The 54079-nt window shown below is 70.0% G+C and carries 56 protein-coding genes, 4 tRNA genes and 7 pseudogenes (1 of these 67 cut by a window edge); 30 read left to right on the forward strand and 37 right to left on the reverse strand.

The genetic code is table 11. The features are described from left to right. Positions 1 to 341: 341 nt before the first annotated feature. The gene (locus ACWDRR_RS33030) at positions 342 to 752 is read right to left on the reverse strand and encodes a peptidase inhibitor family I36 protein (RefSeq protein WP_449775945.1); all 411 of its coding nucleotides are present in this window, start codon (positions 750 to 752) and stop codon (positions 342 to 344) included. A 430-nt stretch (positions 753 to 1182) separates the two neighbouring features. Here ACWDRR_RS33030 and ACWDRR_RS33035 point away from each other — a divergent pair, with 430 nt between their 5' ends. Together ACWDRR_RS33035 and ACWDRR_RS33040 are read left to right on the forward strand one after the other, a co-directional pair. Beyond that, complete coding sequence (locus ACWDRR_RS33035) at positions 1183 to 1590, forward strand: DUF5959 family protein (protein ID WP_449775946.1); 408 nt, start codon at positions 1183 to 1185, stop codon at positions 1588 to 1590. 586 nt (positions 1591 to 2176) lie between these two features. Beyond that, on the forward strand, positions 2177 to 2773 hold the full coding sequence (locus tag ACWDRR_RS33040) for a hypothetical protein (RefSeq protein ID WP_449776007.1): 597 nt from the start codon (positions 2177 to 2179) through the stop codon (positions 2771 to 2773). 125 nt (positions 2774 to 2898) lie between these two features. Here ACWDRR_RS33040 and ACWDRR_RS33045 read toward each other — a convergent pair. The 4 genes and pseudogenes from ACWDRR_RS33045 to ACWDRR_RS33060 form a co-directional block, all read right to left on the reverse strand. Next, positions 2899 to 3045, reverse strand: a pseudogene (locus tag ACWDRR_RS33045) (IS630 family transposase); the annotation flags it as partial. Between the two features lie 81 nt (positions 3046 to 3126). Continuing rightward, positions 3127 to 4335, reverse strand: coding sequence for an alpha/beta hydrolase family protein (locus ACWDRR_RS33050; protein ID WP_449775947.1), 1209 nt, complete (start codon positions 4333 to 4335; stop codon positions 3127 to 3129). 183 nt (positions 4336 to 4518) lie between these two features. Next, positions 4519 to 4617, reverse strand: a pseudogene (locus tag ACWDRR_RS33055) (alpha/beta hydrolase); the annotation flags it as partial. Between the two features lie 266 nt (positions 4618 to 4883). Then, entirely contained in the window at positions 4884 to 7325 is a 2442-nt protein-coding gene (locus ACWDRR_RS33060) for a right-handed parallel beta-helix repeat-containing protein (RefSeq protein ID WP_449775948.1), read from the reverse strand. Positions 7326 to 7780: 455 nt separating this feature from the next. Here ACWDRR_RS33060 and ACWDRR_RS33065 point away from each other — a divergent pair, with 455 nt between their 5' ends. After that, the gene (locus tag ACWDRR_RS33065) at positions 7781 to 8488 is read left to right on the forward strand and encodes a Scr1 family TA system antitoxin-like transcriptional regulator (protein WP_449776003.1); all 708 of its coding nucleotides are present in this window, start codon (positions 7781 to 7783) and stop codon (positions 8486 to 8488) included. A 329-nt stretch (positions 8489 to 8817) separates the two neighbouring features. On the opposite strand, the gene ACWDRR_RS33070 is transcribed toward ACWDRR_RS33065, so the two are convergent. The 3 genes from ACWDRR_RS33070 to ACWDRR_RS33080 form a co-directional block, all read right to left on the reverse strand. Continuing rightward, complete coding sequence (locus ACWDRR_RS33070) at positions 8818 to 10071, reverse strand: hypothetical protein (RefSeq protein WP_449775949.1); 1254 nt, start codon at positions 10069 to 10071, stop codon at positions 8818 to 8820. Between the two features lie 486 nt (positions 10072 to 10557). Next, positions 10558 to 10752: a hypothetical protein gene (locus ACWDRR_RS33075; protein WP_449775950.1), complete on the reverse strand. Its 195-nt coding sequence runs from the start codon at positions 10750 to 10752 to the stop codon at positions 10558 to 10560. Next, a complete protein-coding gene (locus ACWDRR_RS33080) occupies positions 10749 to 10952 on the reverse strand; it encodes a hypothetical protein (protein WP_449775951.1) in 204 nt (67 codons plus the stop codon). The genes ACWDRR_RS33075 and ACWDRR_RS33080 overlap by 4 nt, the downstream gene beginning before the upstream one ends. A gap of 118 nt (positions 10953 to 11070) precedes the next feature. On the opposite strand from ACWDRR_RS33080, the gene ACWDRR_RS33085 reads away from it, so the two are divergent. Further along, on the forward strand, positions 11071 to 11451 hold the full coding sequence (locus ACWDRR_RS33085; RefSeq protein WP_449776004.1) for a CPCC family cysteine-rich protein: 381 nt from the start codon (positions 11071 to 11073) through the stop codon (positions 11449 to 11451). Positions 11452 to 11455: 4 nt separating this feature from the next. Here the strand turns inward: ACWDRR_RS33085 and ACWDRR_RS33090 are convergent, their stop codons facing one another. The 5 genes from ACWDRR_RS33090 to ACWDRR_RS33110 form a co-directional block, all read right to left on the reverse strand. Continuing rightward, positions 11456 to 11869, reverse strand: a complete 414-nt coding sequence (locus ACWDRR_RS33090; protein ID WP_449775952.1) for a hypothetical protein — start codon at positions 11867 to 11869, stop codon at positions 11456 to 11458. Between the two features lie 175 nt (positions 11870 to 12044). Further along, positions 12045 to 12374 carry a hypothetical protein gene (locus ACWDRR_RS33095; protein ID WP_449775953.1) on the reverse strand — a complete coding sequence of 110 codons (330 nt, stop codon included), beginning with the start codon at positions 12372 to 12374 and terminating at the stop codon, positions 12045 to 12047. A 90-nt stretch (positions 12375 to 12464) separates the two neighbouring features. Then, complete coding sequence (locus ACWDRR_RS33100) at positions 12465 to 12947, reverse strand: hypothetical protein (protein ID WP_449775954.1); 483 nt, start codon at positions 12945 to 12947, stop codon at positions 12465 to 12467. Then, positions 12944 to 13132 (reverse strand): hypothetical protein, encoded by a 189-nt coding sequence (locus tag ACWDRR_RS33105; RefSeq protein WP_449775955.1) that lies wholly within the window; start codon positions 13130 to 13132, stop codon positions 12944 to 12946. Before ACWDRR_RS33105 ends, ACWDRR_RS33100 begins: the two co-directional genes overlap by 4 nt. A gap of 109 nt (positions 13133 to 13241) precedes the next feature. Continuing rightward, complete coding sequence (locus tag ACWDRR_RS33110) at positions 13242 to 13712, reverse strand: DUF4279 domain-containing protein (RefSeq protein ID WP_449775956.1); 471 nt, start codon at positions 13710 to 13712, stop codon at positions 13242 to 13244. Positions 13713 to 13874: 162 nt separating this feature from the next. Here ACWDRR_RS33110 and istA point away from each other — a divergent pair. Both istA and istB (ACWDRR_RS33120) read left to right on the forward strand, forming a co-directional pair. Then, positions 13875 to 15522 (forward strand): annotated as a pseudogene (istA, locus tag ACWDRR_RS33115) (IS21 family transposase). Beyond that, a pseudogene (gene istB, locus ACWDRR_RS33120) lies at positions 15519 to 16358 on the forward strand (IS21-like element helper ATPase IstB). Before istA ends, istB (ACWDRR_RS33120) begins: the two co-directional pseudogenes overlap by 4 nt. A 283-nt stretch (positions 16359 to 16641) precedes the next feature. Here istB (ACWDRR_RS33120) and ACWDRR_RS33125 read toward each other — a convergent pair. Continuing rightward, entirely contained in the window at positions 16642 to 17010 is a 369-nt protein-coding gene (locus tag ACWDRR_RS33125) for a hypothetical protein (RefSeq protein WP_449775957.1), read from the reverse strand. Positions 17011 to 17146: 136 nt separating this feature from the next. After that, the gene (locus ACWDRR_RS33130) at positions 17147 to 17272 is read right to left on the reverse strand and encodes a hypothetical protein (protein ID WP_449775958.1); all 126 of its coding nucleotides are present in this window, start codon (positions 17270 to 17272) and stop codon (positions 17147 to 17149) included. A gap of 254 nt (positions 17273 to 17526) precedes the next feature. Between ACWDRR_RS33130 and ACWDRR_RS33135 the strand changes: the two genes are divergently transcribed. After that, positions 17527 to 17739 (forward strand): hypothetical protein, encoded by a 213-nt coding sequence (locus tag ACWDRR_RS33135; protein WP_449775959.1) that lies wholly within the window; start codon positions 17527 to 17529, stop codon positions 17737 to 17739. A 45-nt stretch (positions 17740 to 17784) separates the two neighbouring features. On the opposite strand, the gene ACWDRR_RS33140 is transcribed toward ACWDRR_RS33135, so the two are convergent. Continuing rightward, complete coding sequence (locus ACWDRR_RS33140; RefSeq protein WP_449775960.1) at positions 17785 to 18195, reverse strand: hypothetical protein; 411 nt, start codon at positions 18193 to 18195, stop codon at positions 17785 to 17787. Then, entirely contained in the window at positions 18192 to 18830 is a 639-nt protein-coding gene (locus ACWDRR_RS33145) for a hypothetical protein (protein WP_449775961.1), read from the reverse strand. Before ACWDRR_RS33145 ends, ACWDRR_RS33140 begins: the two co-directional genes overlap by 4 nt. Before the next feature lie 457 nt (positions 18831 to 19287). Here ACWDRR_RS33145 and ACWDRR_RS33150 point away from each other — a divergent pair, with 457 nt between their 5' ends. After that, positions 19288 to 19590: a hypothetical protein gene (locus tag ACWDRR_RS33150; RefSeq protein WP_449775962.1), complete on the forward strand. Its 303-nt coding sequence runs from the start codon at positions 19288 to 19290 to the stop codon at positions 19588 to 19590. A 114-nt stretch (positions 19591 to 19704) separates the two neighbouring features. Here ACWDRR_RS33150 and ACWDRR_RS33155 read toward each other — a convergent pair whose 3' ends face one another. Together ACWDRR_RS33155 and ACWDRR_RS33160 are read right to left on the reverse strand one after the other, a co-directional pair. Beyond that, positions 19705 to 20262 carry a hypothetical protein gene (locus ACWDRR_RS33155; RefSeq protein ID WP_449775963.1) on the reverse strand — a complete coding sequence of 186 codons (558 nt, stop codon included), beginning with the start codon at positions 20260 to 20262 and terminating at the stop codon, positions 19705 to 19707. Further along, on the reverse strand, positions 20195 to 21109 hold the full coding sequence (locus tag ACWDRR_RS33160; protein ID WP_449775964.1) for an ATP-binding protein: 915 nt from the start codon (positions 21107 to 21109) through the stop codon (positions 20195 to 20197). Before ACWDRR_RS33160 ends, ACWDRR_RS33155 begins: the two co-directional genes overlap by 68 nt. Here ACWDRR_RS33160 and ACWDRR_RS33165 point away from each other — a divergent pair. Next, complete coding sequence (locus ACWDRR_RS33165) at positions 21000 to 21302, forward strand: hypothetical protein (protein ID WP_449776008.1); 303 nt, start codon at positions 21000 to 21002, stop codon at positions 21300 to 21302. The genes ACWDRR_RS33160 and ACWDRR_RS33165 overlap by 110 nt on opposite strands. 414 nt (positions 21303 to 21716) lie before the next feature. Beyond that, positions 21717 to 22082 (forward strand): hypothetical protein, encoded by a 366-nt coding sequence (locus ACWDRR_RS33170; RefSeq protein ID WP_449775965.1) that lies wholly within the window; start codon positions 21717 to 21719, stop codon positions 22080 to 22082. A 307-nt stretch (positions 22083 to 22389) separates the two neighbouring features. Here the strand turns inward: ACWDRR_RS33170 and ACWDRR_RS33175 are convergent, their stop codons facing one another. Next, positions 22390 to 22782: a hypothetical protein gene (locus ACWDRR_RS33175; protein ID WP_449775966.1), complete on the reverse strand. Its 393-nt coding sequence runs from the start codon at positions 22780 to 22782 to the stop codon at positions 22390 to 22392. A gap of 813 nt (positions 22783 to 23595) precedes the next feature. On the opposite strand from ACWDRR_RS33175, the gene ACWDRR_RS33180 reads away from it, so the two are divergent. Next, the gene (locus ACWDRR_RS33180) at positions 23596 to 24180 is read left to right on the forward strand and encodes a hypothetical protein (RefSeq protein WP_449775967.1); all 585 of its coding nucleotides are present in this window, start codon (positions 23596 to 23598) and stop codon (positions 24178 to 24180) included. Positions 24181 to 24297: 117 nt separating this feature from the next. On the opposite strand, the gene ACWDRR_RS33185 is transcribed toward ACWDRR_RS33180, so the two are convergent. Then, complete coding sequence (locus ACWDRR_RS33185; protein WP_449775968.1) at positions 24298 to 24867, reverse strand: SMI1/KNR4 family protein; 570 nt, start codon at positions 24865 to 24867, stop codon at positions 24298 to 24300. Between the two features lie 402 nt (positions 24868 to 25269). Between ACWDRR_RS33185 and ACWDRR_RS33190 the strand changes: the two genes are divergently transcribed. From ACWDRR_RS33190 to ACWDRR_RS33200, 3 genes are all read left to right on the forward strand, one after another. Further along, on the forward strand, positions 25270 to 25485 hold the full coding sequence (locus ACWDRR_RS33190; RefSeq protein ID WP_449775969.1) for a hypothetical protein: 216 nt from the start codon (positions 25270 to 25272) through the stop codon (positions 25483 to 25485). Positions 25486 to 25852: 367 nt separating this feature from the next. After that, the gene (locus ACWDRR_RS33195; protein ID WP_449775970.1) at positions 25853 to 26548 is read left to right on the forward strand and encodes a hypothetical protein; all 696 of its coding nucleotides are present in this window, start codon (positions 25853 to 25855) and stop codon (positions 26546 to 26548) included. A gap of 74 nt (positions 26549 to 26622) precedes the next feature. Next, positions 26623 to 27651: a hypothetical protein gene (locus tag ACWDRR_RS33200; RefSeq protein ID WP_449775971.1), complete on the forward strand. Its 1029-nt coding sequence runs from the start codon at positions 26623 to 26625 to the stop codon at positions 27649 to 27651. A gap of 241 nt (positions 27652 to 27892) precedes the next feature. On the opposite strand, the gene ACWDRR_RS33205 is transcribed toward ACWDRR_RS33200, so the two are convergent. Beyond that, positions 27893 to 28864, reverse strand: a complete 972-nt coding sequence (locus ACWDRR_RS33205; protein WP_449775972.1) for a tyrosine-type recombinase/integrase — start codon at positions 28862 to 28864, stop codon at positions 27893 to 27895. A 627-nt stretch (positions 28865 to 29491) separates the two neighbouring features. On the opposite strand from ACWDRR_RS33205, the gene ACWDRR_RS33210 reads away from it, so the two are divergent. Further along, entirely contained in the window at positions 29492 to 29998 is a 507-nt protein-coding gene (locus ACWDRR_RS33210; protein ID WP_449776005.1) for a hypothetical protein, read from the forward strand. On the opposite strand, the pseudogene istB (ACWDRR_RS33215) reads toward ACWDRR_RS33210, so the two are convergent. From istB (ACWDRR_RS33215) to ACWDRR_RS33240, 6 genes and pseudogenes are all read right to left on the reverse strand, one after another. Next, positions 29995 to 30760 (reverse strand): annotated as a pseudogene (istB, locus tag ACWDRR_RS33215) (IS21-like element helper ATPase IstB). The gene ACWDRR_RS33210 and the pseudogene istB (ACWDRR_RS33215) overlap by 4 nt on opposite strands. After that, on the reverse strand, positions 30757 to 31569 hold the full coding sequence (locus tag ACWDRR_RS33220; RefSeq protein ID WP_449775973.1) for a Mu transposase domain-containing protein: 813 nt from the start codon (positions 31567 to 31569) through the stop codon (positions 30757 to 30759). Before ACWDRR_RS33220 ends, istB (ACWDRR_RS33215) begins: the two are co-directional and overlap by 4 nt. A gap of 560 nt (positions 31570 to 32129) precedes the next feature. Continuing rightward, positions 32130 to 32738, reverse strand: coding sequence for a hypothetical protein (locus tag ACWDRR_RS33225; RefSeq protein ID WP_449775974.1), 609 nt, complete (start codon positions 32736 to 32738; stop codon positions 32130 to 32132). A gap of 113 nt (positions 32739 to 32851) precedes the next feature. Then, the gene (locus tag ACWDRR_RS33230) at positions 32852 to 33007 is read right to left on the reverse strand and encodes a hypothetical protein (protein WP_449775975.1); all 156 of its coding nucleotides are present in this window, start codon (positions 33005 to 33007) and stop codon (positions 32852 to 32854) included. A 251-nt stretch (positions 33008 to 33258) separates the two neighbouring features. Beyond that, positions 33259 to 34452, reverse strand: coding sequence for a serpin family protein (locus ACWDRR_RS33235; RefSeq protein WP_449775976.1), 1194 nt, complete (start codon positions 34450 to 34452; stop codon positions 33259 to 33261). A 170-nt stretch (positions 34453 to 34622) separates the two neighbouring features. Next, positions 34623 to 34877 carry a hypothetical protein gene (locus ACWDRR_RS33240; RefSeq protein ID WP_449775977.1) on the reverse strand — a complete coding sequence of 85 codons (255 nt, stop codon included), beginning with the start codon at positions 34875 to 34877 and terminating at the stop codon, positions 34623 to 34625. A gap of 147 nt (positions 34878 to 35024) precedes the next feature. Here ACWDRR_RS33240 and ACWDRR_RS33245 point away from each other — a divergent pair, with 147 nt between their 5' ends. The 3 genes from ACWDRR_RS33245 (at position 35025) to ACWDRR_RS33255 (ending at position 37696) form a co-directional block, all read left to right on the forward strand. Continuing rightward, entirely contained in the window at positions 35025 to 35246 is a 222-nt protein-coding gene (locus tag ACWDRR_RS33245; RefSeq protein ID WP_449775978.1) for a hypothetical protein, read from the forward strand. Positions 35247 to 35749: 503 nt separating this feature from the next. Then, positions 35750 to 37030: a hypothetical protein gene (locus ACWDRR_RS33250; protein ID WP_449775979.1), complete on the forward strand. Its 1281-nt coding sequence runs from the start codon at positions 35750 to 35752 to the stop codon at positions 37028 to 37030. A gap of 9 nt (positions 37031 to 37039) precedes the next feature. Next, the gene (locus tag ACWDRR_RS33255) at positions 37040 to 37696 is read left to right on the forward strand and encodes a hypothetical protein (RefSeq protein ID WP_449775980.1); all 657 of its coding nucleotides are present in this window, start codon (positions 37040 to 37042) and stop codon (positions 37694 to 37696) included. A 43-nt stretch (positions 37697 to 37739) separates the two neighbouring features. Here ACWDRR_RS33255 and ACWDRR_RS33260 read toward each other — a convergent pair whose 3' ends face one another. From ACWDRR_RS33260 to ACWDRR_RS33275, 4 genes and pseudogenes are all read right to left on the reverse strand, one after another. Next, positions 37740 to 38111: a hypothetical protein gene (locus ACWDRR_RS33260; RefSeq protein WP_449775981.1), complete on the reverse strand. Its 372-nt coding sequence runs from the start codon at positions 38109 to 38111 to the stop codon at positions 37740 to 37742. Between the two features lie 131 nt (positions 38112 to 38242). Next, positions 38243 to 38833, reverse strand: a complete 591-nt coding sequence (locus ACWDRR_RS33265) for a type VII secretion system-associated protein (protein WP_449775982.1) — start codon at positions 38831 to 38833, stop codon at positions 38243 to 38245. 232 nt (positions 38834 to 39065) lie between these two features. Beyond that, a pseudogene (locus ACWDRR_RS33270) lies at positions 39066 to 39293 on the reverse strand (scabin-related ADP-ribosyltransferase); the annotation flags it as partial. A gap of 215 nt (positions 39294 to 39508) precedes the next feature. Further along, positions 39509 to 39856, reverse strand: coding sequence for an SseB family protein (locus tag ACWDRR_RS33275; RefSeq protein ID WP_449775983.1), 348 nt, complete (start codon positions 39854 to 39856; stop codon positions 39509 to 39511). A 269-nt stretch (positions 39857 to 40125) separates the two neighbouring features. On the opposite strand from ACWDRR_RS33275, the gene ACWDRR_RS33280 reads away from it, so the two are divergent. Continuing rightward, positions 40126 to 40740, forward strand: a complete 615-nt coding sequence (locus ACWDRR_RS33280) for a hypothetical protein (protein ID WP_449775984.1) — start codon at positions 40126 to 40128, stop codon at positions 40738 to 40740. Positions 40741 to 40893: 153 nt separating this feature from the next. Next, positions 40894 to 41439: an SMI1/KNR4 family protein gene (locus ACWDRR_RS33285; RefSeq protein WP_449775985.1), complete on the forward strand. Its 546-nt coding sequence runs from the start codon at positions 40894 to 40896 to the stop codon at positions 41437 to 41439. A gap of 299 nt (positions 41440 to 41738) precedes the next feature. Here ACWDRR_RS33285 and ACWDRR_RS33290 read toward each other — a convergent pair whose 3' ends face one another. Next, positions 41739 to 42425, reverse strand: a complete 687-nt coding sequence (locus ACWDRR_RS33290) for a DNA-3-methyladenine glycosylase family protein (protein ID WP_449775986.1) — start codon at positions 42423 to 42425, stop codon at positions 41739 to 41741. A gap of 175 nt (positions 42426 to 42600) precedes the next feature. Next, positions 42601 to 42990, reverse strand: a complete 390-nt coding sequence (locus tag ACWDRR_RS33295) for a hypothetical protein (RefSeq protein WP_449775987.1) — start codon at positions 42988 to 42990, stop codon at positions 42601 to 42603. Positions 42991 to 43271: 281 nt separating this feature from the next. Here ACWDRR_RS33295 and ACWDRR_RS33300 point away from each other — a divergent pair, with 281 nt between their 5' ends. From ACWDRR_RS33300 to ACWDRR_RS33330, 7 genes are all read left to right on the forward strand, one after another. Next, a complete protein-coding gene (locus tag ACWDRR_RS33300) occupies positions 43272 to 43895 on the forward strand; it encodes a hypothetical protein (RefSeq protein ID WP_449775988.1) in 624 nt (207 codons plus the stop codon). Continuing rightward, positions 43871 to 44647 carry a Y-family DNA polymerase gene (locus tag ACWDRR_RS33305; RefSeq protein ID WP_449775989.1) on the forward strand — a complete coding sequence of 259 codons (777 nt, stop codon included), beginning with the start codon at positions 43871 to 43873 and terminating at the stop codon, positions 44645 to 44647. Before ACWDRR_RS33300 ends, ACWDRR_RS33305 begins: the two co-directional genes overlap by 25 nt. 290 nt (positions 44648 to 44937) lie before the next feature. After that, positions 44938 to 46086, forward strand: coding sequence for an ATP-binding protein (locus tag ACWDRR_RS33310; protein ID WP_449775990.1), 1149 nt, complete (start codon positions 44938 to 44940; stop codon positions 46084 to 46086). Between the two features lie 566 nt (positions 46087 to 46652). Further along, positions 46653 to 46726: transfer RNA gene (locus ACWDRR_RS33315), tRNA-Gln, on the forward strand. A gap of 10 nt (positions 46727 to 46736) precedes the next feature. Then, positions 46737 to 46823 (forward strand) — tRNA-Ser (locus ACWDRR_RS33320). A 19-nt stretch (positions 46824 to 46842) separates the two neighbouring features. Continuing rightward, positions 46843 to 46937, forward strand: a tRNA-Ser gene (locus tag ACWDRR_RS33325). A 1-nt stretch (position 46938) separates the two neighbouring features. Then, positions 46939 to 47018, forward strand: a tRNA-Tyr gene (locus ACWDRR_RS33330). A 162-nt stretch (positions 47019 to 47180) separates the two neighbouring features. On the opposite strand, the gene ACWDRR_RS33335 is transcribed toward ACWDRR_RS33330, so the two are convergent. The 3 genes from ACWDRR_RS33335 to ACWDRR_RS33345 form a co-directional block, all read right to left on the reverse strand. Further along, positions 47181 to 48428, reverse strand: a complete 1248-nt coding sequence (locus tag ACWDRR_RS33335) for a tetratricopeptide repeat protein (protein WP_449775991.1) — start codon at positions 48426 to 48428, stop codon at positions 47181 to 47183. A 431-nt stretch (positions 48429 to 48859) separates the two neighbouring features. Continuing rightward, positions 48860 to 50140: an SMI1/KNR4 family protein gene (locus ACWDRR_RS33340; protein ID WP_449775992.1), complete on the reverse strand. Its 1281-nt coding sequence runs from the start codon at positions 50138 to 50140 to the stop codon at positions 48860 to 48862. A gap of 532 nt (positions 50141 to 50672) precedes the next feature. Then, positions 50673 to 50942 (reverse strand): hypothetical protein, encoded by a 270-nt coding sequence (locus tag ACWDRR_RS33345; RefSeq protein ID WP_449775993.1) that lies wholly within the window; start codon positions 50940 to 50942, stop codon positions 50673 to 50675. Positions 50943 to 51798: 856 nt separating this feature from the next. Between ACWDRR_RS33345 and ACWDRR_RS33350 the strand changes: the two are divergent. From ACWDRR_RS33350 to ACWDRR_RS33360, 3 genes and pseudogenes are all read left to right on the forward strand, one after another. Further along, positions 51799 to 51996 (forward strand): annotated as a pseudogene (locus tag ACWDRR_RS33350) (RHS repeat-associated core domain-containing protein); the annotation flags it as partial. Positions 51997 to 52232: 236 nt separating this feature from the next. Further along, a complete protein-coding gene (locus tag ACWDRR_RS33355) occupies positions 52233 to 53123 on the forward strand; it encodes a hypothetical protein (RefSeq protein WP_449776009.1) in 891 nt (296 codons plus the stop codon). Between the two features lie 238 nt (positions 53124 to 53361). After that, on the forward strand, positions 53362 to 54079 hold the 5' portion of the coding sequence (locus ACWDRR_RS33360; RefSeq protein WP_449775994.1) for a hypothetical protein. It continues 494 nt past the right edge of the window; only the first 718 of its 1212 coding nucleotides appear in the window; it begins with the start codon at positions 53362 to 53364; its stop codon lies off the right edge, out of view.

A 54079-nucleotide genomic window follows, 5' to 3' on the forward strand; every position in this document is an offset into this window, starting at 1 on the left:
AAGCAACAGGGCTGGATCTGGACCCCCACCGAGCCGGAGAAGGGCCCGGACTACCACTTCAGTGCCGTCAGGAGGCCGGCGGCAGCGCCTACAGGGCCGAGTGCGGGGCGATGCCGTGCGGGACGTACCAGCCGAGCGCCCGGCACAGGACCGAGCCGCGGCGAAGTCGCCCGCTCAAATAGCCAAACACCCGAACGCGCTCGGCCGGTAGGCCTTCACCCCAGCCCGACGGCGGCCAGCGGCCCCTGCGCGACCCGGACGCGGTGGACGACGACACCGAGCCCGGCGACGAATGGACCACCGACGAAGCTGGCCTGGCAGGAACCGGCAGGGTCATACGCTCAACAGGCCCACTGGTGGGAGCGCAGGAAGAACCCGGCGCCGCCGTTCTCGGAGAAGTTGCCGTGGGCGCCGCGGGCCGTGCAGACCACACGGGTGCCGGTCCAGTTGACACCGGTGAACATGGCCACCGGTGCACCCGAGGTGCCGTTGTTGTAGACGGACTGCACTCGGGTTGTATCCGACCAGCTGCACACCAGCGATCCGGCCTGCCAGTCGGCATCGTCGACCCGCCACTCGCACTTGGAGCCCGTGGCGTTGTCCTCGCTCCATACGCAGAACAGCCCTGGGGCGCACTTGCCGTCGAAGGGACTGCTCGTCACGGCTTCGGCGGAAGCCGGAAGGAGCGCGCTCACGGCAGCCGCCCCGGCGAAGACCGAGAACAGCCGTATCCGCTTGCCTGTCCGCAGCATCAGTTCTCCTCGAAGGTCCGGCATCGCCGCGATGACAGCGATGTGGCCACGAACCTATGGGGACACGACCGGGGCATGACAGGGCGCGGAGGATCACGAAGGCGCGCACCGGTGCGCACCGGCGCGTTACTGAGCCGGCCTCGGTCTACGGAACAGCCGTCAGTGCTGAGCCCGGCCCCAGCCTCCGTGCGGCGGGCGGGATCTCTCAACGGCACCTTGCGGGCGGCTGTGGGCCCTATGGTCGGGCCCACGGTGAAGCTCTTCGGTCGGTGCGTCAGCCCGGCCGAGACGCCTCCGGCGGGATTCTCACAGAGCATGGCAGTTCGGCGTGAGAGTTGACGAGAAGTGAGAGCGCCTTCGTGTGTGTCGGTGCCGTCCGGGATGATGCCCTTGTTCGAGATCGAGTGAGAGGGCCGTGATGGACGACGTTGTGGACGATCTGATCCACCTTGCCGATCCGCCTGGGACGAGCGGTCATGTCGTCGCGCTGCGGGTGCTGAAGCGACCGGCTCCGGGCAGCAAATTCCTGGACTGCGAGTTCACCGTCTCGACGGAGACCGTCACCGGCAGCTTCCCCGTTGGGATCACGTCCTTCGACCTGGACAGCTGGGAAGAAGCCCTCGACAGCCTTGCCGGCAACAGGTTCGTCTCGTGGCTGAACTCCGGCCGAACGGTCCAGTTGAAGATCAAGCCGCTCAGCCCCAGGGCGATCGGGGTGTCGATCAGCGACGACCCGTCCTCGCAGGTGACGGTCGGCCTGCCCATGTCCCCACCAGTCGGCTGGATCGAGGACCATCGAGCGCGTTTGGTGAAGGCACGACAGGTCCTTGCAGGCTGAACGTCACCAGTCAGCTCCAGTAGCTGCCGTTGATTGCTGACGCTTCCCACGTCCGGAGCTTGAGTTGCTGCCCTGCGGTGAGGTCTGGCGGCACCCGCATCCGCAGCGAGAAGACCCTGCGCTGGGGCGGCAGGCCCGTCCTCGCCGCGTGATCAAGCAACCCGACGAACGAAAGCGGTCACAGCACCAGCCAGCCAGCCAGGCGGACGGGCGTACGGGCGGACGGGGTGGGGGCAGCCGAGGTGGGGGGCGGCGGGGGAGGAGTGGGCGCCCCGGTCGACGGAGACGAGCTGCCCGCCCCGGGGAGGCCGATCCGCGCCCACACGCCGATCGCCGGCTTCGCGCCGAGGTCGGCGTCCGGCACCTCCGGGGCGATGCCGAGGACGTTCGCCGACCGCGGCGGGGCCCTTGCAGGAACCGGCCAGCCGTACCGTCAGTCGGTATGGTGCGGTTCCGTTCGCATCGACCGGTTTGGTGCGTACGCGACTGAAATTGTGTCCGGTTTCCATGTCGCCCGGGGCTCGTCGCGCACGGTTCCATTTCGTCTGCAAACCAGATGACCCGACAGACGAACGGAGTACTCATCATGCGATTCCGCACGATGACCGCCGCCGCGATCACGGCTCTCACGGTCCTCGGGACGGTTCCGGCCGCGCAGGCGGCCGCCCCGGCCGCCCCCGAGGGGGGTTACAAGATCACGGTCACGAAGCAGAGCCCGGAGATGGAGCAGGCCGTCAACGCGGCGCGCGCCGAGGCGACGGCGTCCGGTGACGCGCTCACGGCGGCGCCCCTCCTGTGCTTCCAGGCCCACACGAAGAAGGTCGGGTGGACCCCCGCGGTGTGCAGTAACCAGGTGGGCCACACCGGGACGGTGGGAAACGCCGACCCGATCGACGGGATCACGCTCTCGGTGTTCGGCAGCCTGGACCTGTACACCCAGGTGCACGCCTCGAACATCCCCCAGAGCAGCGCTGAGCTGCACCTGGTTTCGGGCGACACCGTCGAATACACCGCCGGCGGCGAGCTGATCGAGGCGCTCCACCTGCGGAGCAGCGTGCCCATGTTGGCCTCCGCCCACGTGAAGGATGTCGGCTGGAAGGGCGGGACCCAGTGGCTGAAGGACCAGTGGATCGGCAGCATCGGCGAGGCCCGCTGGATGGAGGCGTTCTGGATCGACATCTGATCCGGCTCCACCGCGCCTGACCACCGCCGGGGCCGGCGTCGCATCGACGCCGACCCCGGCGGTTCGCGTGTCGCCGGCCGTACGGGCCGGGGCCCCGAGCGGCCGCCGCGACGACGATTGACCGGGACCGGGACCCGGTTGCCGCCGGCCGAGGCCGGCAGCATCATCGCCCGTCGGTGGCGCACCGTGTTCGTGCTGCCCCGTCGCACGATCCGCTGCAACTGCTGACCTTCCTGGTCCGTGAGTCCGCGAACCCTGACCGGCTTCGCCACCGGGCTCCCTTGCGAGCTGAACGTCTCACGACGACCAACCGGCTCGGGGCCCTCCAGTACCAACCCGGCGAACCTCTACGGTCACAGCACTGGCTGGTACTGGAAGAGTACTTCCGGATTGTTCGGCGAGGGGCCGTCCAGCAGCGGACTGTTGATCCCCTTCAGCGTCCGGTCGAAGAACGCTGTCACGTACTCGCGGGTGATCACCACCCCGCGTTCCGGGGAGAGGGGCGGCGTAGGGAACCCGGCCTCCTCCAGAAGCAGGTCCAGGTCGGTGAAGCTGGTGTGGCCGGCGCCGGCGACCGTCAGCCACTTCTTGTAGCCGCCGAGGGCGGCCCAGGTCTGCCCCCACGTGGTGTCGTGGCCGCCGACGGGGTGGTTGTCGGCCGCACCCAGCATGAGGAGCGGCCGGTTGATCTGGCCGGGCATCGGGGCCGGGTGGAAGGAGCCGTCCATGTTCACTCCGGCCCGTACTCGCGGGTCGGCGATCATCGTGGTGGTGGCCGCCGCTCCGCCGAGGGAGTGTCCGGCCATGCCGATCTCGTGCTTGTTGATGTGGTGTGCCGGGCGCCACGCGGTATGGCCGTGCGTCAACTGGTCGATCACGAAGGACACGTCCAGCGCGCGGCTGGCGGCGACGGAGTCGAAGTCGAGCGCCGGGTTGTGGCAGATCGCGCACGGCGGTGTCTGGCCGTTCGCCAGCGTCTCGCCGCTGTCCTCGTAGGTGTGGCCGACGAGCGCGACGATGTAGCCGTGACTGGCCAGGTCGGTCGCGAGCGAGGTGAGCACCATGCGCGGGTCCTCGTACCCGGGTGAGAGGACCACCAGCGGATACGTGCCCCTCCGCGGCCGCGCGCCGTCGAAGGCGTGAGTGGTGACGCTGGAGAGGTTCTGTGGGGTGACGCCGTAGCTCGCCGGCAACTGCCGCTGCTGGATGGCTCCGGCTGCCTCGGCGAGGGTCATGTATGGGGCCGGAGTCCCGGTCCCGGGGACGGCCGGGTAGACCATCGTGACGGTCAGTTGGCGGGGGCCGGATGACGGCACCCACGGGTCGGGACGGCTCGCGTCGGTGAGGTGGATGACGTCCTCGCCGGCGGCGTAGGGGCCGGTCGGCGCGGGTAGCGTGCCCTGGAAGGACCGCGGGGGCGCGGCGGCCGTGGCGGCGGTCGCGTGCACGGTGGACGGCGGGGTCGTGGCCGCGAGTCCGGTGCCGGTCGCGGCCACTGATGCGGCGAGAGCCAGGATGGCGACAGCGCTGACACGGCGCTTGCGGTTCGAGGTGGTGTTCACGGGCACGATCCTGTCCGGCCCCGCCCTGACGCTCGATCATGCGGGCTTCCGTCTTGAGGGTGGTGCTGGTTACACCCTGAGATCCCCAGCGGCGCGAGGTCCCCTTCGCCGGCATCGTCGAGCGCCACCTTCGTCCTGGCCTACGACGAACACGACGCCAAGTCCTACCGCTGGACCTACGACGGCAGCCTCAGGCGTCCACACGGTGCCGGGGATCTCGCCGAGGGTGAATTCGCGTTCGAGGATGCCGTCATCGAGACGCTGTTCAGAAGTGAATTGCACGGTCGTGTCTTTCGGGAGGGCTCTTGAACGGCGCTCCCGGACGACCTATCGCCCGACCGTGACCCCGGAGGGGAGCACCCATGTCGATACTGCGTTCACGGGTACCACCTCCTCGTTCTCTCGCACGGCCTCCGGAAACGTAGTAGTGGCCGCCGTGGTCCGCCAACGGGTTTCCGCCCGGGCCGGTGTGGGCCGGGGCGGATTCCGGGGGAACGACGCCGGGGCGGCGCTCGGTCGAGCGCCGCCCCGGGTTCGTCAGCGCGGTGTCAGTAGGTGTAGATGGTGTAGGTGACGTCGGTGCGGCCCGCGTAGGCGTAGCTGAGGGCGAAGCGGTGGGTGTCGGGGCGGAAGATGCCGTAGGTGGTGCGGCCGGTGCCGAGCCAGTCGCCGACGACGGGGAGGTCACCCTTCTCGCCGTAGGCGGCGGTGGAGACGCTGCCGTCGTCGTGGCGGAGGATGAAGAGGTTGGGGTCGCCGGCGTTGCGGCCGGGGCGGAACAGGCCGAACTGGGCGTGCTTGACGCCGTCCCAGTCGCCGACGACGGGGACGTCGCCGGGGTCGCCGAAGCGCATCGTGGTGATGGTGCCGTCGTCGTGGCGTACGGCGAGCAGGCCGGTACTGGGGCGGTAGACGGCCAGCTGGTCCGACCGGGCGCTGCCGTCCCACTTGCCGACGACGGGGAGGTCACCGGGGTCCCCGAACTGCACGGTCGAGACGGACCCGTCGCGGTGGCGCAGGGCGAAGGTGGAGGTGCTCGGCCGGTAGATCGCCTGCTGGCACTGGCAGGTGTTGTCCCAGTTGCCGACGACGGGGACATCGCCCAGGTCACCGAAGTGCCAGCTGGTGGACGGCGTCGAGTCGGTCTTGTTGTACGAGAACACCCAGTTGCCGTTGTCGAACAGGCCGTTGTGGCTGGTGGGGCCACTGAAGTAGCCGGTGAACGGTACGCCTGCCTGGGGACCGCGGACCCACGTCGGCATCGAGGTGCTCGCGGTGTGGCCGTGGTCGTCGGTGACCGTCTCGGTCACGGTGTAGTGGCCGCCCACGCCGAAGTCGTGGGTGAGGGTCGTGGGCGCGTTGGGGCCCTCGACGACCGTGGGGGCGGTGCCGTCACCGAAGTCGTAGACGCGCCGGACGATCGGCCAGGGGCCGATGCTCTGGGAGTTCACCACGATGCCGGCGCGGGCATAGTCGCCGTTGCCCCAGGTGAACCGCGCCTGGAGCTCCTGGACCGGGGCGAGGGTGACCTTGGCGGTGGACGTGCGGACCACGCCGGACGGGCCGGTCCCGGTCAGCGTCGCGGTGTACGTGCCGGCGGCCGGGTAGTTGTGGTCGATGAACTTGTACCCGGGGTCGACCAGCTGGGGCACGCTGCCGTCGCCGAAGTCCAGGGTGCCGGTTCCCGGCCCCCAGCTAGCGGTGTAGCTGACCTCGAACCGTGCGTTGAGCGGGTAGCCCGGCTGGCCGTACGGGACGCCGCTCATGTTGACGTTCAGCGGGTCCTGGAGCTCGATGGCCCCGCGGTCCCGGAAGCCCGCGGTCCCGAGGTTGGGGACCCCCGGGTGGTCGGCCGGCGCGTCGCCGTAGACGTCGGTGGCCAGCATGCCGGGGGCGGTCGTGTCCGCCGCGTCCGTCACGGCCGCGGTGGCGGACGGGGTGTAGTTGTTGACGACCCGGTTGAACCCCGGGTCGGTGTTGTTGTCGTGCTCGCCCTGTCCGGTGGCCCGGAAGGCCTCGGAGGTGGCGTAGGACGTGCCGCCCCAGGAATAGGAGTCGGTGCCCGACGGCACGACGGTGTTGTAGTCGACCTTGGTGCCCTGTGTGGAGCCGGTCGACACCACCAGCGGGGTCGCCGTCGGGACCGCGCCGTCGCAGGAGGCGGTGGGGACCCTGGTCACGATGTTGTTCTCGACCACCGCGCCGGTGGAGGTTCCGGCGAGCTCCAGGTCGGTCTGGCAGTTCCGCCCGAAGGTGTTGCTCACCACGACGGTGCCGGGGGCGTCGGTGGCGATCACGCCCCGGCCGGTGCCGTCGGCGATCTGGTTGGTGGTGACGACGGTGCCGCTGACCCCGGCCTCGACCGCGACGCCGGCGACGGGCGCCCCGAAGAACCGGGTGCGGCTTACCGTGACGTCCGCGCTGGACCCGGTGATCCGGACGGTCGGGGTCGCCTGCGGGAAGGCCCGGACGCCGTTGAAGACCGGGTTGCCGCCGCTGGCGTCGTCGCGGTCCAGGACGATCCGCGTGGAGTCCTTGACGAGCACGGCCTCCTGCGGGGCCTTGAGGTTGAGACCGGTGACGGTGACGTCGTGGACGCCGTCGAGCAGCAAGGCGTGCGGAGCGGGGTTCGAACCCTGGCTCCACTCCTCGGTTCCCACGAACGTGCTCGGCACGCGGTACGGGATGTCGCTCTTGAAGACGATCGGCTTGCCCGGCAGGCCGGAGCGCTTGACGGTGACCTGGCCGATGAACCGGCGGTTGGGCGCGATGTCGACAGTCTGCCCCGGTTCGACCACGTCGGCGGCGGCCTGGACGGTGCAGAACGGCTGCCCCTTGGTACCGGTGCCGGTGTCCGAGCAGTTCGCGCTGGGACCGTTGTCCACGTAGAGCACGGCGCTCGCGGCGTGGGCGGTGAACGGCAGCACGGTCCCGGCGACCGTGGAGCCGGCGATCGCGACGGCCAGGCCGACGCGACGGGATATTGCCATGACTGGGGTCCCCCTGGTGTGACTCGGTGTGAGGTCGGCGTCGTCCTGAGCGGCACGCCGGCGGAGGCTCTTCGCAGACGGACTGAATGGAAGGGCGGCACAAGTATCCACGAGCCCTTCACGCGGCCTCAACCGGATATCCCGCCGGCGGGAGGGCCGTTCGCCGGGCCGTCCGCTCTTCCTCAACGCCGCATCGTCGCGCCCGGACCCACTGCCGACCGCCGACGCCGGGGGCCGCTGACGTGGCCGGGCCGGACTCGACTGAAGGGGAGGAAGGGATGCATCCAGCTGTGCGATCCCTCATCGGACTGATGCCGCCGCACGGTGGCTCCGGTGACATCGTCGACCGGGACTCGGTGATCGTTCCCGGAACGCGGACCGCCGCAGGCCCCCAACACCCTTGCGTCCGACCCGCGCCGTTGCCGGTCGGACGTTCCGGCACCAACGAGCGCGTCATGTCGTGCCGTTCCACGCGTCCTCGGACGGCTGCTCGTGGCCGCCATCTCCACGGCGATCGCCCGTGGCATCCGACACCTCCGGACCGGCCCGAGGCCCGCCCCTCGGGCCGGAGAATCCACAACTTCGCCACAAGGAAGCCGTGTCGCGGCCGCGTCGGTCACCTCCCTGGAATCATCCCTACTGGGCGTCGGGGAGGTGCCCGTGGACAGGCCACGCCGACACGGCCGAACAACCCGGCCGAGTACTGGTTCGTCGTCCATGAGGCGCTGTTGCTCCAGAAGTTCACCCCGCACCCCTCTCTGATGCGCGAACAGCTTCTCCGGCTGCTCGACGTGAGCGACTTCGCGAACGTGAGTCTCCAGGTGATGCCGCTGGACTCGGAACCGCACCCCGGCGCCCGGGGCAACTTCTCGATCTTCCACTTCCCCAAGCCCTGGCCCTCCCTCGTCTCTGCCGAAAGCGCGGGAGTGAACCACTGCACCGAAGGCCAGGAAGCCGCGGAGCGGTTCCAAACGGACTTCGACCGCATCGTGGCATCGGCGCTCCCCGCCGATCGCCACCCGACGCAAGCCGCCGATTGGGCGGCGGCGTCGCCGTCTTCGACTCCAAGCGTCCCGACCGTGCCGAACTGCGATTCACCGAAGCCGACCACCGAACCCGACTGGGACGCCTTCAAGGAAGGCATCCTTCCGGGCCTGCTCTGACTCCGCCACGAAGGACCGGTTCCCCGTCCGAAGCACGGGGAACCGGCCCTTGCCACTTGAAGGCTTGCAGGTCAGAGCCGGTCTTGCTGGCTCAGGCAAGTACGACCCGCCACGTGCGGATGCAGGCGCGCGCCGAACGGCCCTGACGCGCCGGTGGCACGCTCGCGGTCGGCGGGGCCGGCCTCAGGGTGTGCCGACCTATCACCCCCACCGACCCGCGCCCCAGGGAGCCACGGGGTCCCCGAAGTCCACCGGCGCGGCTCGACTGGTCAGGCGCCCCGGGAGTCGGCCGTTGATGCGTCGGCGGCCGGGAGGTCGGCCCCGCCGGTTCAGCGGTACTGCTCCGGGACCCCCATCTCCTCCGAGCCGTCAGGATGGTATTCCATCCCGGGGTTCGCGACCTCGGCGACGACGATCCACGGCTTGTCCCCGGCCCGCTCGCAGCTTGCCTGCAGGCGCAAGGGCGTGTCCCAGTACCCGTCGACCCAGTCGGCGATGTCCCTGAACCAACTCGGCGGCGCTGAGTTCTCCAACTGCCGGCGCGCGCCCTCGCCGCGCTCCAGGGCCCGGATGACGCTCTGGCGGCCAGGCGCGGCGACCCCGTCGACCCCAGGGGTGAACCGGGCCGGTCCCCAGATCACCGACTGCAGCTCCACACGTTGCTCATCGGTGAGGTGCGGTCCGGGTGAGTGATCCACCTCGGCCTCGTCGCGCACCGTGAGGGTGATCGTGTCGAGGTGGTCCAAGCCGACCGGCCCGTCCAGAGTGGTGGAGAGCCACAAGGTGTTCGGGCCCACGCGGATCAGGCGGAAGGTCAGTTCGGGGGTCAGCTCCCGATGCCAGCGGTCGCGCTCGATCTGCGCCACCTCCTCGGCGGTCCTCGCCGAGTTCGCGGCGGCGGCCGCCGCCTTGCGGGTCGTCCAGTAGGCCATGACCGCGGTCACCACCACCCCGGCCGCGGCCGCGATGGCGCCGACCGCCGTCCAGTCGTCAGTGTTCATGACGGGCGACCGTAGCAGCGCTCGCGGACGTGCCCGGGCGCGATGGTGGGATCGGGACATGATCGTTGCCCAGGACATTTCCCTGGCCCCGGCCACCCGCCGTCCGACCGTCCTGGACGGCTGATTCGGCTGGTCCAGGTACCGGTCGATCGTGGCGCGGGACATGCCGGTCAGCTGGTGGAGCCGGGACTTGCTCATACCCGTGCCGACCGCCCAACGGACCATGGGGCCCCAGGAGTTCTCCACTTCGTCACGTGCAGCGGCCCACGCCTGCGTGCAGAGCTCGATCAGCGGCTGGGGCCAGAGAAGGGCGGGGCGGTCGGCGGACACGAACATCTGCCAGTTGTCCGGGGTGGGCGGCAGTGCACCGCGGGACGGCACGGCGACCATGGCCTCGGTGCGGGCGTCGAGGCTCTCGCCGTGGACGGCCGCGGTCTTGACGCTGAGCCCGTTGTAGATCTTCTGAAGGTGCGCCCACCAGAGCTTGCGCTCGTCTGCGGTCAGCAGCCCGGCGTAGCGGTCGAGCAGCCAGTCAATCTGCTCGTCCGAGGTGTCCCTCGTGACCTCGTCCCTGAGCTGCACGATCCTGTCGTGGCTGGCGGCGAGCCGGTCGGCCCGGGCGGGCCGCGACCGCCGGCGCCCACGGGATCATCTGTGTGACCAGGCGCTCCACCTCGGCGTCCGCCTCGGCGTCCGCCGCGGCCCGGCCGACCTCCTCCTGCGTGCAACGCGCGGAGTGCCATCCACTGCCGCCGAACTCCCGGTACCCGTTGCTGAGGAAGGACGGGCCGGGGCCGTACTCCGCCAGGGCCTCCTCCCGCATGTCCTTGCTCGTGCGCAGGGGCGGCTCCACCATGACGAACCCTCGCGCAGGGCCGGACGCCGGCCGGTTGATGTGTTGCTCGATACGCACTACACCGCGAGACGTATCGAACGATACATTCTGCGTGGACCGGGCCCTGGCCGGGGCCCGCTCCACGCGGTTCAACTACCGGCCGTGGACAGGCGGCTGCCCCGGGCACCCGGGTGCCCGGGCGGTGTCCTCGGGGTCACCGCCCGGCCGGCCGGTCAGCCCTGCTCGAAGGCTTCGGTGTGCAGGCGCCGGGAGACCACCACGGCGATGGTGTCCAGCGCCGCCCGCAGCTGCAGGTGTTCGCCGCCGTCCACCGGCACGGTCGTGTTGAGGAGCAGGCTAGAGGCGGCCAGGGTGCTGAACGCGGCGTCCGGCCGCCCGTGCGCGACCTGGCCGACGGTGACGGTCACCGAGTGCCGGCCAGCAGGGTCAGCGTCAGGCCGGCCAGGACGCGGTCGCAGACGATGGAGACTTGCCGCTCGACCCTGCCCTTGCCGGTGGGGCGATAGGCGGCGAGCACGTCGATGTCGAAGTCGTAGTGTCCGGCGAACGCCACCGCCTCGGGGTGCAGTGGGACCGCTTCGCCCGGGGCGACGTGTCGGCGGACCACGGTCTTGGTGCGATCGTAGACGATCGTCCTCGGCGCTCCTCTAATATGCGGGTCTCGTTGTCAAGTCCAAGGAATCCGCTGGGGCATCTCGTTGGCATGGTGCAGGATGGCGGCCGTGATGCTGACCTTTCCCTGTGTGTGCTGCGGCCATCTGACCCTGGGCGAGTCACCCGGCTCGTCTGAGATCTGCCCGGTGTGCTTCTGGGAAGACGATCGCGTGCAGTTGCGCTGGCCCAACTGGGCCGGCGGCGCGAACGGGCCGTCGCTGACCGAGGCCCAGGCAAACTTCAAGGAGTTCGGAGTGTGCGAGGAACGGTTCGTGACCAAGGTCCGGCCGCCTCAGGATGACGAGCCGCTGGATCCGAACTGGCGGCCCATCGATTCGGAGCGGGACCACTTCGAACCCCGCGGCAGGCAGGAGGCACCGTGGCCTGACGACTGTACGGTCCTGTACTGGTGGCGTTATCGCGACACCGGATTCTGGCGACGCAGCAGATGAGGCGTCAGCCGGCCCGCTCGTCGAGCAGGGTCAGGAGCCCGTCGAAGATCTGCTCGCGGGCGACGTGGCCCTTGGCCGCCGCGTCCTTCCTCTGGCGTTCAAGCGTCGGTCGGAACTCGATCGTAGTGACGAAGAACGGGCACGACTCGCAGATCGACTCGAAGTGGCAGTCCATCTCGACGGGGCGAGCGCAGTAGCCTCTGCCCAGCATCCGGCGGTGCATCTCCCGGCGGAGCTTGGCCATCTCCGTGCCTTCGGCCTCGGCGGGCAGCTGGCGCGGGGCGTCGTAGAGCGCCTCGACCTTCTCCGAGACGGCGAAGTACTCGTCGGCGACGGTGCGGTCGGCGATCCGCGCGTAAACACGGGTCATGGACAGCGACCGGCGACCGAGCAAGGCGGCGATGGCTTCCAGGGACATGCCCCCGGTTGATCGCCTGGGTGGCCAGCGTCCGGCTTGTGTCCGCAGAGCCCGTGTGCGCACGAACCGTGTGGTCATTGAGCAGGTCGATTTCCGACGCCGTGTTCGTGATGTCGAGAGCTGCGTGTATTGTACTCCGGCGAATCTGATGTGATGCAGCTCACTTCGTTGCGGGTCAGTTGGCAGGCGTGAATCCATCGGATTGGTCGAGCTGGAATGGCGGACCGGGGGTCTCCGCTGTCCAGCCGCCGGCGCGGGCGGTCCGGATAGCCGTAGCCACCTTCGCTGGCAGGACGGCGTGGGCAGGGAAGCCAAGCCAGTTGCTTGGGTGAGGCTGGTTCGTCGTGACCACCAGCGTGGCGCCTGGAGTCACGTCCTGTTCGACCGCGTATGCCAGTGGCCGCCAAGCCAGGCCACGCGCGTAGGTCGCCCGCCTGCGGACCGTCCATCGGTAGGTGACGCCGTCGACGCTGATGCGCCGCGAGCCCTTTCTGGCGAGTGCCATGACCTCCTCCTTCTCCCGATAGGACAGTATCCGCAGAGGCCCAATACGGTGTCGTGCGCATTCCTGCCTGCGACGCCCTTCCAGAGGGCGTCAACTGCAGGTCCCGATGACCGTGGTCCGTGGTGCGTGGTCCGTGGTCCGTGGTGCGGGGAGGCGAGCGATCCGGTTGCCTGCTGCGGAGGTCTCCCGCAGTCGGACGATTTCCTCGTGCTGGGCGGCGAGCCGGGCCAGGGCCTGCTCGCGGAAATCGGCAAGGTCGGTGTTGGCCTGTTCCGCCTTCGCGAGTCGCTCTTTGAGCTTCGTGTTCTCGGCCTTGAGGCGGGCGATCTGGGCTTCGCGCGGGTCGGGTGTCTCGCCGGCCTGCTGGAGCGCCTGAAGGCGGCCTTCGAATTCGGCGCGGAGGTGGCCGTAGGGGCGGGTGCCGTAGAACGCGGTGCGGTCGACGCCCGCCTCCTGGGCGAGGGTCTTGACGTTGCACTTCCCGCCGGGCGGGATCTCATCACGAAGCAGCCGGTCCATGGCGGCCCTGATGCGGTTCTCGTTCTCGGCCCTCTGGGCTGCTGTGATCCTCATGCCGACTCCTCGTCGTTGCTTGCGGCGGAGGCCGTGTCGATCTCGGTGACCACGCGGGCGGCCCTGTCGTAGTCGGTCTGGAGTCGGGCGCGTTCGGTCTTCGGGGCGGAGCCGAGCTGGCCGAGGAAGGTCTGGGTGCGTTGTGTCCAGGACGGTGTTTTCTGGCCCCGGGGTGACGGTCGCAAGTGGCCCCACTGAGGAACGGTTTAAGTTGGCTCCACCCGGCAGTTGGCGGGGTGGAGGTGCTCGTGCGGTAGTACTGGCTCCGCGCTGAGCGAGCGCGAGGTCGCGCGCTCAGATGGTGTCGTCGCTTGGGGTCATGTCGTACTCGTCGACATCGAGCTCAGCGCCGACTGCAGCGAGGAAATCCAGGACATCGCGCCCCAGATGCCAGCCGAAGAGGTTGGGAGTGTCAGGAGCGTCCGGGTGGCTGGGCGATTCGTCGTCGTCGGAGTCGTTGAAGTAGCGAACCACCTGCAGCACTGCCCCGCCCTCGTCGATCGCCAGCTGATCTGCCAGCTCGGTTATGCGGGCCGTGTGGGGCTGGAGCCTGTCGAGGATGCGGGCGATCTGCTCGTCGACGCACAGGTCGGGATCCCGACAGACGACCTTCCAGCTATGGCTGACAGGAATCGCCTTGGGCTCTGTGATCCGGCTACCGCGGACGGACACCTCGTCAGGAGCGATACCCAGTTGCGAGGTCATCTCATCGGCGGAGACACGCGGGCTGAACAAGGCGAAGTAGACGTACTGGCGAAGAGGCATCTGGGGATGCTAGCCGTGCAGGGAGTGCGCTGACCAGCAATTTCAGGTGGCCCAGGGGCTGGCGGCGACACTCGTTTGGAGTAGTGCGGGATTGACCGGGCTCCGGCAATCAGATCACGCTGTGTGAGTTCATAGTCACGGCCGTGTCAGGAGGCCGAAGATTTGCAGCGCGTCGAGTTGTTCGAGCGGATTCGCCGGGACAAGAGGCTGGAGAACGCCTCCGTTCGGGAGTTGGCCCGCCGTTACTCCGTCCATCGCCGGGTGGTCCGCCAGGCCCTGGATACCGCGTTGCCTCCGAAGCGGAAAGAGCCCGTGACCCGTCGCTCCGCGCTGGACGCGGCCAAGGGCTGGATCGACGAGATGCTGCGGGCGGACCTGACCGCGCCGCCCAAGCAGCTGCACACCAACAAGCGGATCCTGGCCCGGCTGCGGGACGAGTACGGCTTCACCGCGGTCGCCTACACCACGCTCAACGACTACCTGCGGGTCCGCCGGCCGCAGATCAAGGACGAGGCGGACCGGGTCCGGATGCTGCACGAGGGCATGGTTCCCCAGTTTCATCGGCCCGGTGAGGAGGTCGAGGACGACTTCGCCGAGGTCTGGGTACGGCAAGCCGCTGCAGTGCCAGATGTTCACGCTGCGGCTGTCGTATTCGGGCAAGGCAATCCACCGGGTGTTCTCGACGGCCGGTCAGGAAGCCTTCATGCAGGGCCACGTGGACGCCTTCCGGATCCTGGGCGGCGTCCCGGTTCGGCACATCCGCTACGACAACCTGAAGCCCGCGGTCTCCCAGGTCTGCTTCGGCCGCTCGCGGGTGGAGTCGCAGAGGTGGGTGGTGTTCCGCTCGCACTACGGCTTCGACGCGTTCTACTGCCGGCCCGGCAAGGAGGGCGCGCAGGAGAAGGGCAGTGTCGAGCACGAGGGCGGGCGCTTCCGTCGCTCGCACCTGGTCCCGGTCCCTGAGGTCGACACGCTGGCGGAGTTGAACGTGCGGATCGAGCGGATCGAGGCGGAGGAGGACGCCCGGCACATCGACAACCGGCCCACCTCGGTCGGCTTCGACTTCGCCTATGAGTCCCCGCTGCTGGCGCCGGTCCCCGAGGAGGAGTTCGACGTCGGGCTGACGCTGACGCCGCGGGTCGACAAGACCTCCCGGATCACGGTCCGGCAGAACAAGTACTCCGTCCCGGCCCGGTTCATCGGCAGGACGGTGCGGGTCCCGCTGCGGGCCGACGAGGTCCTGGTCTTCGAGCACCACAAGGTTGTGGTCCGCCACCCGCGGCTGGCCGGCCGCTACGGCTTCCGTGACCTGCTCGACCACTACCTGGAGATCCTGCGGGACAAGCCCGGCGCGCTGGAGAACTCCACCGGCCTGGCCGCGGCCCGCGAGAGCGGCCTTTTCACCGCGGTCCACGACGCGTTCTGGGCCGCCGCCCGCGAGGCGAGGGGCCGCTCGGAGGGGACCCGGGCTCTGATCGACGTCCTGCTGCTTCATCGCCGGCTGCCGGACGACGCGGTGGTCGCGGGGATGAGTGCGGTCCTGGAGGCCGGGTCGGTCTCCCCGGACCTGGTGGCGATCGAGGCCCGCAAGGCACTCGCCGCGGCCGGCGGCCCGCCGCCGGTGGTGATCGCCCCGCCGCCCGCCGCCCCGCCGCCCGCCGCCCCGCCGCCCGAAGACCAGGACGACGTCGCGGCGCGGGTGATCTCCCTGCCCGAGCGCCGCTCCGCCCTCCCGCCGGACACCCGGCCGGAGCCCTCCCTGGCCGCCTACGGCCAGCTGCTGTCCATCCAACCGAGAGGCTCAGCATGACGCAGAGCACCACCCCCGACGCCCCTTCGACCACGGGGCGGTGGGGTTTCTTCGGCCTGCCCGCACAGCGCGGCGCCAACCCGGCGGCGACGATTGACGCGGCCTGCCGGAGCCTGGGCCTGTCCACGATCCGCGGCCGCTGGGAGGAGTTCGCGGCCCAGTCCCTGCGCGAGCAGTCCTCCTACGCGGACTTCCTCGCGGGACCTGCTGGAGAGCGAGTGCGACGACCGCGACGAGCGGCGCAAGCAGCGGCGGGTCAAGGAGGCCGGATTCCCGCGCAACAAGCGCATCGAGGACTTCGACTTCTCGAAGAACCCGAACGTCCCGCAGGAGGTCATCAACACCCTCGCCCAGCCCGCCTGGGTCCAGGCCGGCAACCGCTCTGCCTGATCGGCGACTCCGGCACCGGCAAGTCGCACCTTCTGATCGGCCTGGGCACCGCGATTGCCGAGGCCGGCGGCCGCGTCCGCTACACCACGGCGGCGAACCTGGTGAACGAGCTCGCCGAGGCCGCCAGCGACAAGCAGCTCGGGCGAACCATCAAGAAGTACGGGCGAGTTGACCTGCTCTGCCTGGACGAGCTCGGCTACGTCAAGCTCGACCGACACGGCGCCGAACTGCTGTTCCAGATCTTCACCGAGCGCGAGGAGCGGCACGCGATCGCGATCGCCTCGAACCGGCCCTTCACCGAGTGGGACCAGACCTTCACCGACAAGCGGCTCTGCCAGGCGATCGTCGACCGGCTCACCTTCGAGGCCCACATCATCGAGACCGGCACCCAGTCCTTCCGCCTCGCCAGCACCACGGCCAAGCGCAAGGCGGCCGCAGCAGCCTGACCTGCCGTCGGACCCCATCCCGCGAACAGGCAAGCATCAAACACGGCGCCCGCCCGTTCGCATTCCTGTTAGGGGACGCGACCGGGCGGGCTCCGTGAGAACCACGCTACCGGCCGCCGCGGGCCGCCATCGCCACCCGAGCCCCGCAGCCCAGGGACGCCGGGGAAACGTCACCCGATCGGGGTGGGGCCAATCCAACCAGTTCCTTCTCGACACTGCCCCAAGCCGTCACCCGAACGGCCTAGAATGGGGGCAGATGAAACCGTTCCGGTGGGGCCAAAATTCACCGGCGCAGACAGCGTTGGGCGTGTTCGGCCCAGACGGGGCGGTGGCAGGGCTGGTGGGTGGCCTGCGGGCAGCGGGTGGAGTCACACATCCAGACCAGCGGACGGTCGGTGGTGGGGGTTCCTGCCAGCTTGAGGTAGAGCGCCCGGGAGGGGTCGGTGAACCAGCAGTAGTTCGCGGGCCCGAGGTGGGGAACCTTGGCTCGCTTGGTCAGCAGGTTGAGCAGGTCTCTGTCGCTGCGTTGCGTCTTGGGTGCCACTGGCGGGTCGAGCCTCCCGTCGATGCTGGCGAAGAACTCGGTGAGGCTCCGTGCGCCGGGGCCGGCCGGAAGGACGCCCTGCTGGTAGTTCCGGAACTCGTCCAGCACGAGTTGGAGGTTGCGTTCGCTCTCGTGCTTGTTGACCTCGGCCAGCAGCTCGGCCTGAGCCCCGCCGGGGCGGGATAATGGTGGACTCGGGTATTGGAACTGCCCGAGTGCCTCCCTCTGAAGTGCCGTCGCAGCGTCAGTCGTCGGCTGCGACGAGGAGGATGAGTGTCGCTGCCAGGCGGTCGATGAGGACGAGTTCGTGGTAGTCGATGTGGATCGGGCCGTAGTCGTGGAACGCGTCCTCCGGAAGCTGGCCCAGCACGTATCTGCTGGTCGCCTTGCGGGCCGGGATGTAGATCTCCTGATGCAGGCGTGACGCAAGGGGCTCCGGGATGGCACCGTGCTGGCTGGCCCAGGACTGGATGACGTCGACTGCTGTCTCGACATTGACTGCCTCGTAGGTGTCAGGGGCGATGCGGTCGAGCCACCACTGCCGTGCCGCGGCGCGCTTTGAACACCAGCTCCGTCGTAGGTGTCCCGAAACTGGGGATGTGAGATCAAGGCGTCGAGCACGTCTTGGTCGTCCAGCACCTCGGATGCCAGCTGGAAGTGCTTGGCATCAACCCAGCGGTATCCATGGGAGCCGTCGATGAAGTCGAAGTCTCGGAAGTTGATGAACGGGCTGTCGAGGTGGACGAGGACGGGCACTGGTTCCATGCTCCTCATCGTAGGCGGCACCGTGTCCCCGATCCGCCGGTGACCATTGCCCTGACCAGCAGCTTTCCCTGACGCTGGCGATGTCCAGCACTGGAGATTCCCGATGAACACGCTGCCTCACCCATTGCGGACCCATGCTGTGAAGTCGTCGGCGAGTCCGGGCGGGTTGGCCGTCTCGGTTCGGCGCGCGATCCCCTCGTAGTACTCCAGCTCGTGGAGGACTTCTGTGATCCACTCCTGGCGGGCTGCGGCTCCGTTCGGGTCCTCGGCGAGGTCACCGATGACGGCCAGTTGGTTCTGCAGCCAGAAGGCGTAGTTCCACCGGGCTGCTGCCGGGTCGATCACCTGGTAGTCGGGTCGGTTGACCTGCGTCTCGGTGTTGTATCCGATCGTCAGGGTGGGCTGGCGAGGGTCGTCGTCTTCGTTGTCGATGAAGAAGGAGATGACGTAGATGTCCATTGCCTCGGCAGCCGAGATCGAGCTGATGGTCCGCTCGGCGAGTGCTCGGAGGTGGTCCTGGAAGATCACGGGTTCAGTGCCTCTCGGGTGCGGCTGCTGACGTCGGCGGCGCAGGCGGCCCAGTCGCCGCCGGATGCCTTTTGCCACTGGACGGCGACTTGGATGTGGACGCCGAGCATCTTGGCGAGGATCGCGGCGGGGAGTTCGGCGGCGAGGGTGAACAGAGCGGTGGATCGGTCCTGTTGGGGCCGGATGCCGATCTTGCGCAGCCGTAGGCCGATCTGGCTGTCACTGAGCGGTCGTCCTGGCTGTCCTCCGGGGAAGAGCCAGGTGACGTCGTCAGGGGCGCCGATCTTCGCCTTGCCGCCTCGGGTTGCGACGAGCTCGCGGACCAGGGCAGCGACCGGCTTCGGGAGGATGACGGGTGAGGCTCCGAAGGTGATCGCGACGGTCTCGTCGACGATGTCGAGGTCGGCGACGGTGAGCTGGCTGATGGTGGCGATCTTCTGTGCGTAGAGGATCAGCATCAGCCCGGCGACGCGGTCCGCAGTGGGCAGTGTGTCGTCGTTGAGGAGCCGGCCGACTTCAAGCTCCTGTGCGAGCTCTATCCATCGTTCGTGGTCGGTGATTTCCTCGCTCGACGGTCCAGGACCCGGCCGAGAGAGCCTCTGGGTCCAGGGGATACAGGAAACCCTGGAGACCATCTCGGAGTGGTGCGAGGAAGCGGACCTGGCCGTGCCACTCCACCCGTACCCCACACCCGGCAGCCTGTTTCCCCGGGCCGGGTCGAATCAAGGGGACTTCTTCCTGTGGACCACCAGCCCGGCCGGACCACAGGAGTGGAGGATCACCGTTGCCTCACGGAGCTCCGCGTGGTGGCACTACACCGGCGGAGCGGTTCAGTTCCTGGCCGACCTGGTCAGCGGCGCGGTGGAACCGTGGGCCTTGCCGAAGGTCCGTCCCGACGTTGCGGCAAGGTGAGTTCGGCTCGGAGATCTCGCACCCCGACGTTGTCGGCCCGGCCCCGAGTCGAGGCAACAACCTCGTCGCCGAAGAGTTGCGGGCCTACCGGCGCATGGTCACTCACCCGTCCGGGCAGGTCCGGAGACGACCAGCGAAGTCCTGACCCACCAAGAGGGTGAGAGATGGCACGGTTGCGGGGTGACCATCGCCGCCAGCATCCGGACCCTGCCCGGGCCCGAATTCCAAGCCCTTCGCTACCCCGTCGACTACGCCCTCGACCTGGCGATCGAGCGAGGCATCGTGCCGAAGGAGCATGTCGACGCCGGCCGCGAAGAGGTTCGGGCGGGCCTGTGTCCCGGCGTGAAGAGGGGGCCGGAAACGCGCGCGGTACTGAGAAGTGCGCTGCGCCGCCGGTGCGCGGCGGAGGGGGAGGACCTCGACGTCGTGTACCGGGCGATGGCCGACCGGTACCTGACGTTGCACGCCATCACAAAGGCGTAGGGGCCCCGGCGACGACAGTGCGCCGGCTGCCGTGAGGCCCTCACCCCGCTGACTGTCGTCCTGGCTCGATCAGCCGCGCACTCCGGGCATGTCGGGGCCGTGTCCGGAGTGCCGCTACTGGGTCTGTTCCGTCAGGGCCGCGAGGTCGACGACCTGGTCGGCGGGCGGGGCGGTCACCAGAACGGGCATGTCGTAGTCGCTGAAGTCGACCTGGAAGTCGTAGGCCTGCGTCTCCACGCGCAGGGGACGCGGCGCGCCTTCCGTGGCGAGGTAGCCGAGGAACGGCGGGTTGTCCGGGCCCTGGAGGAGGAAGCTCATGCTCCTCCTCCCGCCCACCGACTGCCCTCCGCCGGAGAAGGCCTGCCCGCCCGGGTCCGCGGCGCCGACGACGGGGACCGTCGCCAGGTCGCAGAACCCACCGACATCGTCGAGTGTCTGACCCGGGGGCAGGCGTACCCAGCGGCCGCCGAACCTGGACGCGGTGGCTGCCCCCCACTCGTTGGCGAACGCCTGCGGGTCCATCTTGACGAAGGTCTCCGCCCGGACGCGCAGGACCCGGCTGGGGCCCTGCCCCTCCTGGGTCGTAATGCCCGTGCAGTGGCCCTCACGGTCGGCCGACACGGCGAAGGTCGCGCGATGCCCGTCCTTCAGGGCGAAGCCCGTCATCGTCACGGAGGCGGCCTTGCCGAACTCGGCGCGCGCCGTCTCCAGGAGGATCACCCCGGTCATCGACTCCAGCCGCTCGCCGGGGCTTTCCGTAACCGCGGGGACCGCTCCGTCGGCGCCCGTCCCCGCCTTGCCGCCACCGGCCCGCACGCTCGCGGCTGCGAGGACAAGGGACAGGGCGAGGCCGGCCGCAATGGCCGCACGCCTGGTACGTGGTATCTGGATCACTCCGTGGCGCCGTTCTTCCGATCATGTATTCGAACAGGTCGAAACGATGCCGGTCAGGGCTCCGGCGCGTCAACAAGACCTTCACGACCGTGATCCCTTGGCCAAGGCCCGGAACCGAGGAGGTCGAGGCTGGGCCGGGTCCGGATGGGTGGCGCCATCTGTCAACGGCCATTGAGATGCCCAGGTGGGCGGCCGTCGGGTGTCCGGGCTGGTGGCCATCAGAAATCCATGCCTGTGGCCAGCGGTGTTCCTGGGTCGGTAGGGGGCAGGCCAAGGGGACCACTTCCTTGCCGGAGAGGGCCTCGGCGAGGCGGTGGGAGTCACCGGAGGTGGTCACCAGGTGAGCGTGGTGCATGAGGCGGTCGGTGCTGGCCCCGGCAAGAGTCTTGGGCATGATGGTGTCGAACCCTGAGGGGTGGATGTTGCTGGTCACCGCGATCGAGCGGCGTTCGTAGGCGGCGTCGATGATCCGGTAGAACGCCTCGGTGCCGTCCTCACCGACCGGAAGCAGGTCGATGTCGTCGAACCGGTGGTGGCTGATGGGCGAGTCGGGGCGCTGCCGGGAGGCCATCGCCGAGGTGGAGGCGCTGCCACCGCAGGAGGTCGACGACCGCGAACTCACCATCGCGTGGCTGCTCGCCCAGGACGGCCGGCTGGAAGAGGCCATCGCGACCCTGCGCCCGCTACTGCCCGGTAGGAGGGCCGCGACCGACCTCGCCAGCCTACTGGTCCGCCAAGGCCACCACACCGAGGCGATCGCCGTCATCCCCGGTGCGGCGGCGCAGCGGGAGGAGGAACGGCGCTTCTGGGCGGACTGAAGGGAGCGCCGGCAGCAGGAGGCCGATGAGGAAGGGCATGGCGGTGGCATTGCGACAAAATCCGCTGATCTGCGGTGACACTCGCTCGGCGCTCGCCTGTCGCACCTTTCGTGCCTCCTGCGCCAGGCGACGAAGGATCGAGGCAGGGCATGGGCGAACTCGCCGGCTGTGTCCTCGGGTGGGACGAGCCGGACGAAATGATCTCCTCGCCTTCACCGGCGCGCAGCCCGGGCGGCGGCCGACAGGCCGGACCGGCCGGGACCAAGGCGCTTGACTTCCTCTGCTACCGCGCCACCGGGTTGTCGGGGTATCACCAGATGACGACGTGGTACTCGCCCGCGCCAGGAGACCTTCGCCGCCGGGAGTGCCGCAGTCAGCGCCGGGGCCTGCGACGACGGGGCGCCCAGCTACGAGGTGGCCGCTGTCCTCGGCACCGGCCCCGCCGTCCTGCTCACCGTTGAGGACGCCACGGCGGCACGCGCGGAGGCCGCGGCCGTCCTCGCCCGCCACTTCGAGCGGGCATCCGCGGGTGTCGACGTGAGCGTGCTCGACACCGAGGAGTTCGCGTACGAGGCCATGCGTCACCGCGTCCTCCAAGACGCGCTCGGCTCCTGCCGCGCAGGCCTCGGCGACGCCGTTCGGGAGGCTGACGCCAAGGGGCTCTACGGCCGGGGCAGATCGGCGATGTGGATCGAGCTCTCCGCCAGCTGGACGTGCACCCGCGACACCATGGGCCAGATCCGTGCGGGCGAGGCCCGGCAGGACGCCGCGGCGCGTTAGACGTTCGTTCAACACCAGGCCGCCCGCGCCGAGCTGCGCCCCGCCTCGGGGGCGGCGGAGGGCGACCGGTCCCGAACCGCACATGATCACGTGTCACCCGTCCGTGTGGATTGCGTCCTTTGGCAGTGCTCAGCAGACGCAGCCCCCGACCGTCGGGCGGCACGTGGTGGACGGGTGAGCAGGAGGCTGACCGAAGGCGCCGTCCAGCCGCGTACCGCGGCGAACGCGACTCCGGGACCGCGCTCGGCCCTCCGGGCGCAGGCCTGTCAGGTGAGGGCCTTTGGGCAGGCCGGCCACGACACCCAGTTCACGATGAGCGGTACCGCACAAGGGTCTTGCCCGCGCCGCTGGCCGACTTCAGGTACGCGTTCTCCGCGGCGAGGCGCGCGACTTCCTTCGCCAGGTGCGCTTTCTCCTTCGCGCCCCTGGCCAGCTGGACCATCAGCCCGGCGGCCGCAGCCTTCGCCCCCCTGGTCTGCAATGCCAGAGCCACGATGACACCGGCGCTGAGAACGCCGAGGACGATCTCTGCCGCAGTCCTGCCGTCGAGGGCCGAGCCCGCGGACAGTTCGACGTGTTCCGCAGCCCCGGTGGCCTCCGCTCCATGGGTAACGGAGTGCCCGGTCTCGCGCCGGTGCAGTCGAAGCTCATCGAGATCGTTGCTCTCGTAGGAGCACGACCCGCACTGATAGTCGGTCACCGGCTCATCTTCTCACCTCTTCGGCACTGACTGTCACGCTCCGGTTACCGCAGCCCCGCGAGCGTCCGTCGGACCATGGCAGAACTGGGATACTGGCCGCTCTGCCGACGGCCGGAACGAGGGCCCTCCGATGGCGTACCAGCACGACCCGTTCAGCGCGCTGACCGATCACGCCGAGTTCTACGACCTGCCGGACAGCGACCTGGACCGGATCCTGCCCTCCCTTCGCCGCGGGCCTGCTGATGGCCACCGGACACGCCCTGTCCGTCCTCGCCTACCGCGACGCCGCCGAGCACGGCGACAGGCCGTTCGACCGCCACAGCCCCGACGTCCTAGGCACGGTGCTGGCGCTGCTCCCCCCGGCCTGCGACGACCAGGACCGCACCTTCCGGGCGGGAACGGCCCGGGCCCTGGAAGACCTGGCCGACGACATCGCCGAAGGACGGGCACTCCCGCGCTGCTCCGCCGAGCGCTGGGCTCTGGAGACGATGCTGCACACCGCCCCGGCGATGTGCGCGGCCACCCGACGAGGAACTGCGCACCCTCGGGGTGACCGTTCCCTAAGAACTGAACGAGAACTCCTACCGGGCGCCGTATTGGGAGGAGGCCTGGCAGTTGGTCATCGAGGGAGCGGAATTCAGCATCCCCGAAGCCCGTCTGCCAGACGGAGAGGGCGACGACGCCCCCGAGCCGGTAGCCGAGCCAGAGGGCGGCTGGAGGGCCCTGGCCTACTGGTTCTCCCCATACGACATCACCACCCCCCGGCCCTCGGACCGGGGCCACCCGTCCTGGGGCCAGCGGCACCTTGACGGTGTGCCACTCGCAGCTCCCGCCCCGCTCACCGCCGACCGCTGCGCCGCCCTGCTGCGTCTACGCGAGGCGGTCGCCGACCGGGACGGCGGAGGGCCGCAGGACCCGCGGGATCGGTACTTCCTCCGCGACCGTGAGGCGGACGGCGTCCTCACCCCGCTGGCGGCCCAGATCCTCGCCACCGCGACCGTCCAGGTCGCGGAGAAGGGCTATCACGATCTCTTCCAGTACGGGGACCGCGTCTTCGAGCGGGAGAACGACGAGTTCGGCGACCTGGACGAGACGTTCCTGGGCAGCCTGCCCGCGCTGTGCGACGGCCAAGGCGCCGCCTGGCGCCTGGCCATGGTCCACGCGGTGGAGAAGCTGGGCGACGACTTGCGTGCCGGCCAGGCCCCGAACGCCAGCTGCACCACAGAGGAACTCGCCTTCCACCTGATCGTGGACGAGGCCAGGATGCTGGTCGACTTCCGATACCGGGTACTGGCCGCTGCCCACGCCGCTGGCCGACCGAATCGGTCGGTCCGGCCCGGCGCGAGCGACCCGGCCCGGAGCGCAGACAGCGCGGTTGACTCGCCTGGCGGTGGTTAAGACTCCGAGGACTCTCCGGGCGTCCGCGATGCCCCACGACTCTGTTCCGTCAGGGCCGTGAGGCCAACGATCTGGTCGACGGGCGACTCCGGACGGGGCACCAGGTCAGTGTCACGGCTACCGCGCGATGTCGAGTGCTTCGTCCCAGACGTCGCCTCCGTCCGCCCAGGTCCACAGCCAATGACGCAGCGACGGTGCCGCGTAGCGCAGGCCGTCGTGGGGGTCCTCGCCCCAGTCGGGCTCCCAGCCGTCCGCGTCCCAGAGCAGCACGGGGTGGTCGACCGCTATCAGCGAGACGTACCACTGCATGCTGCAGCCGCCGCCGGTCAGGAACAGCCACGATGCCGGCGGCCCCCAATCAGGCCACCTCGTGCGGAAGGTCGTCGCACAGGGCCAGTCCGGCCTGTTCCAGTGCGGGACGCGGCGCGGAACCAGCGAGGCGAGACCGCCTTCCGGGCCGAACCCCCCGTCACCGATCTCGCTGTAGACCCGCCGGAGCAGCAGCGGCAGCCGGTAACCGAGCCGCTGCTCCACATCCTCGATCTCAGTCTTCGTGAGCGGCGGGAACGGCTGGTCCGGGAGGCAGCCGCGGGTCGGGCCCTCGGCGTCAGCACCCCTTGCGAGAGCGTGCAGCCTTTCCAGGAGCGCGTCGTCATCCGCAGCGGTACGGCCAGAGGAATCGGTCACGGGTGCGACTGTAGTTGGGCGGCACGGGGAAGCCGGCTCCGGGGTGCGAGGGCTTCGTGACCCGCCGGCGTGCCGTTGAGGAGTCCGACGGATTCGCCGACGGCGAGGAGGCGGGGCAGGTGACAGCCAGCTACTGTCCCCGGACGAGTATTCCCGAGCTGCCCCTTCACGACCTGGTCGAGGCCGCTATCGAGGACCTGGTGGGCATGGCCAAACCGGACGCGGGTCTCTGGCTGATCAACGAGTTGGAGCGGCGGGGGCTCAAGGCGATGTGGGCCGGGGCACTGCAACTGATCCGCCCGTTGGCTGCGAGGCCGGCCGGCCTACGGGCTGCCCCACGAGCACGCATCCGCCGCCCGGTTGCGAGTCAATGCCAGGGCTGCCGCCCCCGCGACCGCCCTGGTGCTGGAGATCCAGCTCGTCCTGGGGGAGCAGGACGAGGAAGCGGTCTGGGAACTGTGGCTTACAGCGGACCCCGAGCTGCACCGCATCGCGATCCTGCACTGGCTCATCATGTACAGATTGACCATCGGGCACCACAGGCAGCGGCTCAGTCCAAAAGACACAGTGGCGCTCATCCGCCAGGCGATCGCGACACCGTCCGGCGCGGACGGGTAAGCGGGCGGCTTGTGTGGGCCCAGCGGAGACGCGTCCGTGCCGGAGCCGACTGGCCTCGCGTGCTCGGGCGGCGCGGTCTACATCACCCCTCCGACGGACTACCCCCCGGCACGGACCGGGGCACCACTGCGGCCATCCGCTAACCGGGTCGTGTCAGTGGCGTGTGCCAGGCTGCCTCCCGAGACATCCTCCTCGGGCACTGAGGCCCGGGGCACCATCGCGCCATGGTGCTGGGACCATCCGGAGGCCCGGCACCCCTTATGCGGCCCGCCCTTCCTCCCGTGACCCCCACGGGCACCATCCAGGGCCGCTGCTCCGCCACGCCCGGCGGAGCCCGCTGTCACACACTCCCTACGAAGGGGCGATAATGCCTGCTGCTCAGAAGAACCCGCACAATCCGCTCGATGCCAGGCTCGCCGAACTCGAAGCCGCCTCGGCGCGCTTCACCGGGGCGAACCTCGGCGAGGCCGTCGCCGCCGCGCGCATCTGCCGGCGGCGGTGGGACGAAGGAGTGCCCAGGTCACTGTTCGAGATCGTCGCCGGCGACCACCCGGACGACGCGGTTGACCACCTCGCAGCCCTTCCGAGCCTTCTGGCCATCCCCGCGTACCTACAGTGGTGGCAAGCCGGCCCCTGGCTGGCCGTCGAAGACAAGCGCAGCAAGCGGTCCTCCGCCCTGCTTCACACGGACTGCCTGGATAATCTTCCGTTCGGTATCGGCCGACGACGCCCTGGATCGGGCGGTGGTCGAGAACACCCACCGGCGGAGCATCTTCCCGTCCACAGCCCGCGCCGACATCGAGAATGCCGCCACGGGCCTGTTCCGCACAGGTCTGCTCCGCCCCGCCGCCCGGCAGCACTGATCCGCCAGGCTCGCCTCTTTGAGTTCGCCCCCGCTGCCCCGCCGGGCCTTCGGCGCAACGTCGACGGCCAAAACACCACCCTCACGATCTTGTTGAGGCCGCCGCAGAAGACGTCGTCGCAACGTCGGACCCAGCGGCGGCCTACTGGCTGGTCGGTCAACTGGAGCGGCGGGGGACCGACACGATGTGTTGACGGGTGAGTTCGACCGCCGAGCCAGGAGTGGCGGCCAACCTGCACGGCTTGGTGTCAGTGGTGCGTGCGAGCCTGTGGATCATGGATGGATCTGACGACGTGCTGGCTGGGCTGGGCGACATTGACTGGGCCGCCCTGGGGCACGCCTACGGGGGTGCCGAGGACGTGCCGGGTGAACTGCGGGCTGCGTGCGGGGAGGACGAGGAGCGCCGGGACCGGGCCTTCGAGCGCCTCTTCAACAGCATCTGTCATCAGGGAACCAGGTACTCGGCCAGCCCGTACGCGGTGCCGTTTCTTGCCCGGATCGCGGTCGCGGGCCCGGCCGGCGCCCGGACCGAGGCACTGATGCTGCTGCTGCGTCTGGCCGTCGACTGGCACGACACCTACGACCTGCCGCTGGGCATCGACGCCACCGCCTGGCGCGCCGCGACCGTCAGCCAGGAGGAGAACCTGCGCTGGTACGACGAGCAGATCGCCGCCGAGACCGACGAGGAACGGTTGAAGAAGCTCCGCGCGGGCCGGGAGCACTGCGCGGCGGGCCACCCCATCGACGCCCGCGAGAGTGCGCTGCGCTCCTACGACGCCGTCCGCGCCCAGCTGCCCACCCTCCTGCCCCTGCTGGACGACCCCGACCGGGAGATCCGAAGCCGCTGCGCCTACCTTGTCGGCTGGTTCCCCGAGGACGCCGACATCGTTGCCGAGCCGCTGTTGCGGCGCGCGGAGGCCGAACGGGACCCAGTCACCGCCGCCACCTTGCTGATCGGGGCCGGCCTCGTGACCGACCATGACCGAGGTGACAGCATCGCCCGTCGTCTCAACGACCGGGAGCCGCTGGTGCGGTGGGCCGCTGCAACCGCGCTCGCCCGCCACCTGATCCTGCACCCCGGCTCCGCCGGTACTCCGCTTGCAGACCGCGTCATCAACGAACTGGCCGCCTTCGGTGCCCGGCCCATCCCCGAACCCGCCACTCTCCACCACCAGCGCGACCTGCAAAGCTACACGGTCCACAGCCTGCTGGGCCTCATGAAGAACGCTCTGGGTCCCTGGCAGCAGGCGCTCAATCGGTCCCAACCAGAGTGCAGTTCGGCGCCGACGACGTCGTCGGGATGAACCACGAGGCCGGGGACGTCGATGGTGAACTCGCTCAGCCGGAAGTTCGGGCATAGGTGCCGCGCGGCATCCGGGGTGGCCGGGTCCGGATGTCGGGAGTCTCTGAGGGTGGGACCGGCGGCGGAACCTTGATCTTGGTGACCGATGTGGTGAGCGGGCATCGGCAACGGTCACACAATAAGCGCGGCATGTTGCTGACTCTGCAGCCCGAGATCCGTCCTGACCTGCGATTTCAAACCGGTCACGGCTCCGGCAGACGGGTGGCATCGATGTGGTCGGCGAGATAGATCAGCGTAGCCTGGGGGTCCGTGCCGAACGCGGCAGCGACGAGTTTGGGATCGAGGGTGTTCACCAAGTCGACCAGGCGGGTGCTCCGGACCATCCGGGGCGGGAAGCCGCAGTCGTCAAGGACGTTGGAAAGATAGACAGTTGAGGCCGGAGAGCGTCCGGCCTTCGTTCCTTTGGTGACCATCACGTGAGGACTGCCGCTCCGCCAGATGTCGCGGTGGGCCAGGCACCGCTGCAGCACCATCCAGGAGGCCGGGTCCAGGGGGACCGGGTGGGGTCGCTTCCCGAGCCTGACCGCGCGAGCCGCACGGTCGACGTTGTCGACGTGAAGCCTCCGGACCTCGTTACTGGAGGCGCCGTGCAACAGGGCGAGGATGCCGACCAGTGCCTCGTGCGGGTGCACGCTCTCGTCGGTCGTCCGCCGCTGGAAGATTATGCGTTGCAGGTCCAGGGTGAGGGTCCTGCCGCGGAAGCCGTTCGGCTCCCGGACGGCCAGGTCAGGGGTCGGGTCGATGAGCACGATGCGCTGGGATCGTGCGAAGCGGAAGAACTGCCGCAGCACGGTCAGCCGCCTCTTGCGGGCCCTGGGGAGGGTGGTCAGGAACGCTTCGATGTCGTGGACATCGACCAGGGCCCAGTCGTCCTTGCCCCGGGAGGCTGTGAGGAAGAGCGCCAAGTCGCGCATGGTGGCGAGGGCGGTCTCCAGGGTGTGGTCGCTGCGGGGACGGGTGCCGGCTCGGCGGGCCCGGTCCTGGGCTTTCATCCGTGAGGCGTCGAACGCGGCGATGGCCGGCCGAAGGGGCTCGGGGACGGTGTCGATGCGCCGCTGGCGGCGGCCGGCAGCGAGACGCTCGGCCTGGTCGGTCGGCAGAACCAGGCCGTGGGCGGTGAAGAAGTCCTCCAGTCCCCGGGCGAGGGGTCCCATCGATCGGCCAGACCACCTGGCCCTGTCCAGGACAGCCGAGGGTGAGTTGGAGTGGTCGTCCTGCAGCAGCTCCCGCAGTAGTGGATCAGCGGGTCCTGGCCCTTAAGCCCGTTGACCAACGCGACCGCCCCCACACCGTCCCGGTACGCGCAGGCCAGGGCCAGGCCCACCGCGCGCAGCTCCCCGGCGATCTGCTCGGGGATCGGTCGGCCCGGGGTCCTCTGCTTCGTCATGACCTGCCCAACAGCCGGCGGGGGCGACCGGGTTCGGGTATGGACGTCCCTCGCGCCGCCGGCTTCACTCGATAGGGTGATCGAGCGTACGGGTCCGGGCCGGGTCGCTACGGTGGGCGGGGACCCGGGCCGTCGGCCGCCGGGGCCGGAAAGGGGCGCGGCGGTGGCACGCACGGCGGTAGTGATGACGGTCGGCCGGGCCCGGAAGGTAATTGGGGAGGCTGTCAGCGCCCGGATCATCGAGTTGTTCGAAGCCGACCCCGCCAGGATGCGCAAGAGCGGCACTGACAAGGTCTATGTCAGGACCTGGCGAGGCTCTGTGGACGGCCACGTAATTCCCCAGGTCCTGGCTGTGTGAGGGGCTAGGTTGGTGAGCGTGACAACGCGGGGGCGGATGTATCGGTATGTGGGTCCGGCTGAGCTGATGAAGCTCGTCCGGGCGGGTGGTGAGGGTCGGAGCATGCGATCGTCGGCGGACTTCGTCGAGTGGGTCTCCGTGCTGACCCCGGATGAGTTGGCCGAGCCGTTCACGTTCGTTATCGATGCCGGTGGGGTGCTGCGACTGGCCCCGCGCCGCAGCGAGCACGTGGTGTGCGCCGGCGGCGAAGAGGTCCTGAGCGCCGGTGAGATGAGCTTCCGTGAGGAGTCCGGGCGGTGGGCGGTCGAGAAGGTCAGCAACCAGTCGACCGGCTACTGCCCGGACGTCATCTCATGGCCGGCCGTGGCCGAGGCCCTGGACCGAATCAGGATCGCTCGCCCGTCCGACTTCACGCATGAGGTGGTCTTCCGCCGCTGCGGCTCCTGCCAGGAGCGCAACATCGTGCGGGAGGAGGACTTCGTCTGCGTCTTCTGCGGCGAGGACCTGCCTCTGGAGTGGAACATCTCCGAGCCGGATCGCTAGGCGGCCGGAGGCTTGTCGACGGGGTTCTTGGGCCGCTTGTTCGGGCGGTAGCTGGGGCCGTTCATGATGACCTGGTGGCTGGTGTTGATCAGCCGGTCCAGCAGCGACTCGGCGACGACGGGGTTGGGGAAGAGGGGATACCAGTCGCTCGGGGCCCGGTTGCTGGTGATGATCAGCGAGCGGCCCCTGTCGCTCGGAGACCAGCTCGTAGAGGTCGTCGGCCTGACCCGTGCTCAGCGGCCGCATGGCGAAGTCGTCCAGGAGTAGGACATCGGGTCGGATCAGCTCGCGAATCCGCTTGTCCCAGGTGCGGTCCGCGTGGCCGCCGGCGAGCTCGGCCAGGACCCGGCTGGTCTTCGCGAGGCGGACGTTCGCGCCCTGTCGGACGGCGAGGTGACCGAGGGCCTGGGCGACGTGTGTCTTGCCGACGCCCACGGGTCCGAACAAGATCACCGACTCGCCGGCATGGAGCCAGCGCAGGGCTGCCAGGTCGCGGATCTGGGCCGCGGGCAGCTTCGGGGAAGCGGCGAGGTCGAACTCCTCCAGAATGACCTGCTGCTCGCACTTCGCCTTCTGCAGGCGCCGTTGGAAAGCAATGGTCTCGCGGCGGGTGATCTCGTCCTGGCAGAGGACCTGCAGGAAGTCCAGGTGGCCGAGTTCGCCGCCGTGGGCCTGGATCAGCCGCGCGTCCAGGGTCTCCAGCATCCCGGAGAGCCGAAGCGCCTTCAGCGACTCGCGCAGGGCCGTGTCCATCACGCTCATCGAGCAGCCTCCTCGGCGTTATCACGGCCCGGGGTTCCCTCGGGCTCGCCGGAGCTCCGGGAGGGGATGCTCGCGGCGAACAGGCCCTCCGAGCCGTGGAGGAAGGCCGCGGCCCCGGCGTCGCCGGTCTCCGGCTCGGGGTCGGTCTCGGCGCCCGCGATCAGGATGCCCTTGATGGTGCGGTAGGACGGGTCACCGACCGCGATGGCCTTGGTGCAGGCCGCCTCCAGCCGGTGGTCGCCGTACTTCTTCCGCAGCCCAAGGATCCCCTGGGCCGCGCGGAGCCGGTAGAGCGCGTTGACCTCCAGCGGCTGGTCGATCAACTCTCGGCAGGCATCGCCGACCTCGGAGGACTGGCTGCGACACCAGATCGGCGTCTTCATCTGGAAGGCGATCTTCTCCGGCGGGTAGTCGCCCCTGTCCGTGCGCTTGCCCTGATCGAGTGCGGCGTGGGTCTTGACCAGCTCGCCCTCGTGGAAGACCTGGACCATGGTGGTGGTGGAGCGGACGTCGACCTTGCGGCCGATCAGCTTCCAGGGCACGGAGTAAAGGGTGCGGCCGACCGTGATGTGGATGTCCGGTCCGACTGCGGCGGTGGACCAGCGGGCCAGCACGAACGGCTTGTCCGGCAACGGCAGCAGGGCCTTGGCCTCCACCGCCTCGAACACCGACAGCGGACTCGCGCCACCCAGCGGCAAGCACTGCTTGCAGCCGGCGGTCCCGGCCGACCACGTCAGGGCTTCGGCCCGCATCTGCTCGACCGAAGTGAACTCCCGCCCGCTCCAGAACGAGTCGCGGACATACGGCATCGGCCGCTCGCCACCTGGAGGTGCCGTCCGGCGGCGCTGTCGCCCATGGGGGAGGCGGCGGTGGCGCGGGCGAGGTCGCGTAGGCGCTGGCGCACGGGGGCGGTGCGGTGTTCGGCGGGAAGCGCCAGGACGGGGGTGAGGGCGTCGAGGACGCCTTCGGGGTCGCGGGCGAGGAGGTGCGCGCCGGCGCGGGTGATGTGCGGTTGGGCCTCGGTGCCGTTGGCGCGCAGGCGCTGCCGCTGGAGGGCGGCGAGTCCGCAGTCGGCGTGGGCGAGGGCGTTGGGCGCGGATCCGCCGCGCAGGTGGACGGCGGCTCCGTAGTTGGCGTGCCGTCCGGTCGGGCAGGAAAACAGGCCGCCGACTTGGTCGTGGGAGGGGCCGCCCCGGTCGTGGGCGGCGGCGTCCTCGGCCTGGCCGAGCGCTGTCAGGACCTCGGTGCGGGCGCCGACCTTGGCCCAGGCGTCGGCGAGCTGGCAGTGGAGGAGGACGGTGACGGTGCCGGGCGCCTGGTAGGAGGCGCCGAGCTGGGCGTGCTGGACGGCCTGGCGGTACTGGCCGTCTCAGAAGGCGAGCTTGCTGCGGATGGAGGCGACCCAGGCGTGCAGGCCCGGGTCGTCCGCGCTGTCGGCGCACAGGAGCGCGGCGCGCGCGTGGGTCTCGGCCTGCGCGCGGTGCCCGAGGTCGCTGGTCATCCAGGACATCAGCGCGAAGAGGTAGCCGGCCACGGTGAAGAGCTCCCGGCGCTGCTGGGGACGCTGACGGCCGTAGAGGAGGTCCCAGATGCCGCTGAGCTGACGTTTCGTCTGGCCGAAGACTCCCAGCGGGTCCTCGGCCATCAGGTAGGCGCCGGCGAGGTCGCGGGTGTCGGCGGTGAGCTGCTCCAGGGCGATGGGGCCGACGTTGGTGACCTCGGCCCAGCGGGCCCAGTCCGCGGACTCCCGTGCGGCGCTCCGGACGAGGACGGTGCCGGTGGGCGGGACGGCCTGCACGAGTGGGGGAGCGGGCACCGGCGCGGCGGGCGCCACCACGGCGGGCACGGTCCCGGTCTGATGGTGCTGGAGCATCCTCAGGTCGGAGTCCGGAAGGGCCCGGCGGACCTCCAGGTCGAGGAGGCCCTCCAGCGTGGCGCCGTACAGCTCGGCCAGGACGGTGAGCACCGGCAGGGTCACCCGCCGGCCGGCAGGGTCCGGCCACTTCTCCCGTTTCCCGACCGAGGACGCGTCTGCGGCCGGCCCCGACGCCCGGCGATCCCGTGGACGCGGTCCGCGGCTTTCTGGAGCGTTCAGCGGTGGGCATGGCGCCAGGCCTCGCGCGGGCGCAGGCCGAAGCGGGCGCGCATCTCGGCGGCGATCACCGACAGCGGGGCGCCGACGGCCAACAGCTCGGCTCGCAGGGCGTCGCGGTCGGCCTTCGAGCCGGGCTTGGGACGCGGAGGCATAGCAGGCTCCAAGGGGGGAGTACGGAGCGGCCTGACCATCTCACGGTAGCGACCCGGCTACGCCGTACGGGTCACACTGCGCGGAGTTTCGGTGACGGACCGTCCAGATCCCGGGCGGTTCCCACGCATCGCGGCATGTCAGCGAGGTGACGTCCTGTCCGGAACATCCGGACGCGGCCGCCTCGGGTGGGCCCCCTCACACCCCACCCGGCCGTCCGACGCTGCCCCGTGCCGTCCGCTACTTCACAGGCTCACCATTCCCAGGACGATTCCTCGAAGACGTCGGGTTCGGTGATCCAGCCAGCGTTCAGGACCAGCCGTGAGGTGTGGTGAACAGCGAGGAAGCCGAACGGCCGGTGGAATCGAGCGCTGATTCTGCGGGCGCGGTAGCGGTACCGCGGCAGCCCCGCGACCGCCGCGCTCAGGGCAGTGACGCTCGCGGAACGGAAGCCGCGAGCACCAAATGTGGCAGTCACCGTCTGCGCGGCTGCCCCGATCGCCAACGACCCGGCGCTGATACCGGGGAAATGACCTCGGGTTCGGTCCGTCGCTGTTTGGAGGCCGAACAGCTCAGGGTCCTTGAGTAGATCGTGGCGAGCAGTGATGGTGAAGGGCACCGTCGCCACCACCAGCTCCGATTCGCCGTCGAGGCTGGGAACGCGCTCGACGGTCAGCCCGGGGCCTGGCTTGCCGTAAGGGAGTTGATCCCCCGGAAGTACTGTCCGCCGGTTGTCGAGAGTCCGCACTGCTGCCGCCAGCACGTGCCCTGGCAAGGCGTCCTCTGTTCCCAGGAGCAGGTGGACATCGACTCCCTGGGCGCCGAGAATCTGCAGCACGGTGACTGGACCTACCGGGGTCTGGGCGACTCCTACGCGGTTGAGCAGCGCGGTGATCCGGGACAGGCCAGCCATGTTCTTGCCTAGCCAGGGACCGGTCTCCGCCTCCATGCCGCCTGGTGTGAACGGGCGGATCCAGTCGGTGCGGACTGTAAGGGCGCTGGCCAGCACCAGTTGGGTGTCCGTCTCGACGGTGACCGGCATCGACGGGATCTGTCCGTCGGTGGACGTGGCCGCCCAGGCGTCGAGTCGAGCCTGATCCGAGACCGCGTCGCCGGTGAGCTGTCCGTGGACGCGCTCGGGGAGCGCGGTAAGCCAGCTCTGCTCGATCGGCAGAGCTTCGTGGGTCCACAGGCCGAGCGCACTTTGCACGCCTGGCATCGCATCGATCGCGGCCAGCAGGCCCCGCGCCTCGCTTGCAGCTCGGTCTGCCGGGATGTCGATGGCGTCAGCAAGTTCCTTACGGACGGCGGCGGTGGTGCCGTCCGCCAGCAGAGCCAGCAGCGGCCACACCCCGGCTGTGGTGAAGGCCGTGCCGCCTTCCGGTAGAGCGGCAGCCCAGCGCGCGGTCAACGCATTGACGGCCCGGATGGTGGAACTACGGGTCATCTCCACTCCTTCGAGGAACACCTGACCCTGGGGAGCGTAGGGCCGACCCGTCCGAGGCGGCCAGTGAGATACTCGTCCGCCCCGCTCACCGACACCCTGGCGCACGGCCGTCCATGCCCGCGCTGCCAGCGCCGCACCGCTCCTCGCGTCCTGAGACTCCCGGCCGGCAACTACTCCACGAGTCCGAAACCGTCCGGGAACGCATCCAGGAATTCACGGCGGCCGGGATCGGTCTCGGTCTCGGTCATTGCCTCGATCACCTGCTGGAACTCGGCACGTTGGGAGTCCGACAAGCGACCCACCACCGCGGCGACACCCTCCAGTGCCTTCACCGCATCGTCCTGATCCACGTGCTCATCGTTCGCGCCCTCGACATACCAGGCGAGGTCCACGAGCGCCTCCGCCAGGGCACGGGTCAGCGACATGGACGACCCCTCCGAAGGTGAAGACTGCCGAACTCTCCGCGCACCCAATCACATGTGGTTCGAGGACATGCTCGGCGACCGCTTCGCTGCAGTTTGCAAGTCGGGTCGCCTGCGGCGTCGGTGTAGCTGCTGTGCGACGTCCGCACGATGCTGCCCAGCCTTGAGACCACCGCGGTTCTGTCCGGGCTTCAGAAGGTTCACCGTGATCGGCTGTTCTGGAAACCCAGGATCCAGCTGAACCTGGACTGCTTTGTCTGCGAGCGGGTCGGCAGGACCAGCACGCTGGAGCAAGGGGCCGAGCGGGCCATCTGCTGGAGCGGCAGGGACGAGCACACTTCGCAGCTGCTCGGATCGCTGCGTTCGACGTGACAAGCCAGGATGACCGTCTGGCCTTGCGGACTGTGGTGGACTTCTGGTGGGCGCCGTTCAAGGATGCCAAGCGGGGCACGGACGCAACGGCGTTGAGCAATTGGGTCCGCCTGCACTATGGCTGCTACTGCCCCCCGGGAGACGTCCAGCGAAGGCGCGATACAGACGAACGTGCGACGCCCCACGAGTGTGTACTGCGGCGGCTGCAAGACGGAGATCGCGGTGGATGCGGAGGTTCCGTCGATTCGGCTGCTGGTGTGAGTTCAGTGCGGGACAGTGCCTCATGTCCCGGGTTCAACGGGCAGGGGACGGTAGCGGGCGTTGTGAGCGGGACCGAGCACTGGATACCGCCCCTACGGGCTGGCCGGCGGCCGGCCGGCCGGGCGTTGCTGGCCTGGCTGGAGGATCCGGTGGCCCCCCGCGTCTGTGTGGTGTTCGGGTCGGCGGCCCTTGGAAAGACTCATCTGCTGACCTGGCTTGCCACCGCGTGCACTGGCTCGGCCGTGCCGACCCGACAGCGCCCGGTCGCGGCGTTGTCACTCGCGGGGCTGAGCGTCGACAGCGCGACCTGGATGCTCGGGGCCCGGCTGGGCGTCCATGCCCGCACGCCTGCCGAGCTGGTGGCGGCCCTGCGCACACTGAAGCGCGATCGTCTGGTGGTCCTGTGGGACCTGAACCGATCGGTGGACGTGAAGGTCCTGGTCGACGAGCTGATCGCGCCACTGCTGACGCTGCCCGGTCTTCGCGTCGTCATCGAGGCGGACGGTGATCTGCCCGGGCCGGACCAGCCGGCGGCGGTCCTGGCGCTGGACGATCCTCGCTGGACCGACGAGCGGCGCTTTGCCGCCTGGTACGACAGCCACGACGGACCGTCGCCCGTCGATGCCGCACGGATCTACCCCAGTCCCGGACTGGCGCTACTGGCGGCCAAGCTTCTGGCCGGGACCGCCGGTCTGGCGGACGGCGACGGCGTCGCCGCTGCGTGGTGGGACGCGCTGCCGGCCACGGCACGTCCTGCCGTACGCGTACTGGCCTCCGCACGTCGGCCACTGACCGTACGGGAGTGGTCCGTCCTGGCCGGTCCCGGAGCCACCCACGCCGCCAACCTGATGCCGGCCGACTCGCCCGCCGGCGGAACCTGGTCACTTCCACCGGGACTGCTGCGCCGGGTCGTGACGGCGAGCGCGGATCCGCCGGACCTGTTCGACCTCGCCCGCGCCGTCGCCGCGACGATTCCCCGTCTGCCCGACCGCGCCCCGGACCTGGTCCGAGCCGATTCCGGCAAGCTCGGCCTCCTTCTGGAACAGGCCGTCCTGGCGGGCACGGCAACCCAGCTCCTCGACGACCCCGCATTCGTGGCCTGTGCCGATCCGCTGGCCGTCACGGCGGCCTTCACCGCCCACCCCGAGGGCGGTCTTCGTTCGGCCTGGCGCGCGGCCGGTCCGGCGCTGGTGGCGGAGCGTTCACCATCTGCCCGGTACCAGGTGCTCGCCGCCCGCCTCGGGGAACGCGCCGACCTCGCGGCCCGCACCGCAGCCGACGCCACCTGGTCGGCGCGGTGGGCCTGGTGGCCCGGCCACCCGATCACCTCCTCCACCATGGGCCGCTGTCAGTACGAGGGACAGCTGGTGGTGGCGGACGGCCGCGGCGCCGTGACCCTGCTGGACGCGTCCACCGGCGACGTCGCCGGGCCCGCGCCCGCGATGGTGAGCCAGGAGGTGACCGCGACGGCGAACGACGACGGTGTCCTGCGGAGCGTCGAGGAGAGGACCGTCCCGGGGTGAGTGACCGCGGTGTGCGATCTGCCCTGCGCCGGCGACGCCACCGGCGGGGCGCACAGGCTGGGAGCGACGAAGAGCGGCACCGAGGCGTTGCACGTCGGCCCGGTGTCGGCGCTGGCCGGTGTCCTGGTGACACGACAGGTGGACAACGGCCCGCCAACCGCTCAACCCGTGATCATCAGTGGCGGGGCCGACGGCCAGGTACGGGCCTGGAGGCCCGGGCACCCACCGATGCCCACCCCGGTGTGGGAACGAGGCTGCGCCGTCGTCTCGGTGGCCGCCGCGCACACCGCGAAGGGCCTGCTGGTCGTGGCCGCCTGGCAGGACGGTGCGGTACGGATCCAGCCGCTCACCGCGCAGGGGCGCGCGGTCGAGCCGGCCCTCGGCTCGCCGGTGGTGGCGGTCGCGGTACTTCCCGACGGGCAGGTGGTCCTGACCCTGGACGACGGGGTCGTCTCGGTTGCGGTGCACACTGCCGGCCAGGCCCGAGCTTGTGATGGATCCGGTGCGGCGTGGTTTGGTGCCGACCTTGTGGTGAGCCGGTCGGCGGTAGGACTCGCCGGTGGCCAGGAGCAGGCCCACGTCGTAGCGGTTCGCGGGGCGGCGGTCCTTCGAGCCGGGCGGGCGCCCGGGGCCGTGCCGCAGTCCCGGGAACACCCGGACGAGTGATCACCGGGACCAGCAGTTCGAAGCCGGCCGTTGAACGACGAGCTCAGTGGGCCACATCGGCGAGAGGCCCGAAGACCCTGGTCACATAGCTGTCGAGCTGGTCGCCGAACGTTGCGGCCGAGTCGATCTCGGAAGTAGGGAGGGCGCCGGCATCGTCGATACCCGCGAAGTAGTCCACGTCGGTCCAACCACCGCGGAACAGCACGACGGACAACTCACCCCCCAGACCGGTGAGAACGACTCCGAGGGAGTCCGACTTCGCCACGGTGGTCCGGTCCCGCTCAAGCTGCTGCGGCCACTTCTGCTCCTCGTCCCGCCAAGTGACCGGTCCAACCGTCAGCCCGGCCTCCTCCCAGCGGTTCCTCCGTCGTTCCACCTCAAGGACGGCCTCGTCAAGATCGACAACTCGTTCCATGTACCGATCATGCCGCAGAACCCGTCCATCGCGTCAGGTCAGCCGGCAAGGCGATTGACCAGCTGGTCCGCCAGTTGGAAGCCGGCCGTTGAACCACAAGCTGAACCAGCCGGGAGTCGGCCCCGCTCCGGTCAGGATGGGCGGTTCTCGGTTGTTCCTGCGGTGCCGATCTCGTCGAGGGGGAGGGTGACGGAGGGGCGGGTGGTGGGGTTGAGGCGTAGCAGGGCGCCGGGGAGTTCGGTGGCGAGTTGGCGGCCGGTGAGCTGTTGGTAGCCGGGCCAGTCCGGGGGGAGGTGGCGGGGGGAGGTGTAGGCGGTGACGATGCCTTGTGAGTCGGGGTCGGGTTCGACGTACAGGCCTGGGCGTTGGGGGAGGGCGAGGACGGCGAGGGGGGTGTCGAGGAGGGCGGTGAGGAGGGCCTCTTCGGGTCCGTAGCCGGTGGCGGCGTTCTGCAGGGCCGTTTCGGCGGCGTTCTCGGGCTGGTACATGCCGAGGGTGCGGGGTGAGGGGCGGTAGTTGGGGTTGTGGACCCAGCGGACGAGGTCGCCGCGCTGGTCGACCTCCCAGCCGCCCTTGATGCCCCACGGGGGGACGGCGCCGTCGGGGTCGAAGGCGGGATCGATCTCGTACATCCACCGGCCGGGGTTGGCGCGGGCGCGTTCGCGCGTCGCGTCGGTGATCGGTGGTGCGGGCGGCTCGGTCGGTGGCGGGGGGATGGTCACGGTGGTCTCCTTGTCGGTGGTGCGGGTCAGGGGCTGGTGTAGCCGGGTTGTCGCCATTCCGGGCTGAATCCCGGCGTTGGCCGGTAGTACGGGTTGGGGACCGGTGGTCCCCAGGTCTGGTCGATCGGGTTGAACTGCTGCCAGCTCTTGATGTTCTCGATCTTGATGCCGCCTGGAACGCGACTTCGCCCTCCAGGTGGTGCGGGTTGTCGAGAATGCTGGCATCGACCTCGTACTTGTACTGGCGGCGGGAGTCGGGGATCTTCGAGGGGTCACGGCTCGCGCCGACGAAGGCGGAATGTTCATTGTCCAGGACGTAACCGCGCAGGTCGGGGTTGGTGACGTCCCATGGGGCCAGGCCCTTCGCGCCCAGCACCTCGGCCGGACTGCGGTCGTCGAGGCGGAAGAGCGGCTCGCTGCTTTCGCGCCATGTGACGCCGTTCAAGCCGGACAGGTCCACGTTCGGATCGACCGCGGCGTCCAGGCGCTTGGCCTCCTTCGCGGCTTGCTTCGCCGCTTCCTGCGCGGCCGCTTCGCGAGCGGTCCTCGCAGCGGTCTCTTTCGCGGCCTTCGCCGCCGCTTCCTGTTCTGCCTTCTTGGCGGCGTTCTCGGCGACGGCGGCGGCTTCGCGTTCGGCGAGGGTTGCCGCGGTGCCGCCGCCGGTGCCGACGCCGATCAGGAAGTTGCCGACGAGCTTGCCGCTCGCCTCGGACGGGTCGCTGCCCCAGCCACGTCCAGCGCCACCCCGCCCGGCACCCCCAGCCCGGGCACCGCCACGTCCAGCAGCCGCGAACCCAGGACCGTCAGATACGGCAGGCCGTCCACCGGCACGTCCTTCACCCGCGCGAACGCGGCGAGTTCCTCCTCGGACGTGAACGCGAAGATCCGGCGGAGACCGCCCTCGTCGGCCGTCCACAGCGCCTCGTCCCCCCACCGTGGCACCAGCACCGCACTCATCCGGAACTGCACCAGCATCAACGCCGGGTCACCCGCCCCCGCTCGCAGCATCCGCACCTGATGCACCAGACCAGCGTTACTCAACGTCACCCCCGATCGCTCCGAGCCTATCGGACACCCAAACCGCCGGGCCCGACCGCGAGGAAGGCCGACGGTTGACCACTTGGTTCCGGTACACCGGCCGGCCGAACCCCGACGGGGTCGTCGCTTGATCTTCGACCTCGTGCGGCGGGACGGGCTCGGGTGTCAGGACACTGCGGGGCCGGGTCCCTGGGGTCCGGTGTCACCGGAAGCGGATAGCCTCCGGCGGGGACGGGTGGCTGATGGGAGTGGACGTGGACATCGAGGAGATGCTGGACCGGCTTGCCGTGGTGATCGGGCCGCCGCCCGCGGACGGCGTGGTCCCGGTTCCGTGGGAGCGCGCGCCAGGGGCGATCGGTTTCCAACTGCCTGCGGACTTCCGGGCGTTCGCTGACCGGTACGGGATGGTCAGCATCAGGGACGAACTGCACGTCTACACGCCATCGGCAGCGCCCAGTCCCCAGACCGGGCAGCCGCTCGGCTTCGAGGGATTCTTGTACTACACGACGGAGCCCTACGGATACTGCGCCATGCTGGCCCAGGCCTACCGGGACGGGGACTACGACGAGTGCCCGTATCCGTTGTTCCCGGCCGAGGGAGGGTTGCTGAAGTGGGGCAACAACTACAACTCGGACCAGTTCTTCTGGCTGATGCGGGGTGCGGACCCGGACCGGTGGCCGGTCGTCGCCAAGTTCGATTCGATGCTGGAGTGGGACCTGTTCGAGGGCGGTTTCCTGGAGTTCCTGCTGGCGGCGGTGACGGAACGTTATCCCTACCATCAGAGCGTTGTTCCCGGTGGGATGAAGCAGGTCGATGACGGCTGTGCCTATCGCTTCGGGGGTGACTGGTCGAAGCAGCTTCTGGAGTGAGCCCGTGGAGGTGGTCAACGGCCGGCTCTGGGTGGTTCCGGCTTGGTGACCTGAGCTGCGGGCTTCCGGGACCGTCTGCAGGGCGGCACTGGGCAGGACGCCGGGCACTACGGTGACTGGTCGAACCCTGCCACTCACGAAGGAGGCATCGCCATGGTCCACCCGGCGATCATCCGGCTCTCGGCCCTGCTCGGGGCGCCGAGCACTCCGGGCGACGCCATCGACTGGGACGAGCTGGCCCGGACCACGGGCCTGCGCCTGCCCGCCGACTACCGCGACTTCGTCGCGCTCTACGGCGGCGGCGAGCTGGACGAGTGCCTCAGCGTCAGCACGCTGCCGGTGGACGGCTCCCCGTACGGCGTCCTCGTCGACGGACTGGACGTCGACCCGAGAGAGGAGCCGGCGGCCCTTACCGGCAGCGCCCCGGAGGACCTGGAGGAGGGGAGGCTTCTTCCCTTCGCGAAGAGCGCCAACAGCGACGTTGCTTTCTGGCTCTGTAATGCTCGGGACCCGGACAGCTGGGACGTCGTCGTGTACAAGCGCCAGCCCCTCTACGGGGAGGAACGCTGGGTCCGCTTCGCGGTGGGCTTCGGCGACTTCCTCCTCGGCACTCTCGACGGGACGTTGCCCAACCCGTTCAGCGACAGCGGCTTCGCCAGGCCCCCGCACGCCTACCGCAACTGGCGCCAGCCGCTGTGACTCACACCGCGTTCGCGCGCGGCTGCTGGCGGCCTGGCCTCCGCGTTCGGCCGTTCGTCGTGGACGATGAACTCGATCACATGCTTTCCCCGGCTGATGTCGCCGCGGTGACATGGTGCGTGTTGGCGGGTGTCGAGGTGGCCGCTCATGCCATTCGAGAAGACGGTCACAGTCGAACGTGTCGCCCGGATCGCGGCCCGCAGGGCTTCCACGGCCACAGGAGCCCCGGGTGCCGCGGCCCCGATGGACGGGGGAATCGCCGCGGTAGGGCCGGCCCGAGCGGCGGTGCTCTCGCTGATTCATCGGTGGCGGTGGTCGTTGGGGGCGAGGCGGGGGCCGAAGTGCGGTGCGCGGGCGCCGCCCAGGAGCGCGAGTTTGCAGACCCGGTGGCGCTGGCCGCTGTAGGGGGCGAGGAGGTCGAGCATCTGCTCGTTGGTGCTGCGGGTCCGGCCGGTGAAGAAGTGTCCGACGTGATTGGCGAGGTGGTAGTCGCCGACGGAGACCGCGTCGGCGTCGCCGTTGCTGCGTTGGAGGGTCTCGGCGGCGGTCCAGACGCCGATGCCGGGCACGGTGGTCAGCCGGGCGTGGGCCTGTGCGCCGCTCATGGCGGAAGCCTCTTCGAGGCGGGGTGCGAGCCGGACGGCGCGCTGGATCGTCGCCGCTCGCTTCTGGTCCACACCGGCCCTGTGCCACTCCCAGGACGGGATCATGGCCCACTGCCGGGCGGTGGGCGTGACGTACAGGTCCGTACGCGGCCCCGGGGCCGGCTCGCCGTGGCGGCGCAGCAGACACCTCCGGGCCCTCCTGGCTTCGGTGACCGTGACCTTCTGCTCCAGTACCGCGGGCACCAGGGCGTCCAGGACTAGCCCGGTGGAGCCGAGGCGCAGGCCCGGGTTTCGGCGCTGCGCCTCGCGCAGCGGCCCGGGCGGGAGAGTGAGCCGGTCGGGGGTGTCGTTGGCGCCGAGCAGGGCGGGCAGGCGTTCCATGAGCCAGTCGGCCGCCGGGCCCCAGACGGTGGCGGTGATCTCGCCGTCGGCGGGCCGGGCGGTGATGTGCAGGGTGCGTGGTGTCCTTTGCCACCGAACCTAGACCTAAATGTCACCGAAGTCGGACCACTGCACGGTTCGTGCCATCGAACCTTGACCGTACTGGTCAGACGGCTCAGGGCTTCGCAGCCCGCTTCGTACCATCGGCCGGCTCTGATCCTTCCTGGTCGCTGGAGCTGAACTGCTCGCTGATGTTGTTCCACATGAAGGCGTCCTGCCAGCCCGGCTTCGCGGCGGCCCAGCCGAGCAGTGCCGCGAGGACCTTCTCCTGCGAAACGGTCATGGTCTGGAAGTGCTGCTCGGCCACGCCGTCCCGGTATTCGAGCTGGTAGGTGTTGTTCTCGCGCAGCAGGACCTGGATGTACCAGTCACCGGGCCGTTCCCGGTCCACCCGCTCGACGACCATGTGGGCGTTGCCCTGCTGCAGGTTGGCCAGCATCGTCCCGATGGCGGGCTTGGTGGCGCGCTTCACCACGTGGCCACGCTCGTTGGTCGCAATCAGCATGGCCAGATCATCCAGCAGGATGCTGACACCGCTCCGTGAGGCCCTGACCGGGGCGGTCAAGGTTTGACGGCACGAAACGTGCAGTGGTCCACCTTCGGCGGCAATCGGTCAAGATCATGTGTCAGAGGAAAGGTGGCGCTGTGCCGCGAGCGCGGAGCGCCGAACGGCTCATTCCATGGGTCCGTGACCTGGGGTAACGCGACCTGATCGAACGCGTGACCGAATAGTGCGAAAGCGGAATCGGGCTCGTTGCTTTCGATTGAATGTTTGATTCTGGGGGTGTGGAGGCAACATTCGCAGCGCTGGCACCCCAGCTCCAGCCGGTCCGGCCCGGGCCGCTGGTGCCGGTTCTTCCCGCCCTTGAGGACCTCCTGCCGGAGCGGGGGCTGCGCCCGGGCGCGGTGGTGTCGGTGACCGGCGGTGGTACCGCGTTGCTGATGGCTCTGGCGGCGGCCGCGACGTCGGCGGGTACCTGGTGCGCGGCGGTGGGCTTCGACGGGCTCGGCCTGCTCGGGGCTGCGGAGGTCGGTGTCGACCTGCGCCGGCTGGTGGTGGTCGAGGCGCCGCGCGAGCGGCGCCCGGAGGTGGCGCTCGCCCTGGCAGATGGCTTCGGCCTCCTGCTGCTGTGTGGCGGGCCGCCGCCCGGGCCGGTGGCCGAGCGCCTGGTCACCGTGGCGCGGCGCAGTGGGTGCGCGGTGGTGGTGGCCGGTGAGTGGCCGGGCGCGCGGTTGCGGGCGCGGCGACTGGTGGTGTCGGCGGGCGGTCGCGGCGCGGCGGCGCGCGAGCGGCGGGTCGAGCTGTGGCTGCCGGACGCGGACGGCGCGGTCCGGCCGGTCGAGGCGCCGGTCGCCGGGTCGGGCCGCTCCGCGGCGGCGTCCGCATGTGGCTCCCCGGTGGTGGTCTGAGGTGGCCGGGTGCGAGGACGTCCCGCGGGTGCTGGCCTGCTGGGAGCCGGACTGGCCGGTGGTGGCCGTGCTGGGTGGCGAGCCGGAGCCGGAGCGGCTGGTGGTCGTGGTCGAGCGTGCCCGGGATCCTCGCCGCGACGGGCGGGGCGCGGGCGGCCGGGGTGCGACGCGGGCAGAGGCTGCGCTCGGCCCAGGCCCTGGTGGCTGAGCTGGAGGTGTATGAACGCAGCGTCGACGGCGAGGCGAAGGCGTTCGAGTCGGTCGCGGACGCGGTGGGTGCGCTCGCCGCGCACCTGGAGGTTCTGCGGCCCGGTCTGCTGGCCGTGCCGGCCGCGGGCGCGGCGCGCTTCCACGGTGGGGAGGACGTTCTGGCGGAGCGGGTGGTCGACGCGGTCGAGGCGACCGGGCATCCGTGCCGGGTCGGTATCGCCGACGGTCTGTTGGCCGCGCAGCTCGCCGCCCGGCTGGCCCGGGCGGTCCCGGCGGGGGGACAGTGCTCGGTTCCTGGCGCCGTTCCCGGTGGCCGAGCTCGCGGACGCCGGGCTGGCGGACCTGCTGGGCCGGCTCGGCCTGCCGACCCTCGGCCGGTTCGCCGCGCTGCCCGCCGCCTCGGTGCCGAACCGGCAGCGCCCGCGGGCTGCAGGCACGGCCGGTGGTGGCCCGCCCACCTGGGGTGGACCTGTCGGTGGAGGAGCGCTTCGAAGAGCCCTGCACGGTCGCCGAACCGCTGGTGTTCGCCGCCCGCGGCCTAGCCGAGCGCCTGCACACGGGCCTCGCCGGCGCCGGGCTGGCATGCGACCGGGTCGAGGTCGAGGTCGACTGCGCCGACGACACCCCGCAGCTGCCCTGGACGGTGCCGCAGACGGCCCCCAGGGGGTCGAGACGGCATTGCGGCGGCAGCACGCGCCCCTCCCCGGCCGAGCGCTCCCGATTGCCCGTCAGGAGGCCGTCGGCAGCCGCACCAAACTGGCACTGACCTGGTGTTTTCGCGAGAATCCCCTAGGCTGGGGGAGCTATGTCGGACACTCTCGGAGGGGGCAGCATGAGCGAGGAATCCGCTGCGTACGACGCCAGCACGATCGTGGTTCTGGAGGGCCTGGAGGCGGTTCGGAAGCGGCCCGGGATGTACATCGGATCGGTCGGCGAACGCGGCCTTCATCAGCTGGTGTTCGAGGTCGCCGAGCGGGCGCTGGACGACATCCTCGCGGGCACCGCGAGCCGTGTCGGGATCACCCTAACCGCCGACGGCGGCGTCCGCGTCGCCGACGACGGCATGGGCCTGCCGGTCGAGCAAGCGGGCCACAACGACCGCCCTTCGCTGGAGACCCGGTTGGCCGTACTCGGCTGCGGGCGGCCTGTCGACCGGCGCTCGCTGTTCGGCGGCTACTGCGGTGTGGGACTGGCCGCCGTCAACGCACTGTCGAGCCGTCTGACGGCCGAGGTGCGGCGCGACGGCGCGCGCTGGGTGCTGGAGTACGAGCGAGGTGTGGCCGTCGCGCCGGCCGCCCGTACCGGACCGGCCGGCGGCAGCGGGACCGCGATCACCTTCCGGCCCGATGCCGAGATCTTCGAGACGTCGGCGTTCTCGTTCGACCCGCTGGCCGAGCGCTTCAGGGAACTCGCTTTCCTGAACCGGGACCTGGACATCGCCCTGACCGACGACCGCGACCCCGCGGTGCCCCGGGCCGTCCGTTTCCGCTTCCCCGGCGGCCCGAGGGACCACGTCGCCGAGCAGCGCAACCCCCTCCACCCGGACGTGATCGGCTTCGAACGCGAGTACTCCCGGATGGAGGGAACCGTCGAGGTGGCCCTCCTCTGGTGCGACTCCCCCGAGGAGCGCGTCGCGAGCTACGCCAACAGCCGGCCGACCACCGGCGGCGGCACACACGAGCTCGGCTTTCGTGACGGCCTGGCGGCCGCGATCAACACCTACGCCCGGGAGCAACGGCTGATCACCCCGTCCGACCCCGACTTCAGCCCCGCCCAGCTCGGCGCGGGCCTGACGGCGGTCGTGTCGGTAAAGCTCGACCGCCCCGAATTCGAAGGGGCCACCCGTGGCCGACTGGGTAACGGGCCCGTCCGCGCTTGCGTCGCCGACGCCGTCCACGAGCACCTGACCGCCTGGCTCCGCGCCAACCCGGCACAGGCATCGGTGGTTCTCGCCCGGATCTCGATGACCACCCATCGCTGACAGCGGCACACCGACGACGCCGAAGCCCAGGTCGGCAACGGTTCTCAGCCTGGGCTCCTCGGTGGGCGCAGACGGTCTCCCCACATCGAACCCCCTGGTCGTCGCGGGCACGTTGTCAGCGGTCCGAACAAGCTGCGCGTCGATCGGTCCCGCGTTCGGCGTCGCGGCCGCCGGCCCCACCTCTTGCCGCCGCCGGCTCTGACGTTTTGCAGATCCGGCGTCGCCGCCTGGGGTTCGAGTGACCTCCGCCGCCTGCGCATGGCCGTGCGGAGCACCAATGACCGGACGGGGGCCGCCGTTCTCGGGCACCACGTCGGGCCTGGCCACGATCCTGCGGGGCGGTAATCCGGTTGCCCGCACGCTCGGACGTGCCGCAGAGTAGGTACATCAACCCGACATCACCCGGAGAGGAACGTACGTCATGAGCAGCGGCCAGTCGTATCAGCGTTCCTCAGGCTCGCAGCAGAGCCAGGGAGATCCCTCCGGGCGGTAGACCGGCACCCGAAGTGCCTGGCCGTCCTCGGGGGTTCCCCTCGAAGGGCGGCTTTTCTCATGTCGCTTCGTAGTGCCGGATGGTGCAACTGGCAGCACGCCTGACTCTGGTTCAGGAGGTTCGGGGGTTCGAATCCTCGTCCGGCAGCGCAGGTTCTGGAGAGTTGGCCGAGTGGTAAGGCAGCGGCTTGGATCAAGCCGCAGTCGGGTTCACGCCCGCGCGAGTTCGATCCGCGCACTCTCCGCGCAGTACACGCAGTTCATGGAGGAGCCAGCCGACAGGTGGCGCCGGCCTCGGTCTTGAAAACCGTTGGGGTGCGTGAGCACCCGTGTGGGTTCGACCCCCACTTCCTCCGCCAAGGGCGAGCTGGGCATGGGAGAGCCCAAGGGTCTGTAACACCCCCGCTTCTGCTGTGACGGTTCGAATCCGTCCTCGCCCACCCTCCCCTCCGGCAGACCGGTCCGACCCGCCGTCGCGGTCCTCTTGAGGACGGCCCCGGTCTGGCGGTCCTCTCCCGGGTCGCCGTTCGATCGGGTCCGTGACGGCTGATCATGCTTCAGTGCCGTTCGGCGGAGGTTCGGGCACGCCGAAGGACCGGATGTCAGAACGGGGGATCGTCGTGCCGCGGGCCGGCGGTCGAATAGGCGGAGGTTCGGGCCCTGGTTTGCCGGAGGACGGCCACGGCGTCGTCGACGCGACCAAGGTCGATGAGGTGGCCGGCCAGGTCGTGACGGTTGGCCGATGTGTGCTGTTCGAGGACGGCGACGGCCTCCTTCGTGCGTCCGGCGTCGGCGAGCAGTCCAGCGATGTGCTGCGCCGCGTATGAGGTGGCGCCTTCGGGGTGGGCCCGGGCCCGGTCGACCGCCGCGTCGACCCCCTCGCTGGCGGCGATCAGCGGTAGCCGGACCCAGAACAGGTCCCATTCCTCGTCCCCTCCACGGGCTGAGGTGAGGGCGTCGAGGTGGGCCAGTCCTTCCTCGGGGCGGCCCTGGCCGGCGCAGAGTGTGGACAGGGCGTGGAGGATCCAGTCGTCGCCGCTGTGGGCATCAGCCAGTGCGCGCATGACGTCGATCGCCTCGTCGCCCCGGCCGTGGCGGGCGAGGAGCCATGCGAGCAGCGCCGCCGAGTGGGCCTGGTCCGCCTGCCGGTACACCGCGATCGCACCCTCCACATCGCCGCGTTCCTCCAACAGCTCGGCGAGCCGCTGCGCGGCGTGCCCCAGGCCGTCGTCCGCCGAGTAGGCGCGCAGTTCCTCAACGCGTCCGTGCCGGGCCAGCAGGTCGGTGAGCTGGTCGCGCCCGTGGAGGGAGGCTTCGGCGCGGTTGCGGAGCAAGGCGATCGCCTCCTCGACGCGTCCTTGGCGCTCGCGAATCGTTGCGAGCAGGCCGGTCGCGGTGTCGGCGTCGAGGCCGCGGCAGCACCACGGGAAGTCGGAGCACTGGTGGCCTGCCCGGATCCGGGCGGAGAGCAGCGCGGCGGCCTCCTCGTCACGACCGGCGCCCTCGGAGACGTCGACCAGGGCTTCGGCGTGGGACGAGTCGTCGACGTGCGGCCGCAACAGGGTGAAGGCCTCGTCGCCGCGGCCGTGCCGGGAGAGCAGCCGGGCGTAGGACTGCAGCGCCATCGGATGCCCTGCGGCCATCCGGGCCCGGAGGATCTCGATCGCCTCCCCAGCCCGGCCCCAGCCCTCCAGGAGTTCGGCGGTGTCCTCGACGGCCGTCCACCAGCCCGTGGAGAGGTACGGGTCGAGCACCGCGAGCGCCTCGTCGTGCCAGCCCTGCTCACCGAGCAGCCGCGCCCACTCCCGAGCGCAGAACCACTCTCCACGGCCCGCCCACCGCTCCACCACGTCGGCATGACCTTGTTCGAGAAGCCGGGAGACCAGATCCGGCGGAATGCAGCCGGACTGTGTCCGGGCCCGGTGGTCAAGATCAGTAGCGTCCACGGTGACGCACCATAGCCCCCACCCCTGACGCCCTGTTCCTACCGCCGACAGGACTCGGTCTACGGCCGCGGCAGCACGCCCTCACACCTGCCGCACACGATCATGCAGTGGCGCAGGCCAAGGCAACCCGCATGGCGACTCACACCGTGATGAGGATCCGCCAAGCCCCGGGTCTGGCAGGCGACTCACTCGCCTGTCCTGCCCGGAGCGGGAGGGGGCTCCGCCCCTTGAATCGGTGGGCTGCCAGTCGGCCGATCCAGGCCCGGTTCGGGGATCCCGGAGTAGTGCTCGCGGAGACCGGGTCCAGTGCTGACTCGGCGACGGTCGCGCGATGCCTATTCGCTCGTCAGGGTCCCGGAGATGCGCAAGGGCTCTCCGGTGGACAGGCCGAGTCGCCCCGCCCAGGACAACGCCTCGTCGCGAGAGGCGTCGCGTTCGACCAGGCGGGCGGCGGCCAAGGTGGCCGGCACCTTGTTCCCGTCCAGGAGGACGGCCCACTGGCGGGCGGTGAGGGCCAGGTAGCGCAGGGCCGGGAAGTCGGACAGGACGGTCAGGTTCTGGACCGCGGCCTGGGAGAGATCGAGACAGCGCAGGTTCGGGACGCTCCGCAGCGCAGTGATGTCGGTCGGGGAATCGGCGGCGAGGTCGAACGAGGCGAGGTGCCGGTGGCCGCTGAGTGGCGCGAGGCCGCCACCGTGCAACGTGACCGACAGGAACTCCACGGGCAGGGTTCGGACGGGGGACAGGTCCACGACGGGGCGGCGCTTGAGTTCGAGGCGCCGCAGGTGGCGGGCGGCGGTGAGCGGGGCGAGATCCATGGGCCCGGCGGGGGCACGGACTTGGATCAGCACGGCCTGGAGGCCGGGTGGGACATCACCGGGTATGCCGACGGTACGCAGCTCGGGATCGGAGCCGGCCCCGCAGGTGTCTTCCACGAACTCGATGTAGCCGACTTCGTCCTCCTCCACCCCATAGGCGCCCTGGTCCATGAGTTCCAGAAAGCGGCCCAGGAGGGAGGTGACCGAGTCGGCGACGTGGAGCGGCCCCTCGTCGTAGTCCCGGCCGATCTGTATCACCTGTCCCTGACGTCCGGCCCGGGCAGGAGACATGTCGACCGCCAGGTAGTTGCCGTCGTCGGCGGTGGCGAACGGGAGCCAGGCCGGGTGCTCGCGGCAGCGCCGCACCGTGTCGGGCGGGTCGGCGTCCAGGACGACCGTGTCCCAGGCGATCTCCCAGCCGGTCCACACCGGCTCCCGCAGCCTGGCGTTGGCGACGACCAACTGGTCCAGCGACATCCACCCGAGGTTGCCGAACAGGCCACAGGCGTCGTCCCCGCTGCCGTCAGCGACCAGGTACAACGCTCGCAGATCGTCCGGCAGGGGCCGGCCGATCCGGCGCTCGGCATCATCCAGGGCCGCCTCCGTCACGGGCGGAGGCAGCGTCTCGGCGAACCCCAGGACCTCGGAACGCCGCCTCAGGTAGTCGCGCAGCCGGGCGACCGCCAGATCCGCGTCACCCGCCGGGGCGGCCGTGCCCTCCTCCTGAGCGAATCCCGGACAGGACGGCCGGTAGCCGTCGTCCAGGACGGCCAGGAAGCCCGGACGTTCACCCTGCACACGCGCGACAACGTCCCGGGACGCCACCAGCGTGAACTCCCCGGACGGTCGGCACCGAACCTCCAGCCTGGTGTGCACCCAGCCGCGGGCCGTGCCCACCGCAGACGTCACATCGTCCAAGTCCTGGAAGGTTCCAGTCGGGTGTATCGGCCGCCCGGCCGCGCCGGCGACGGTGTACCTCCCCGACACACCGAGCCCGAGCAAGCCCTGAGAGCTGACCAGCAGCGCCTCCGTCCACCCCCCAGGAGCCGCCGCCGCGATGGTCCTGGCCACCCGCGCGACACTCTTCTCCACCATCTCAGCCATGCCCTGCTCCGCTTCCATCGAGACTGTCGATGATCATCGCAGGACGGCATGACAGAGCAGCGCGCAACCTCCCGGCCAGGGCCCCGCCGGCGTCGGGGCGTGCGCTACAGAGTCGACTGGCCGTCCCTGTTGGGCCATGGGCTGTTCTCTCCTCGGGCAGTCGGGGCTGATGGTGGGGTCAGGTGATGCGGTGTTCCCGACGGAGCTGGGGCTTCTCGCCGATCCACTAGGTGTGCGCTCGGGGGGTGATCTGGAGGCGGACGTCGGTGATGGCGGGCTGTCCGGCGTCGCGCCAGGCGGCGATGGTGTCCTCGACCGCGTCCCACAGGGCGCCGGGGCCGCCCTGGCGGACGGTCCAGGTGCCGTCGGCCTCGGTGAGTTCGGTGAACGACTCCCGCGCGGTGTCGAAGAGGTAGGTTCGTGCGTCACCGTCGGCGGTGGTGGTGCGGACGAGCTGCGCGCCGGGCGCGGCGAGCTGGGTGAGGAACGCGGGCATCCACTCGGTGAGCAGCCCCGGGCCGCAGGGCCAGTCGAGCCTCAGCTACAACGCCGACGGACTCCTCACCTCTCGCACCAACGCGACCGGCACGGCGACCTTCGACTACGACAGTGCGGGCCGCATGAAGTCCTTCGCGGACCCGCTCACCGGGGGGACGCTCGGCTACACCTACTACCCGTCCGGGGCCGTTCAGTCCATCAGCTACGGCACCGGCACCACGCGTTCGTTCACCTACGACGGCAAGCAGAACCTGGCGAGTGACACCCTTAGCACCTCCGGCGCCACCAAGGCATCCCTCACCTACGGCTACTACGCCTCCGGCCGGCTGAAGACCCAGAACACCACCGGCCTCGCCGGAACCGCCAGCGCCAGCTTCACCTACGACCAGGCCGGCCGGCTGTCCGGTTGGAACAAGGGCGTCGCCACCACCGCCTACGGCTACGACGACTACGGCAACCTCACCAAGTCGGGTGCCACGACGGCGACCTACAACCAGCGCAACCAACTCGTCACCGCCGGCGAGAACACCTACACGTTCACCCCGCGCGGCACCAGGTCCTCCGTCACCAATGGCGGCATCACCACCAGCGCCGGCTACAACGCTTTCAACGAACTCGTCATCCAGGGTGGTCGGACCTACGCCTATGACGCCCTGGGCCGACTGGCCACCACGGTGGGCCGCTCCTTCGGCTACGACGACACGACCAACCACCTCGTCTCCGACGGCACGGAAAGCTACAGCCGCACACCCGACGGAGGCCTGGTCGCCACCGGCGCGGCCGGCAGTGCCGCCTTCACCTACAGCAACCGCCACGGCGACCTGGTCGGCACCTTCACCGCCAACGGCGCCACCATGGCGAGCTCCGCGGCGTACGATCCGTGGGGTAAGCCGGACGGCGGCACCGGAACAGGCAGCAAGATCGGCTACCAGGGCGGCTGGACCGACCCGACCAGCGGCCAGGTCAGCACGGCCAGCCGCTGGTACGACCCCGCCACCGCCGAGTTCACCAGCCGCGACTCCGCATCCCTGTCCACCGCCACCTCCTCAGCCGCCAACCTCTACGCCTACGCCAACGGCGACCCGATGAACGCGGCCGACACCAGCGGTCACCGCTCCTGCACCCCGATCCCGGTGCCGGTCCCTCGGGGCGGCGGGCCCGGCAACGACAACGACGACGGGCCTACGCCCCCGCGCAGTCAGCACCCCCCAGCGCTGCACCGGCGCCCCGGGGCGCTCCCGCCCCGGACTACGGCCTGGCGGCCCGCCAGGAATTCGACCTGCAACGGATGCTCGAGAAGGACCGCCTCGACAACGTCATCAACGCGTACGTGGGCGGCTCGCAGCCTTCGTATTACGGTCCGGGGTGGCAGTACACCGCCCCGTTCACCGGGCCCGCAATCGGGGATCTGTTCGGAGGCGTGGCGTGGGGGGAGATCTTCGCCGGGATTGGCCTCATCGCGGAGCCGTTCGCCCGCAACAGCTGCGACACCCCGACCGGGCACCGGAACACCACCAATACCAGCTCCAACACGTCGACCCCGCCCCGCCCGAAGCCGGTCGACCCCCACAAGGTCGCCCCCACACCGTGCACGACCTGCTTCACCCCGACGCCGGAGGGGAACGTCCTCAACGGACCGCAGCTCGGTCCGACGCAGCAGGGCATCGCAGCGCAGCTCGATCTCGACCCTGCAACGCTGCAGCAGATGGCCGCCACCGAGGCCGCGATCCTGCAAGGTTCCACCCAGACCTTCGACTTCTCCGGCAACAGCAACAAGGAGGCCGAGGGGTGCCCAGCGGCAGGGGTGGTCGACTATTGGGAGCGTGACGCCGCCAATGGAAAGCGGGCGACCGGGGTGGAAGCATGCCTGACCGTGGCGAGCATCAAGAACGGAAGTGCAGCACAGCAAAGAGGGGTTCCCGGCTACAGGTGGGCACAGAAACTGGCGACCGGCGACCTCGGAGCGGGCGATGCGAAGTATTCCGTGAACGCGTGCCACCTTCTGGGAGACCAGTTGGGCGGAACGGGAAGGCTTGCTGACTTGGCGACCTGTGGCAGGTCGACGAACGCGGCCAGGCAGGACATCTACGACCCTGGCCGCGACGGTCCGATGACCGCCTTCGAGAACCTCGTAAGACAGGAGGTGGAGGCCGGTCAGCAGGTGCTCTACCGTGTGTAGCCCAAGTACGAGGGGAATCGGACCGTGCCCTACGCCTTCGCCATGGAGGCCTTGAGCACAACCGGCCATCTGGAACTGAGCATCGTTCCGAACGTCATATACAACCGGCACACGGGTGCCTGGGTGAACATCGGCCTGACCTCGTGCTCGTCGTGCTCGGACCCATTGCCGACGCCGGGGGTCCGCTGACGTGGCCGGGCCGGACCCGACTGAAGGGGAAGAAGGTATGCATCCAGCAGTGCGATCTCTCATCGGAATGATGCCGCCACACGATGGCTCCGGTGACGTCGTCGACTGGGATTCGGTTGAGGAGGCCCTCGGCGCGTCGCTGCCGAGTGACTTCCGGGACTTCGTCGCCGTCTACGGTGCGGGGTCGATCGACGACCAGGTGGAGATCGCCTCACTTGAGGCGGGGGAGTCCGACCGTGTGGACATCCCGACCATGACACTGCGTGCGTCCAGCGAGCGATGGATCGAGGAGACCGGATCCGACTACCCGCTCTGGCCGGAGCCGGGATCCCTCATCGGCTGGGGCCGGCTGAAGAGCTACGGGCAGACGTACGGATTCCTCTATTGGCGGTCGGCAGGGCCTGATCCGGACCGGTGGCCGGTGGTGGTCTGGAAGCGCGGCGGTGAGGGATTCGTCGAACATCCCTACGGCATGGCGGAGTTCCTGGTGCGCACCCTTCAGGAAGCGGGTTCACTGCCCCTGGAACGACGCGACGTGTTCGGCGCCCCCCACTCCAGATTCGTCCATCAGCGGGAGGAGGAGCGGCTGAATGCCGAGGGCATCGATCCTTGGGAGTACCTGGACGACCTGCACGAGGAACTGGACGACCCGGCCAATGACGTTGCCGTGGAGATCACGAGTCCGGGCGGGGGAAGCACCGCCTACCGGCGCGACGAGGTCCCGGCCGAGTTGTCGGCGGACCTGGCGCGACTGAAGGAACACAGGA

The organism is Kitasatospora sp. NPDC003701 (assembly GCF_053587085.1).

What these genes read in the sequence shown, in the direction of transcription:
- ACWDRR_RS33030 (WP_449775945.1), bottom strand. Translation starts at nt 752, where the DNA reads ATGCTGCGGACAGGCAAGCGGATACGGCTGTTCTCGGTCTTCGCCGGG.
- ACWDRR_RS33040 (WP_449776007.1), top strand. Translation starts at nt 2,177, where the DNA reads ATGCGATTCCGCACGATGACCGCCGCCGCGATCACGGCTCTCACGGTC.
- ACWDRR_RS33060 (WP_449775948.1), bottom strand. Translation starts at nt 7,325, where the DNA reads ATGGCAATATCCCGTCGCGTCGGCCTGGCCGTCGCGATCGCCGGCTCC.
- ACWDRR_RS33065 (WP_449776003.1), top strand. Translation starts at nt 7,781, where the DNA reads ATGTCGTGCCGTTCCACGCGTCCTCGGACGGCTGCTCGTGGCCGCCAT.
- ACWDRR_RS33085 (WP_449776004.1), top strand. Translation starts at nt 11,071, where the DNA reads ATGCTGACCTTTCCCTGTGTGTGCTGCGGCCATCTGACCCTGGGCGAG.
- ACWDRR_RS33090 (WP_449775952.1), bottom strand. Translation starts at nt 11,869, where the DNA reads ATGTCCCTGGAAGCCATCGCCGCCTTGCTCGGTCGCCGGTCGCTGTCC.
- ACWDRR_RS33095 (WP_449775953.1), bottom strand. Translation starts at nt 12,374, where the DNA reads ATGGCACTCGCCAGAAAGGGCTCGCGGCGCATCAGCGTCGACGGCGTC.
- ACWDRR_RS33100 (WP_449775954.1), bottom strand. Translation starts at nt 12,947, where the DNA reads ATGAGGATCACAGCAGCCCAGAGGGCCGAGAACGAGAACCGCATCAGG.
- ACWDRR_RS33110 (WP_449775956.1), bottom strand. Translation starts at nt 13,712, where the DNA reads ATGCCTCTTCGCCAGTACGTCTACTTCGCCTTGTTCAGCCCGCGTGTC.
- ACWDRR_RS33145 (WP_449775961.1), bottom strand. Translation starts at nt 18,830, where the DNA reads ATGGTCTCCAGGGTTTCCTGTATCCCCTGGACCCAGAGGCTCTCTCGG.
- ACWDRR_RS33165 (WP_449776008.1), top strand. Translation starts at nt 21,000, where the DNA reads ATGTCGTCGAACCGGTGGTGGCTGATGGGCGAGTCGGGGCGCTGCCGG.
- ACWDRR_RS33160 (WP_449775964.1), bottom strand. Translation starts at nt 21,109, where the DNA reads ATGGTGAGTTCGCGGTCGTCGACCTCCTGCGGTGGCAGCGCCTCCACC.
- ACWDRR_RS33195 (WP_449775970.1), top strand. Translation starts at nt 25,853, where the DNA reads ATGCCTGCTGCTCAGAAGAACCCGCACAATCCGCTCGATGCCAGGCTC.
- ACWDRR_RS33200 (WP_449775971.1), top strand. Translation starts at nt 26,623, where the DNA reads ATGGATGGATCTGACGACGTGCTGGCTGGGCTGGGCGACATTGACTGG.
- ACWDRR_RS33205 (WP_449775972.1), bottom strand. Translation starts at nt 28,864, where the DNA reads ATGGGACCCCTCGCCCGGGGACTGGAGGACTTCTTCACCGCCCACGGC.
- ACWDRR_RS33210 (WP_449776005.1), top strand. Translation starts at nt 29,492, where the DNA reads ATGTATCGGTATGTGGGTCCGGCTGAGCTGATGAAGCTCGTCCGGGCG.
- ACWDRR_RS33220 (WP_449775973.1), bottom strand. Translation starts at nt 31,569, where the DNA reads ATGCCGTATGTCCGCGACTCGTTCTGGAGCGGGCGGGAGTTCACTTCG.
- ACWDRR_RS33230 (WP_449775975.1), bottom strand. Translation starts at nt 33,007, where the DNA reads ATGCCTCCGCGTCCCAAGCCCGGCTCGAAGGCCGACCGCGACGCCCTG.
- ACWDRR_RS33235 (WP_449775976.1), bottom strand. Translation starts at nt 34,452, where the DNA reads ATGACCCGTAGTTCCACCATCCGGGCCGTCAATGCGTTGACCGCGCGC.
- ACWDRR_RS33240 (WP_449775977.1), bottom strand. Translation starts at nt 34,877, where the DNA reads ATGTCGCTGACCCGTGCCCTGGCGGAGGCGCTCGTGGACCTCGCCTGG.
- ACWDRR_RS33245 (WP_449775978.1), top strand. Translation starts at nt 35,025, where the DNA reads ATGCTGCCCAGCCTTGAGACCACCGCGGTTCTGTCCGGGCTTCAGAAG.
- ACWDRR_RS33260 (WP_449775981.1), bottom strand. Translation starts at nt 38,111, where the DNA reads ATGGAACGAGTTGTCGATCTTGACGAGGCCGTCCTTGAGGTGGAACGA.
- ACWDRR_RS33285 (WP_449775985.1), top strand. Translation starts at nt 40,894, where the DNA reads ATGGTCCACCCGGCGATCATCCGGCTCTCGGCCCTGCTCGGGGCGCCG.
- ACWDRR_RS33290 (WP_449775986.1), bottom strand. Translation starts at nt 42,425, where the DNA reads ATGGAACGCCTGCCCGCCCTGCTCGGCGCCAACGACACCCCCGACCGG.
- ACWDRR_RS33295 (WP_449775987.1), bottom strand. Translation starts at nt 42,990, where the DNA reads ATGCTGATTGCGACCAACGAGCGTGGCCACGTGGTGAAGCGCGCCACC.
- ACWDRR_RS33305 (WP_449775989.1), top strand. Translation starts at nt 43,871, where the DNA reads ATGTGGCTCCCCGGTGGTGGTCTGAGGTGGCCGGGTGCGAGGACGTCC.
- ACWDRR_RS33310 (WP_449775990.1), top strand. Translation starts at nt 44,938, where the DNA reads ATGAGCGAGGAATCCGCTGCGTACGACGCCAGCACGATCGTGGTTCTG.
- ACWDRR_RS33345 (WP_449775993.1), bottom strand. Translation starts at nt 50,942, where the DNA reads ATGCCCGCGTTCCTCACCCAGCTCGCCGCGCCCGGCGCGCAGCTCGTC.
- ACWDRR_RS33355 (WP_449776009.1), top strand. Translation starts at nt 52,233, where the DNA reads ATGCTCGAGAAGGACCGCCTCGACAACGTCATCAACGCGTACGTGGGC.